The sequence below is a fragment of the Pseudomonas cerasi genome (assembly GCF_027983475.1).
GTDB lineage: Bacteria > Pseudomonadota > Gammaproteobacteria > Pseudomonadales > Pseudomonadaceae > Aquipseudomonas > Aquipseudomonas cerasi.
In genome coordinates, this window is sequence record NZ_JAQJVM010000004.1 from 344283 (window position 1) to 400371 (window position 56089).

Consider the following 56089-nt stretch of genomic DNA (forward strand, 5'->3'; position numbering starts at 1 on the left):
TGCATTTGATCGAACCCTTGGGTTTCGAGCTGGACGACAAGCGCCTGCGCCGTGCCGGGCTCGATTATCACGAGTATGCCACGCTGCAGACACATGCTGACCTGGCAAGCTGCCTGGAGAAGATCGGCAACCCGAGGTTGTTTGCCTTCACCACCAAAGGCTCGCGGCCTTTTCATGATGCGAGCTTCGAGCCAGGCGATGCCTTTCTGTTCGGTCCGGAAAGCCGTGGCCTGCCCGCCGATATTCTTGACTCGCTGAGCAGCGAGCATCGCCTGCGACTGCCCATGCGTGAAGGCTGCCGCAGCCTGAACCTGTCCAATACAGTGGCCGTGGCCGTCTATGAGGCATGGCGTCAGCACGGATTTGCTTAGGCCTAAGTGTGGCATTTGCTTAATCAGACTGATGCTCCGCATCACATAGCGGTTCTGCGATTCAGTGAGATTCAGGCTCGACTCAGGTCACCTTTTCGCCCCTCGGCGACTCACTTTGAGGGACCAAAGTGAGCAAAGTCCTTCGCTCCTGTTTCCGGCCCGACTTCGTCGGTTTCCTTCGCGATAAAAAGCATCCATTTGGCCCAGCCGCCATTCTTGAACAGACACAAAAAAGCGCCCCGAAAGGCGCTTTTTTTTGCAGCGGTAACGCTTACTGAACAGTCGGCGTTTCGCCAGCTTCCTGCATGCGTTGCAGTTCTTGCGCGTACAAGGCGTCGAAGTTCACCGGAGCCAGCATCAGCGCAGGGAACGAGCCACGTACGACCAGGTTGTCGATGGCTTCGCGAGCGTAAGGGAACAGGATGTTCGGGCAGAATGCGCCGAGGGTGTGGCTCATTGCGCCGTCGTCCAGGCCCTTGATCAGGAAGATACCGGCCTGTTGCACTTCAACGATGAAGGCAACTTCGTCGCCGTTGTTGACGGTCACGGACAGGGTCAGCACGACTTCGTAGAAATCGCCTTCCAGCTGCTTCTGACGGGTGTTGAGGTCCAGGCTGACGGTCGGCGTCCACTCCTGGCGGAAGATCGCCGGGCTTTTTGGCGCTTCGAACGACAGGTCGCGAACGTAGATACGCTGCAGGGAAAATTGTGGGCCGTTTTCTTCGTTGGCAACGGCGTCGTTGTTCGGTTGATCGGTCATCTCGGATCCTTGTCAGATTAGGCTGAAAGATTAAGGGATATCAGGCCAGCAGCGCATCGAGCTTGCCGGCACGCTCCAGAGCAAACAGGTCATCGCAGCCGCCCACGTGGGTCGAGCCGATCCAGATTTGCGGTACGGAAGTACGACCGGCCTTCTTGGTCATTTCGGCACGCAGCTGCGGCTTGCCGTCGACGCGGATTTCCTCGAAGGCCACGCTCTTGCTCTGCAGAAGCTGTTTGGCACGTATGCAATACGGGCAGTAGTCGCTGGAATAGACGATGACTTGAGCCATGTTCACTTCACCAGAGGAAGGTTATCGCCGCGCCAGCTGGAAATGCCGCCGGACAGCTTGGCCGCCTTGAAGCCGGACTTGAGCAGCTCGCGGGCGGTGGTGCCAGCATGCTGCCCCATTGCATCGACTATGATCAACGTCTTGTCCTTGTATTTCTCCAGTTCGGCGGTACGGGTCAGTACCTTGTCCTGTGGGAAATTCAGGGAGCCGACGATATGCCCTGCGGTGTAATCCTTTTTCGAGCGCACGTCGATGACCACGCCCTGATCGCTGTTGACCAGTGCGGTCAGCTCGCGAGTGCTCAGGCTGGCGCCGCCCTTGCTCATTTCGTAAGCAATCAGCAGTCCCAGCAGAATGACGAAGGCACCGGTGATCAAATAGTGGTTAGTGGCGAATTCAAGCAGGTGAGCAACCATCAGTAGGTTCCAGGGCGTTAAAATGTCGGCCAGTATACACAGCAGCCAAGGTCGGCCAAAGTCCGTACGGCAGTGACGCCGTTTGAACTTGTCCTTAAAATGCCGTTCCCTTGTACTTTGTTCATCTCTTTATCCAATCAGCATCGAGTGGGTTCTATGACTGCCACGCCAAAACCTCTGGTTCTTATCATCCTGGATGGCTTCGGACACAGCGAAAGCCACAAGGGCAATGCCATTCTGGCCGCGAAGATGCCGGTCATGGATCGTCTCTACCAAACCATGCCCAATGGCCTGATTTCCGGGTCGGGCATGGATGTCGGTCTGCCGGACGGGCAGATGGGCAACTCCGAGGTCGGGCACATGAACCTGGGGGCCGGGCGTGTGGTGTATCAGGACTTCACTCGGGTGACCAAAGCGATTCGCGATGGCGAGTTCTTCGAAAACCCGACAATCTGCGCCGCCGTGGATAAAGCCGTCAGCGCCGGCAAGGCCGTGCACATCATGGGCCTGCTGTCCGATGGTGGCGTGCACAGCCACCAGGATCATCTGGTTGCGATGGCTGAACTGGCGGTCAAACGCGGTGCAGAAAAAATCTACCTGCATGCCTTCCTTGATGGCCGCGACACGCCACCGCGCAGCGCGAAGAAATCCCTCGAGCTAATGGACGCAACCTTCGCCCGTCTGGGCAAGGGCCGTACCGCCACGATCGTCGGCCGCTACTTCGCCATGGACCGCGACAACCGTTGGGACCGGGTTTCGTCTGCCTATAACCTGATCGTCGACAGTGCCGCCGAATTCCACGCAGACAGCGCCGTTGCCGGGCTCGAAGCCGCCTACGCACGCGACGAGAACGACGAGTTCGTCAAAGCCACGCGCATTGGCGGAGCCGCCCGCGTGGAAGATGGCGATGCGGTGGTGTTCATGAACTTCCGCGCCGACCGCGCCCGTGAACTGACTCGTGTGTTCGTCGAAGACGATTTCAAGGACTTCGAGCGCGCCCGCCAGCCGAAGGTCAACTACGTGATGCTGACCCAGTACGCGGCCAGCATTCCTGCGCCGTCCGCTTTTGCTGCAGGCAGCCTGAAAAACGTGCTGGGCGAGTACCTGGCGGCCAACGGCAAGACCCAGCTGCGTATCGCCGAAACCGAGAAATACGCCCACGTCACGTTCTTCTTCTCCGGCGGCCGTGAAGAACCGTTCCCGGGTGAAGAGCGCATTCTGATCCCGTCGCCGAAAGTCACCACCTACGACCTGCAGCCTGAGATGAGCGCACCGGAAGTGACCGACAAAATTGTCGATGCCATCGAACATCAGCGTTATGACGTGATCGTCGTCAACTACGCCAACGGCGACATGGTTGGCCACAGCGGGATCATGGAAGCCGCGATCAAGGCTGTGGAATGCCTGGACGTATGCGTCGGGCGCATTACCGAGGCGCTGGAGAAAGTCGGTGGTGAAGCGCTTATCACCGCTGACCACGGCAACGTCGAGCAAATGACTGACGACCACACCGGCCAGGCGCACACCGCGCACACCTCCGAGCCGGTACCGTTCGTTTATGTGGGCAAACGTCAGCTGAAAGTCCGCCAAGGCGGCGTTCTGGCCGATGTCGCGCCGACCATGCTGCATCTGCTGGGCATGGAGAAACCGCAGGAAATGACCGGTCACTCGATTCTTGTGAACGAGTAACCCGGTCAAAACCGGCCTTTAGCCATCAGGCAAGGCCGGTTTTTTATGTTTCAGGCCTCAAAGCAGTGGTTGCGAGGCGTTTTTTTTGCAGCGCATGGCGGGCATACTAGGCCTGACATTTTTTCTCACAATTCCTCGGTATCGCCCACCCACATGCTTCGCGCCTTGATTGCCCTTGCTCTGATCTGCCTGCTCAATCCGGCGTTTGCCGAAGACGAGCGTGTGCAAACCCAAAAACAGATAGATGCTGCGCGTCAGGATGTGGCGGAGCTGCAAAAAGTCCTGGGCAAGCTTCAGGAAGAACGTGCAGGCGTCCAGAAGGACCTGCGCACCACTGAAACCGAAATGGGCAAGTTGGAAAAGCAGGTCGAGGTCCTGCAAAAGGAACTAAAAAAGACGGAAACCGAGCTGCAAAAGCTCGACAGTGAAAAAAAGAAACTGAACAGCGCCCGTGTTGAACAGCAACGCCTGATTGCCATCCAGGCCCGCGCCGCCTACCAGAGTGGCCGCCAGGAGTACCTCAAGCTGCTGCTCAACCAGCAACACCCCGAGAAGTTCGCCCGAACCCTCACGTATTACGATTACCTGAGCCAGGCGCGCCTGGAGCAGCTACGCAATTTCAACGAAACCCTGCGCCAGCTGGCCAATGTCGAAAAAGACATCGACCTGCAACAGGCCCAACTGCTGGTGCAGAAAAGCAACCTGGACAGCCAGAGCGAAGAGCTGGCCAAGGTTCGCCAGGAACGTCAACAGGCGCTGGCCAAGTTGAATCAGGACTACAAGGCCCGCGATCAGAAACTGCAGGCCCGTCAGCAGGATCAGGCCGACCTGGCCAAAGTCCTCAAGACCATCGAAGAAACCCTGGCTCGCCAGGCACGTGAAGCCGAAGAAGCTCGCCAGAAGGCGCTGGTTGCAGCCCGCGAGGCGGAAGAAAAGCGTCAGCGCGAAGCTGAAGCCGTCGCCCGCAATAACAGCAGCAACAGCAGCAGTAAAAGCGATGATGAACCGGCACCGCGTCGCCCGGTCAAAGCCCCCGGCGCAGTCGTTTCCAGTGCCGGAGTTTCCTACGGCGGACCTTTTGCAGAGGCCAGGGGAAAACTTCCATGGCCTATCGATGGTCGACTGCTTGCGCGTTTCGGTGAAGCCCGCGGTGATGACGAACGGACCAAATGGGACGGCGTCATGATCAGCGCCGCAGCCGGAAGCCAGGTGCGTGCCGTGCATGGCGGACGAGTGGTGTTCGCCGACTGGTTGCGCGGTGCCGGGCTTCTGGTCATTCTCGACCATGGCAACGGTTATCTGACCCTTTACGGGCACAACCAGAGCCTGCTCAAGTCGGCAGGTGACATTGTAAAAGCCGGTGAAGCGATTTCCACGGTCGGCAATAGTGGTGGTCAGGACACGGCAGCGTTGTACTTTGCTATTCGTCAGCAGGGTCGCCCCAGCGATCCGGCCCAATGGTGCCGCACTCAAGGATAAGTCGGCGTCAATATCTGTAGGAGTTCGTTAGACATGCTGCATTTGTCCCGCCTCACCTCGCTGGCCCTGGCAATTGCCATCGTTATCGGCGCGCCGCTGGCGCAAGCTGCCGAAAAGACCGCGCCAGCCACGCCTGCAGCAGTCTCGCCCGCCAAAACCAATACCACCGCAAAGCCACCGCTGCCGCTCGACGAGTTGCGCACCTTTGCCGAGGTCATGGACCGGGTCAAGGCGGCCTACGTGGAGCCGGTCGACGACAAGACCCTGCTGGAGAACGCCATCAAGGGCATGCTCAGCAATCTTGATCCGCACTCCGCCTATCTTGGCCCGGAAGATTTCCAGGAGCTGCAGGAAAGCACCAGCGGCGAGTTCGGTGGGCTGGGCATCGAAGTCGGCGTCGAGGACGGTTTCGTCAAGGTGGTTTCGCCCATCGACGACACACCGGCTTCCAAGGCTGGCATCGAGGCAGGCGACCTGATCGTGAAGATCAACGGTACGCCGACCCAGGGCCAGAACATGCAGGAAGCGGTCGACAAGATGCGCGGCAAGATCGGTGAAAAGATCACCCTGACGCTGGTCCGCGATGGCGGTACGCCGTTTGACGTGACCCTGGCGCGGGCGACTATTCAGGTCAAGAGCGTCAAGGCGCAGATGCTGGAAAATGGCTACGGCTACATCCGCATCACCCAGTTCCAGGTCAAGACTGGTGACGAAGTCGGCAAGGCACTGGCCAAATTCCGCAAGGACAACGGCAAGAAGATGAGCGGCCTGATTCTCGACCTGCGCAACAACCCGGGCGGCGTGCTGCAATCGGCGGTGCAGGTGGCGGATCACTTCCTCACCAAGGGCCTGATCGTCTACACCAAAGGCCGCATCGCCAACTCCGAATTGCGCTTCTCGGCAGACCCGGCAGACGCCAGCGAAGGCGTGCCTCTGGTAGTACTGATCAACGGCGGCAGCGCCTCGGCATCGGAAATCGTTGCCGGCGCCCTGCAGGACCAGAAACGCGGCATCCTGATGGGCACTGACACCTTCGGCAAAGGCTCGGTGCAGACCGTTCTGCCGCTGAACAACGATCGCGCCCTGAAGATCACCACCGCGTTGTACTACACGCCGAACGGCCGCTCGATCCAGGCCCAGGGCATCAACCCGGACATCGTGGTACGTCGGGCCAAGGTCACCAGCGAAGCAGACGGCGAGAACTACAAGGAAGCCGACCTGCTGGGTCACCTCGGCAATGGCAACGGCGGCGCGGACAAACCGACCGTCAAGGGTGGCGCAGCCGCCAAGGCGCGTCCGCAGGATGACGACTTCCAGCTCAGCCAGGCGCTCAGCCTGCTGAAGGGGCTGAGTATCACCCGCGGCAATTGACGGATGCGCTTTCTCGCTCTGTTGCTGCTGACCCTCTCGATCACTGGCGCTGCCCATGCAGCGCCGGCAGAGAGCAGCGGCAAACCGCCCAAGGCCTACCTGAGCCTGATCATCGACGATCTGGGCCAGAATCCGCAGCGCGACAGCCGCACACTGGCGCTTCCCGGCCCGGTTACCCTGGCGATCATGCCCGACACCCCGCACGCCACCGAGTTTGCCCGCCAGGCCCATCGCGCAGGCAAAACGGTCATGCTGCACATGCCCATGGACCCCGCGACCGGCCCTTACGCCTGGCACCCCGAACTGCCACTGCCTGAGCTGGAAAGCCGTCTCAATGCTGCCCTGCTGAAGGTGCCGTATGCAGCCGGTATCAACAACCACATGGGCAGCCGGATGACCGCCGAGCCGGTCGCCATGACCTGGCTGATGGCCGAGCTACAGCGTCGTCACCTGTTTTTCGTCGACAGCCGCACCAGCGCGAAAACCGTGGCCGCCGCAGAAGCGCAGCGTATCGGGCTGGCCAGCGTCTCGCGTGACGTATTCCTGGACGACGAACGCACCGCAGAAGCCATCACCCGCCAATTGCAGACCGCGATAAAAATCGCCCGCAAATATGGCTCGGCCGTGGTTATCGGCCACCCCTACCCTGTCACGCTGGATGTACTGGAGCGCGAACTGCCCAACCTCAAGGCTCAGGGCGTCGAATGGATCGACCTGCGCAGCATGATCGGCGAACGCGGCAATCAGGCGAGTGCGGCGCATGGCAAGAATGGGATTTATCGCTGATCGCACCTCTTCCACGTCAGCACTTTCCATACGCCAGGTCCGGCAAGTCTGCTTTCCGTGTCCACCAGCGTCTCAGCCTTGATGAACGTGTCAATTCCGACTTAAAGGAAGGTGCCTCAATGACGGAGGCCAAGACACATTTATCAGGGATTGATGATGAAACCGACCATGATGACGGGGGCGAAGGGCTGATGACTCTCGCACCTTCGATAGCCCTGCTCAACGCAGACGGCTCGCACGACCACTGGAACGGCGTCGGCCGTATCAACAGCAGGTCAGGGTCAAACTGCACAGCGACGCTGATCGATAGCCGAAGCGTCGACAGCCCGCCTGACGCGCCCGCAGCGGGCTGAGCGGTTACTGATAGCGCGCCTTGACGGCATCGACCCAGCCTTCAGCGCGCATCTGATCGAGGGCCTTTTGCAGGCGTCTGACGACCTCGTCAGGCGTGCTCTTGTTGACCGCCAGGTAAAGTTCGGCGCTGTTGAACCGCAGCGCTGTCTTGAAGCCGGTGACGCCTTCCAGCTTCGCCAGATAGCGGCCAACCGGATCGCCTACCGCCCACAGGTCGATCTGGCCGTTGGCGAGTTTTTTCACGTTGTCGCGGTCACGCAACATCAGGATCGGGTTCAAGCCCATGGTTCTAAGGCGCTCGCCAATGGCATCGCCCTTGTAAGCCCCGATGCGGTAATCCCTGGCCTGCTCCAGCGACGTCAAGGTGATCGGGCTGTCGCCGCGCGCCAACATGATCCAGTCGTAGGAACCTACCGGGCCGACCCATTTGAAGAGGTTTTCACGTTCGGGCAGGCGAGTGGTGGAAAACACGCCGTAACCGGGCTTTTCCAGGGCCAGTTTGTAGACTCGGTCCCACGGAAAGCGCAGCGTCATGCTGTAGCCGATATTGGCGCGCTTGAACATCTCGCGCACCACTTCGGCGGCGATACCGTCAATGTTGTTTTCCTGGGCGAAATTCTTGCCGTCGACCGCCATGTTGAACGGCGGGAAGTTCTCGGTCAGCAACACCATGGAATAAGGCGTCGACTCGCTGGCCCGGACACCTTCACTCGACAAGACACCGATCCCGATCAGTGCAAGCAATAGGCGTTTGAACATGTTCCGGCACTCGATCGTGAACGACGCATGCAGAGTGCCGTGAACCCGGCGCACTGTCTAGCGCGCTGTCCGGCGATGTCGCTTACAGGCAATATTCGAATGCCACAGGGCTGAAACAAAGCGAGCGCCGGCTGTTTCAAACCCTTGGCCTGAAACAAGCGGCGCCCGCTTTCATGCGCCGTGACTCAGCGCACGACAATCCCGCGGCTGGCCATGTAGGCCTTGGCTTCAGGGACCGTGTATTCGCCAAAGTGGAAGATACTCGCCGCCAGCACAGCGCTGGCGTGGCCCTCGATGACACCGGCAGCCAGGTGCTCAAGGTTGCCGACGCCACCCGAAGCAATCACCGGAATACCCAGTGCATCGCTGATGGCGCGCGTGACGCCCAGATCGAAGCCGTTTTTCATGCCGTCCTGGTCCATGCTGGTCAGCAGGATCTCGCCAGCGCCCAGGTCTTCCATCTTTTTCGCCCAGAACACCGCGTCCAGCCCGGTGGGTTTGCGCCCGCCGTGGGTGAAGATTTCCCAGCGCGGGGTTTCGCCCGGACCGGAGACCTTCTTGGCGTCGATAGCGACCACGATGCACTGCGACCCGAAACGCGCGGCGGCCTCACCGACGAACTCGGGGTTGAACACCGCGGCCGTGTTGATCGAGACCTTGTCGGCACCGGCGTTGAGCAGGTTGCGGATGTCCTGCACGGTGCGCACGCCGCCACCAACGGTCAGCGGGATGAACACCTGACTGGCCATGCGCTCGACGGTATGCAGCGTAGTGTCGCGGCCATCGACGCTGGCGGTGATGTCGAGGAAGGTAATTTCGTCGGCACCCTGCTCATCGTAACGACGAGCGATTTCCACCGGATCGCCTGCGTCCCGGATGTTCTCGAACTTGACGCCCTTGACCACTCGACCGTTGTCGACGTCCAGGCAAGGGATGATGCGTTTGGCTAGGGCCACAGGGTCAATCTCCAGCTGTTCAGCGTTGTTCGCGGTCGCAGAGCGCCTGAGCTTCGGCCACATCCAGCGTGCCTTCGTAAATCGCACGGCCGGTGATCGCGCCGATGATGCCCGGAGCCTTCGCATTCAGCAGCGCCTGGATGTCGCCCAGGTTATGGATACCACCCGAAGCGATCACCGGGATCCGCGTGGCAGCCGCCAATGCCGCGGTGAACGGGATGTTACAGCCCTGCATCATGCCGTCTTTGGCGATGTCGGTGTAGACAATGGCCGACACGCCATCGGCTTCGAAACGCTTGGCCAGATCAATGACCTGCACCGAGCTGACTTCAGCCCAGCCGTCGGTGGCGACGAAACCGTCCTTGGCATCCAGACCGACAATCACCTTGCCGGGGAACGCACGGCAGGCTTCGGCCACGAACTCGGGCTCTTTGACGGCCTTGGTGCCGATGATGACGTAGCTCACGCCCGCCTTGACGTAATGCTCGATGGTTTCCAGCGAACGGATGCCACCACCGATCTGGATCGGCAGGTTCGGGTAGCGTCGGGCGATGGCCGTGACCACATCACCATTGACCGGCTGACCTTCGAACGCACCGTTCAGATCGACCAGATGCAGACGGCGGCAACCACCCTCGACCCACTTGGCGGCCATGGCCACCGGGTCATCGGAGAACACCGTGGAATCTTCCATCCGGCCCTGACGCAGACGGACGCAGGCGCCGTCCTTGAGATCGATAGCGGGGATAATCAGCATGCTTTTTCCTTGGTCAAAAAGAGCGGCAAGCTGCAACGATGCGCACTCACCCATTCTTGCTGCTTGATGCGTGCAGCTGCTTTCTAGCTAATTTTTTTCGAGTGCCCACAAGTCACTTTCGATGCTCTCGAAGCGCTCCTTGAGCTGCTGCTGAACATCGAAAATGGCGCGATTGTAGTAGTGCGGGGCAATCTCGCGCGTGAACAGCTCGAGGACTTCAGCCACTTCGAACGAGCCCAGGTCCAGCTCGAAGCGCTCTGCGAACAGGCGCTTGAGCTTGTCGATCGCCTGTTGCTCGTGCTCGGGCGAGAGGGTCAGAATCGGTGGCTTGCCCTTGGCTTTGCTCATGCGCTTACCAGCGACCATCCCAAGCGGCGAAGTTCTGCAGCAACTGCAGGCCGTGGGTGTGGCTCTTTTCAGGGTGGAATTGCACGGCAAAACGCGAACCGTCGGCCAGCGCAGCGGCAAAGTCGAGGCCGTAGTGACCGCGCCCGACCACCTGACGCTGATTGGCGGCATCGATGTAGAAACTGTGCACGAAGTAGAAACGTGCCAGGTCCGGAATGTCATGCCACAGCGGGTGATCCACCGCCTGAGCGACCTGATTCCAGCCCATGTGCGGCACTTTCAAGTGCTCGCCCTCTTCGTGCAGGTCCTTGCCGAAAAACTTCACCTGGCCGGGAAACAGACCGATGCAATCCACGCCGCCGCTCTCTTCACTTCTGTCGAGCAACGCCTGCATGCCGACGCAGATGCCGAGAAACGGACGGTCCTGGCTGACTTCCCTGACCAGCGAATCAAAGCCCAGACGGCGGATCTCGGCCATGCAGTCGCGAATCGCGCCCACACCCGGAAACACCACACGGTCGGCTTCGCGAATCACCTTGGCGTCACTGGTAATCAGCACACGGCCTGCGCCTACGTGCTCAAGCGCCTTGGCGACAGAGTGCAGGTTGCCCATACCGTAATCGATGACCGCAACCGTCTGCATCAGAGCACACCCTTGGTCGATGGCATCTGTCCGGCCATACGCTCATCCAGCTCGACCGCCATGCGCAGCGCACGACCGAAAGCCTTGAACACGGTCTCGATCTGGTGGTGAGTGTTGGTGCCACGCAGGTTGTCGATGTGCAGCGTCACGTTCGCGTGGTTAACGAAGCCCTGGAAGAACTCCTGAAACAGGTCCACGTCGAAGCCGCCTACAGTGGCGCGGGTGTACGGCACATGCATCTGCAGGCCCGGACGCCCGGAGAAATCGATGACCACGCGCGACAGCGCTTCGTCGAGCGGCACGTAGGCGTGGCCGTAACGACGAATGCCCTTCTTGTCGCCGATCGCCTGGCTGAACGCCTGGCCCACGGTGATGCCGACGTCTTCCACCGTGTGGTGGTCGTCGATTGCCAGGTCACCCTTGCATTCGATGTCCAGATCGATCAGCCCGTGCCGGGCGATCTGGTCGAGCATGTGCTCAAGAAAAGGCACGCCGATATCGAATCGGGCCTTTCCGGTACCATCCAGGTTGATCGAGGCTTTGATCTGGGTTTCCAGAGTATTGCGCTCGACGTACGCCTTACGTTCGGCCATCACCAGCTCCGCAAAATCATTGGGCGAAAAAAAGGCGAGCATTATAGGCCCAGAAGCGCCCGCCATGAAGCAAACAGACGACCAGCAGGGTATTTAACGGGCGAAGAGGCTCGCGATTGCGTTACATACCTTGTCGATATTCCCTTCATTCAAACCGGCCATGCATACCCGACCACTGCGCAGCATGTAAATGCCGTGAACATCTTTCAGTTCATCGACTTGCTGCGGGGTCAGACCGGTGTAGCTGAACATCCCGTTCTGCCTGAGGATAAAGCTGAAATCGTGGCCGGAGACCTTCTGCGCCAGCACCTCGACCAGACGCGTGCGCATTTCGATGATACGCAGGCGCATGGCCTCGACCTCGCCCAGCCACTGCTCGCGCAAGTGCGGTGTGTTGAGCACTTTCGACACCAGAAACGCGCCATGTGCAGGCGGGCTGGAGTAGTTGCGGCGCACGGTCGCCTTGAGCTGGCCGAATACGTTGGCAGCGGAGGCCGCGTCTTCACAGACCACCGACAGCCCGCCTACCCGCTCGCCATACAGCGAGAAGATTTTCGAGAACGAGTTACTGACCAGCGTTGTGATACCTGCGTTGGCCATCGCCCGGATGGCATAGGCGTCTTCGTCCATGCCTTTGCCGAAACCCTGATAGGCGATATCCAGGAACGCAATGAGCTGACGATCCTTGATCACTTCGATCAGGCGGTCCCATTGCGCCACCGTCAGATCGGCACCGGTCGGGTTATGGCAGCACGGGTGCAGCAGGAGGATGCTCTGCGCCGGCAGCCCCTGCACCGTGTCGAGCATGGCCTCGAACCTCACGCCACCCGTCTGGGCATCGAAGTACGGGTACGCGTTGACTTTGAAGCCCGCCCCGCCGAACAGCGCGTTATGGTTTTCCCAGGTCGGGTCGCTGACCCATACCTGCGAGTCCGGAAACGCATACTTGAGGAAATCGGCACCTATCTTGAGTGCCCCCGAGCCGCCCACGGTTTGAATGGTGGCCACACGGCCTGCCTGAACCAGCGGGTGATCGGCACCGAACAACAGGGTTTGCACCGCCTGCCGATACGCCGCCAGGCCTTCCATCGGCAGGTACACGGACGCTGCCTGCTCGCCTTCGGCCAGTTGCTGTTGCGCCGTTGCTACACAGGCCAATTGCGGAATGCGGCCCTGTGCGTCGTAATACAGACCGATGCTCAGATTGACCTTGTCCGCACGCGAGTCCTTGCCAAAGGTCTCCATCAGCGAAAGGATCGGATCACCGGCGTATGACTCCACGTGGGCTAGCATGCAAACAACTCCTTCAGGCAATAAAATCAGGGCTGACTAATGTAGCAGCGTATGCACCGGAACGGGCAGTGCATCGAGTACATAGGGTCAACTGAATATGACTATCGCGACGAATAAAATCCGGACGCGATGATCAAAAGCGCAGTGCACCAAAAACCCAGGCAAAAAAAAGCGCCTGCACCGAGGTGCAAGCGCTTTTCTGTTACCGGCAGGCTTTTAGTGGAACAGCACTGCGGTTTTTTGCAGGGTAATCCAGATGCCCCACGCCAGCGGGATGCCTACGGCCAGCCAGGCGGCGATGACCAGCGGCTTGCTGCCTGCGGATGCTTTCCACTCCAGCGAAGTCGTGGCGTTGGCACCCTTGTCGTGACCGATGGCTTGTTCAGCCGCCAGCTCGGCGTCGGTCATGAAGTACTTGTCGGCAACCGGACGAATCAGCAGGTTGCAGATAAAGCCCAGCACCAGCAGACCCGAGAGGATGTACAAGGTGATGTCATAGGCATCGGCACGTGCAACACCGTGGGCGAGTTGGTACTCACGCAGGTAGTTGACCAATACCGGGCCGAGCACACCGGCCGCAGCCCAGGCAGTCAGCAGGCGACCGTGGATCGCGCCGACCATCTGCGTACCGAACAGGTCTGCCAGATAAGCCGGAACTGTGGCAAAACCGCCACCGTACATCGACAGCACGATGCAGAACGCGGCCACGAACAGCGCGATGCTACCCATATGGCTCAGGGTCGGAACCGACGCATAAAGCAGGAAGCCCAGTGCGAAGAATACGAAGTAGGTTGCCTTGCGACCGATGAAGTCCGAGCACGAAGCCCAGAAGAAACGACCGCCGATGTTGAACAGACTCAACAGCCCCGTGAAGCCGGCTGCGATCGCAGCAATGGCTTTCAGCTGGTCGGCATTGAGCTGGCTGAAGGTCAGGTCGACGCCCAGCAGTTTGCCAGCGAAGACTTCCTGCAGCAGCGGCGAAGCCATGCCCAGGATGCCGATACCGGCCGATACGTTCAGGCACAGCACCAGCCAGACCAGACGGAACTGCGGTGTCTTCCAGGCCACGCTGACGTGCACGTGCCGGTTGGTGATCATCGAGTTCTTGGCCTTGGCAGCCGGAGCGGTCCAGCCCTCAGGCTTCCAGCCGGTTGGCGGAACGCGATAGCCCAGTGCACCGCCGATCATGAAGATGAAGTAAATCACCGCCATCACCACGAAGCTCTGCCATACGCCCACGCTTTCAGCCGAAGCGAAGTGCCCCATCAGAGCCGTAGCCAGCGGTGCACCCACCATCGCACCGCCGCCAAAGCCCATGATCGCCATGCCGGTCGCCATGCCGCGCTTGTCCGGGAACCACTTGATCAGGGTCGACACCGGGGAGATATAGCCCAACCCCAGACCGATACCGCCGATCACGCCCGAGCCCAGCCACATCAGCCAGATCTGGTGGGTATAAATGCCCAGTGCGGAAATCAGCAAGCCACCACACCAGCAGAGTGCCGAAACCACACCCGCCTTGCGTGGACCTGCGTGCTCCAGCCAGCCACCCCAAATGGCAGCCGAGCAACCCAGGAAGATGAAAAACAGTGTGTAGATCCAGCCCAGCATGGAGATCTGCCAGTCACAGGTCGACGCGAACATCTGCGCGAAAAAACCCATGTCCGGTGCGCAAGCGACAGGTGCCGTAACACCGATAGCCTTCGACAGCGGCAACCAGAATACCGAGAAGCCGTAAGCCATACCGATACAAAGATGGATGGCCAGTGCTGCAGGTGGAACAAGCCAACGGTTGAAACCTGGCTTGGCGATAATGCGCTCTTTGGACAAGAACGCAGGTTGAACGGCTGCGCCGCCCAAGGCTGTGCTTGTGCTCATTATAATTACCCCAATGTGTGAAGCTCGCAGATGGTCCGCTGGTCCGCCACAGACTCAGTGCCGAGCGGCCATGTCTGTTTTATCGGCAGGTTATCCGGATACGTGACAAAAAGACGCACCCTAGCCAGCAAAAACGGAGACTATCACTGTCTGATGGCAAATAAGCATCTCGCTACATGCTTTTTATTATCTATTTTCACACGTTAATCCACGTGCTCTATCGAGCCATAGATGCAACCAATTAAGCATTATCGAAAAGCTGCTTTGGACTTAGTTGGGCGCACCTGTGTGGCTGTTCGGCCGGTGCGCGAAGATTCGGAAGATATATCGAGACGAGGCGACGCACATTTTTCATCTGCTCTCAGGCGTAGTGGCGCACGGTGCCAGCGTCTTGAACCGTAGGCCGGACAGCAATAACGGTATCCGCAGCCCGACAGGCTCGTCGGAGCGGTATACTCGTGGGCTATTTTTGAACATCGACACAAGGACTCGCCCATGAAAGCGTTCGGCAAAATCCTGGGGCTGTTTATTCTCGGGTTGTTGCTGATCATCGTGGCTCTCGGCTTCGCCCTGACCCACCTGTTTGATCCCAACGACTACAAAGACGAGATTCGCCAGCTGGCACGCGACAAGGCCAACGTCGAGCTGACGCTCAACGGCGATATCGGCTGGAGCCTGTTTCCCTGGCTCGGCCTGGAATTGCACGACGCCCATGTCGCCACCCTGACCGCTCCCGATCAGCCGTTCGCCGATGTGCAGATGCTCGGCCTGTCCGTACGCGTCCTGCCATTGCTTCGTCGCCAGGTACAGATGAGCGACATTCGCGTCGAAGGCCTGAACCTGACCCTGCACCGCGATGAAAACGGTCATGGCAACTGGGAAGACATCGGCAAGCCTGCCGTGGCAAGCACTGAAACATCTGGCGAGACAACACCTGCCCCGGCTCCGGACGCGCCCAAAACGGATCGCCCTTCCCAGCCGATCCGCCTGGATATCGACAGCCTGACCGTCAACAACGCCCGCGTGGATTACAGCGATGCCCGAAAAGGCAGGACCTTCATGGCCGAGAGCATTCAGCTGAGTACCGGGCCGATTCGTGAAGCGTCCGATATCCCGATCAAACTGACGGCCTTTCTAAGCACCAACCAGCCCGTCGTGCGCGCCAAGACCGAGCTGGTCGGCGAGCTGCGCATGGACCGCGTGCTCAAGCGTTATCAATTCGAAGACATGCGCCTGTCCGGTGAAGTCGCCGGCGAGCCGCTGCAAGGCAAGACCGTCACCTTCTCGGCGCAGGGCCAGTTGCTCGTGGACCTGGCCGCCAACATCGCTGAATGGAACAGCCTCAAAGTCTCGGCCAACCAGTTGCGTGCACTCGGCGAACTGCGTGCCCGCGATCTGGACAAAACGCCACAGATCAGCGGCGGCCTGTCCATCGCTCAGCTCGATCTGCGCGCGTTCTTCGAGAACATCGGTCAGCCGTTGCCAGCCATGTCCGAGGGTGCGCTGAGCAAGGTTGAAATGGTCACGCGCCTGGCGGGTACGCCTACCAGCCTTGCGCTGGACAACCTCAACCTGAAAGTCGACGACAGCACCTTCACGGGTCGCATCGCCGTGGACGACTTCGCCAAACAGGCGCTGCGTGTCCAGCTCAAGGGCGATACCTTCGACGCCGACCGCTATCGTCCGGCTGAGAGCGAAGAAAGCAAAGGTGCCAAGGCCGCGCGCAAATCCGAGGTTCAGTCCGGTGAAGCCGCCGCTGCTGCGGGTGATTCACCGCTGCCCGAACAACCGACCAAGGCCGCCTGGAGCACTGCCAGGCTGCTGCCGCTGGAGCGCTTGCGTACGCTGGATGTCGAGGCTGACCTGAGCTTCGGCAAACTGACCCTGAACAAACTGCCCATCGACAACGCAGCGTTCAAGACCCAGGCCAACGGTGGCCTTATCAAGGTCGATACGCTGAGTGGCGACCTGTACAACGGCAACTTCGAGGTCAAGGGCAATCTGGACGCGCGTCCGGACACGCCTGTAGCCACGGTGCAGACGCACATTGCCAAAGTACCGGTCGAACGCATTCTGGAAAGCCAGGGCCAGACGCCGCCAGTGCGTGGCCTGCTGAACCTCGACAGCAACCTGACCGGCACAGGCAACAGCGAAAAAGCCCTGATCGACAGCCTGAACGGCACCGCCAGCTTTGCGCTCAATAACGGCGTACTGGTCAATGCCAACCTGGAGCAGCAGCTGTGCAAGGGTATTTCGATCCTCAACCGCAAGACGCTTAGCGGCGAACCGCGCGCCAAGGACACCCCTTTCCAGCAGCTCAACGGCAATCTGGTGGTACGCAACGGCGTGGCCAGCAATCCGGACCTCAAGGTTCGTACGCCGGGCATGGCCGTCAACGGTAACGGCGACGTCGACCTGCGCGTACTGGGCATGAATTACCGCGTCGGCATCATCGTCGAAGGCGACAAGAGCGACATGCCGGACCCGGCCTGCGAGATCAATCCGCGCTTTGTCGGCATCGAGTGGCCGGTGCAGTGCCGCGGCCCGCTGGAACTGGGCGCCAAGGCTTGCCGTCTGGACAAGGAAGGTGTCGGCCAGATCGCTGCGAAACTGGCGGGCGACCGGATCAGCGAGAAGCTCGAGGACAAGCTGAACGACAAACTCGGTGACAAGGTCAGCCCCGAGCTCAAGGACGCCCTCAAGGGACTGTTCAAGCGCTAGGGCAACGTGAACTGCTCAGGAGCGCCCTCGCGGCGCTCCGCTGGCACGACCGTTCATATCACCACTCATATCCAGACGAGAGCCCTCCAGGCCATGCAACCCGAACAATTCTCCAGCGCCGTGCTGGACTGGTACGACCGTCATGGCCGACATGACCTGCCCTGGCAACAAGACATCACGCCGTACCGGGTCTGGGTGTCGGAAATCATGCTGCAGCAGACCCAGGTCAGCACCGTTCTGAATTACTTCGACCGCTTCATGGAGGCCCTGCCGACCGTGCAGGCGCTGGCCGACGCGCCCGAGGACGAAGTGCTGCACCTGTGGACCGGGCTGGGTTACTACACCCGCGCCCGCAACCTGCAGAAAACGGCAAAAATCGTGGTCGCCGACCATGGCGGCGAGTTTCCCCGCGATGTCGAAAAACTCATTCTGCTGCCCGGCATCGGCCTGTCCACCGCTGGCGCGATTGCCAGCCTGAGCATGGGCATTCGCGCGCCGATCCTCGACGGCAACGTCAAACGCGTGCTGGCGCGCTTCACCGCGCAAGAGGGCTACCCTGGCGAACCCAAGGTGGCCAAGCAGCTGTGGGCCACCGCTGAACGCTTCACGCCGCACCGCCGGGTCAACAACTACACCCAGGCGATGATGGACCTGGGGGCCACGCTCTGCACCCGCAGCAAACCGAGCTGCCTGCTCTGCCCGCTGGAGCGCAGTTGTGAGGCGCACATGCTGGGCCTGGAAACGCGCTACCCGATCCCCAAGCCGCGCAAGACCGTGCCGCAGAAACGCACGCTCATGCCGATGCTCGCCAACGAAGACGGCGCGATCCTGCTTTATCGTCGACCTTCCAGCGGCTTGTGGGGCGGCCTGTGGAGCCTGCCGGAACTGGATGACTTCGATGACCTTCAGCACCTGGCCACCCAACACGCGCTGCAACTGGGCGAGCACCATGAACTGCCGGGGCTGATCCACACTTTCAGCCACTTCCAGTTGAGCATCGAACCCTGGCTGGTCAAGGTCCAGGAGTCCACCGATCACGTGGCCGAGGCCGACTGGCTCTGGTATAACCTCGCCACCCCGCCACGCCTGGGCCTTGCCGCCCCGGTGAAAAAGCTGCTCAAACGCGCAGCCGACGTATTGAACGCAGGAGAGTCGTCATGACCCGCACCGTAATGTGCCGCAAATACAAAGAAGAACTGCCCGGCCTGGAACGCGCCCCGTATCCGGGCGCCAAGGGCGAGGACATCTTCAACCACGTCTCGCAGAAAGCCTGGGCCGACTGGCAGAAACACCAGACCCTGCTGATCAACGAGCGTCGCCTGAACATGATGAACGCCGAAGACCGTAAATTCCTCCAGACCGAGATGGACAAGTTTCTCTCCGGCGAAGAATACGCCCAGGCCGAAGGCTACGTTCCCCCCGAAAAATAAAGCGTTTCACGCAGTGAAGGTCGTAAGCGTCGGTAATAATTCAAATTTTTTAAAAAACACGCTTGACGACCTCCTGAAAAACACGTCTAATGCGCCCCGTTGCCCAGATAGCTCAGTCGGTAGAGCAGGGGATTGAAAATCCCCGTGTCGGCGGTTCGATTCCGTCTCTGGGCACCACCTTTCGTTTTCAGGTGATGCCAAGCACACCTGAAAGCACACAAGAAGCCCGCCTCGTGCGGGCTTTTTGTTGTCTGGGCCTAACCTTCCTCGTATCCCCAAAGCTCGGCACACAACCCGTCCATTGACAAGCTCGACCACTGAACGATGCCAATCATTCAGCACGTAGCTAAATTGCTGAGTACCGGCTGATACCTATGGTCGTTGAGCGCTATGCTCGCTGAAGCAGACATCTTCTATCCAGCCCTGAAAATCTGCTGACGCGCGAGCGCTCGAAACTTTGCGTACAACGTTTGCGCTTGCCCGCATTTTGCGTTGCATGACAGAGTGCACATATGCACTCCCGAAGGGGGAAGCCAAGTCATCTGGCGAGCTGAGGGTATAGGCAAACCAACGAACCGGCGGGGGTGTACTGCAATAAACAACGCAGCTGGCTTCCTCGGCTGGACCATGGCACACGGAGGTGAAGTTGATACCACTATGGGATCATCAGGGGGTAATTCCGCCGATCAACGAGCGGAATCCAACATCTTTTGAGCGAGCGCCCTATCCGACAGACGTAAAGCGGTTGATTGATCGCTTCTCGACTACCTTAGAAAGATGCGAGGTGCTTGAGGGCTTCCTGTCTCATCGATCTGAAATCCATCGCATGGGTATCGTTTCGGGCATTCAGTGGCTTAACGGCAGCTTCATGGAGAACGTGGAGATGCTGGAGGGCCGCCCGCCCAACGATATGGATGTTGTGACATTCGCCGATGTGTCAGCCGCCATTCAGCAATCATTGACCGCTGATGATGTTCAAAAGCTGACGGACACAGAATGGATCAAGACATCGTATAGAGTCGATTTTTATATAAATCTGCTCTCTGACCCACCCGAAACACTCATTGAGCTTGCGGCGTACTGGTACAGTATGTGGTCGCACAGAAGATCTCAGCAATGGAAAGGATTTCTGAGCGTGAAACTCGATCCATTGCATGACCAAGCTGCGGCCGACCTTTTGGGGATTCGAAAGCGGGAGCTCCAGAATGAATAGAACTGAATTCACTCACGCACAGGCAGAAATCGGTTTCCTGGACCGCATCGCTCAGAAGCCAGGTCTGAGCAACCTTTCACGTCTTTCGCTGCGAGCCAGGAAGAATCAGGTAGGCGCAGGTCTTCGAGAGCCTGGCCGCGGCGCATTCTCACCCGCTAAAGCAGTGGTTACTTACCGCGGAACTCCAGTCAGAGGGGTACACGGTATAGGTGCTGAGTTTGGGGCCGCGGTAACCACAAAATTTTCCGATGCCGTATCGGCTATTGCAGCCTCTATAAGCGGTGTTCTGAATGATTTTGGGCCAATCCCAAACAAAGCTCAAAACCAGATACTGATCACAGGGACGGCACTGGGCTCATTTGGTTTTGAGTTTGAGGAAGCGCCAAGTGGTGACCCTCAGCTCACACTGGAGGGGACTACGCCCGTCTCGCAAGCTTTCGAGCTGGTTGCAGAACTTCTTGAGGCATCCACCAAAGGTGATGAGGAGTTGTCAGAGCCAGCGTCTAGGCTTGGTACAAGGGCTATTGCCACGGTCTCAGAGTACCTGGACAAACTAATAGCCTATGAAGCCTACTGCTCCGTAACAACCAGAGACCACGTATTTTCCTTTACCAGCGTTGATCAGGTTCGCATTAGCAGATCGCGCCTGAGCGTGGAAAACATCACTGAAACCGATATCGAGTTCAGTGGCGAATTTCTTGGCGCCTTTCCTGCAGAACGTCGCTTCGAATTCAAAACCCAGGAAGGCACAATTATCCACGGACGGATTGCTGCCGCAATTGAAAACCCGGCAATAATTAACACCCGGCTAAACCAGACATTCACTATTGGCGTAAGCGCGAGAACAGTGGGAAATGGCAGGCCAAGGTACACAATTTCCAAACTTCCTTGGTAAATGCTGGCCCAGCCTGCAGCTGGGCTTTTCATTTCTCCCTCCCTGATCCGATCCTTGGATATCGACCTGCCGAGGTCATGTACAGTCAATCTGCGAAGAAAGGTATCAACCCGAATCGCTTCCAGATAGCGCTCGGCCACAGGTGCGAAACGATGCTTCGAGCCCCTCAAGACCAGCAATCCAGAGCCCTGCCACCCCCATCCCATTGAACTAATTTTCCCCGCCCACCCTCGAAGCCATACATTTGCTTCCACAAGGAAAATTCCGTGCTCAAGTTAACTGCCTCCGCCCTCATCCTCGCCGCCACTCTGGGTCTGGCTGCCTGCGACAGCAAATCCGAACAGAAGGCACAGGACGCTCAGGCGCATCAGGAGAAATCCCAGGAGAAGATGGAGTCTGCTCAGGACAAAGTGAACGAAGCGGCCAAAGAGAACACCGAAGCGGCCAAGGATAAAGCCGAGTCCAAGGAAGCGGCTGCCGAAGAGTCGAAGACCTTCGTGCCGACCTCCGAAGTGACCAATACCATTCAGCCTGAAAAAAAGTAAAACAGTGAAAACTCTTCACAAAGTTTTCACAGCGGCCGCGTCATTGTAGAGCTGCTCCCAAGTGTGAATCCTTAAGCCCGCTCCCCCATCGCGGGCTTTTCTTTGTCCGGAATTTGGCGAGCAGACCCTCTGCGCGCCAGCCCCGCACTCATTGCCGCATGCTTTTGTCGACAAATCAGCTCCGCGCGTTTCTCTGGCGCCAAAAAATACTTGATTTATTTTTTCAATTGTTGCAATGCGCATTCATGCTGCAGCCTTTCGAGTCGATAGCCTCATCACAGTAGGTCCGCAAACACACCGAGGGGCACGTTATGTTCGGAAATAAGAACAAAGCTGAGCTGACGGCCATGAAGGCCCAGGTAGATGGACTCAACGGACTGACAAGCGCGCTGGAAAAGTCGATGGCGGTGGTCGAGCTGAGCCTCGATGGCAAGATCCTACGGGCCAACGATAACTTCCTCGCGGCGATGGGCTATCGCGCCGAAGAGCTGGCAAGCAAGACGCATCGCGACTTCTGCGAACCGGAGATGCTCCGCAGCCGCGAGTATGCTGACCTCTGGGCATCCCTGAAGGCCGGGAAATTTATCTCCGGCACCTTCAAACGCGTTGGCAAGAACGGTCACAGCGTCTGGCTTGAAGCCAGCTACAACCCGGTCGTTGACGCGCAGGGCAACGTCGTCAAGGTGGTCAAGTACGCCTTGGATGTCACCGCACGCGTGATGCTGGAGAACGAAACCAACAGCAAGCTGGCAGCGGTAGACCGCGCGATGGCTATCTGCGAATTCGAGCCCAACGGCAATGTGATTACGGCCAATAACAACTTCCTGAACGTCATGGGCTATGCGCTGAACGAGATCAAGGGTAAACACCACCGAACCTTCTGCGAGCCGGCACTGGTCAACAGCCCGGAGTACGCCGAGTTCTGGCGCAAGCTGAACCACGGCGAGTTCATCGGCGACCAGTTCAAACGCATCGGCAAACAGGGTCGGGTTGTCTGGCTGGAAGCGACGTACAACCCGGTTTTTGATGTCGACGGCAAACTCTACAAAATCGTCAAGTTCGCCAGCGACATCACCCACCGCGTTGAAAAACAGGAAGCGGACGCACACGGTGCATCGCGCGCTTACCATATCTCGGCAGAAACCGAGAAAGTGGCTGAACAGGGAACCCTGGTCATTCAGGACACGGCGCGGGAGATGCGCCAAATCTCCGAAAACATCGGTGCATCGGCAAAGCTGGTGAGTCAGCTGGGTGATCGCTCCGAGCAGATCACCGCCATCGTCAACACCATTCGCGGCATTGCCGATCAGACCAACCTGTTGGCGCTCAACGCAGCCATCGAGGCGGCTCGGGCGGGTGACCAGGGCCGCGGGTTTGCCGTGGTGGCCGACGAAGTCAGGCAACTGGCGGGACGTACCAGCGGCTCGACCACCGAGATTGCCGAAATGATTGGCAAGATCCTCGCCGAAACACGCGAAGCCGTGGCAAGCATGGGCGCGACTCAGGAAGGAGCCATTCGCGGTGTGATACTGGCAGACCAGGCCGGGCAGGTCATCGTGCAGATCCGCGATGGCGCAAGCGATGCGGTCGAAGCCGTCAGCATGTTCGCCAACCGCATGGATGAAGCCGAAGCGTTCGCAAAGCCGGGCAAACGGTGACGCGTCGGTAACACCCCGCAAATCAAAAACCCGCGCGCTGCGGGTTTTTTATCGCCCACCAATTACCGCACAAACCTTGGTTATCGGGCTCGTCTGCGCTTCAATAGCGGCCATTGCACCTCACGCCAGCCAAAGGACCGCTCATGGCCTCGCCAGACAAGCAGCAAAAACGTGCCAAGCGCGCAAAGATCAAGGCCAAGCAGAACCGCTCGGGCAAGGCTGCAACCAGCCTGGTTCATCCGGTGTTTGCCTCGGCACTGGTCAACCAGCCGTTCGATGACGTCGAACTCGACCTCAATACCTTCGACTTCAGCGACATTGTCGAGAACGGTTTTGACCCGGCTGACTACGACGACCTGTTCACGGCCATGAAGCAAGCGGAGGCCATCAGCCAGCTCGCGCTGTGCGTCGTCTTCCTGCAATACCCGGTGCTGGCACTGGTGATTTCCGAAGAGGACGAGGACCCGGCCACGGACTTTATGATGGGCCTGCTTATCGTGTACCGCGCGATGTACCACGATGAGGACGAAGACAGTGCAATCGAGTGGATCGAAAGCCCTGCCTTCCAGAAGGATTACACGCTGGCGTCCGACCTGCTGATGAAGAGAGACACCAGAGCCGCACGCTAATGCAAGCTCGTACCAATGCATGACATTGGCACGAGCATCATCCGCTAAGGGGCGCGATCAACCCAGCGCAGCAGCGCCCACGCGACCGGCCTTGCGGCGACGCGATACGATCAGGCCAGCGCCGATCACCAACAGGCTGAGTACGCCGGTGGCGATGATTTCGAGGCGATGCTCTTCCTGCAGCAGCATGATGGTCAGCACCGCGACGATGAACGCGATCACAGCCCAGGTCAGCCATGGGAACAGCCACATCTTGAAGTCGATGGCCTCGCCTGCAGTAATGCGCTTCTGGCGCATACGCAGCTGCGACACCGCGATCACCAGATACACCAGCAGTGCGATGGCACCGGAGCTGGCGAGCAGGAAATCGAATACGGCCGCAGGCGCGATGTAGTTGGCGAACACGGTCAGGAAAGCCGCCGCAGTCGACATGAGCACCGCCCAGTGAGGCGTACCGCCCTTGCTGGTGCGCTTCGACACGGCAGGTGCATCGCCGCGCTTGCCCAGCGAGAACAGCATGCGCGAAGCGGTGTACAGGGCCGAGTTCAGGCAGCTGGTCACAGCAACCAATACCACTAGGTCAACAATCAACTTGGCGTTCGGAATGCCCATTGCATCGAGCACGGTCTGATAAGAACCCACCTCGGCAAGGCGCGGGTCGTTCCACGGCACCAGCGACACCACGATGAAGATCGAAACCAGATAGAACAGGAAGATCCGCCAGATCACCGAGTTGGTGGCCTTGGTGATCTGCTTGCCAGGATTCTTGGACTCGGCCGCTGCGATGGTCACGATCTCGGTGCCCATGAACGAGAACATGGTGGTCAGCATCGCTGCCAGCACTGCGCCCATACCGTTGGGCAGGAAGCCGCCGGTGTCGAACAGATGGCTGACACCGCTGACGTTGCTGGTGGGCAGCAGACCGAAGATCGCCGCAACACCCAGCACCACGAACGCGATGATCGCCACGACCTTGATCAGCGCGAACCAGAACTCGAACTCACCGTAGTTCTTCACGCTGAACAGGTTGGTCGCCGTCAACACCAGCGTGATGACCAGCGTGAACATCCAGATCGCGATGTTGGGGAACCAGGCGTGCAGGATGGTTGCAGCAGCGTTGGCCTCCAGTGGAATCACCAGCACCCAGAACCACCAGTACAACCAGCCGATAGTGAAACCGGCCCAGTGACCGATAGCGCGGTCGGCATAGGTTGAAAACGAACCGGTGTCAGGCGAGGCAACGGCCATTTCGGCCAGCATGCGCATCACCAGCACCACCAGCGTACCCGCAGCGGCATACGCCAGCAGCACGGCAGGGCCGGCTTCGGCAATCGCGTGGCCGGAGCCGACGAACAAACCGGCGCCAATCACGCCAGCAATCGACAGCATCGTAATGTGTCGAGGTTTCAGCCCTTGTTCGAGCTCGGAAGAGTTAGCGGTACTGCTCATAAAACCACCTGTGCAAGACGAGCGAGGCACACCGGAGCGTTACGTAAAAAGAAACCTACGGTGCCGTTCTTTATATTTGACGCAAGAATTGCGCCAAAATATTTCGAAAACGACGTCGCTTAGAGAATACGAGGCCTGTGGCTTGACCCGTGAAGCATGCAAGACGATGGCTTTTCTTAGCTGTCTGTAGGATTTGTTACCAAACGCCTCAGATTCGTCTATATGCACGCACCAAAAATGCCCCAAACCTTCTTCCAAGCGCAAACATGGTGCAGAAATCAGACCGCCGCTCAGCAAATGCTACTTCCAACACCAGGCCAAAGCTGGCAACATCGCGCCTTTTTCGCGCACGCCCCTGTTTTACAGGGCATCATGCTTGCCTTCTTGCGACCGTCCGCTGCCCGGATGAGACAACCCGTCGAGCGCCTCCACGCTGGACGCCAGACGTCGATGGTTGTCCTTTAAACGCTGTGCTAGCTTGGCGTTCGCTGGCAGCCAGCGCGCACACTTCAATGAGGACCCCACATGGCCGAGGCCACGCCCGCCCTGGAAATCCGCAACCTGCACAAGCGCTACGATCAGCTTGAGGTGCTCAAAGGCATCTCGCTGACGGCTCGCGACGGCGACGTCATATCGATCCTCGGCTCCTCCGGTTCCGGCAAGTCCACGTTGCTGCGCTGCATCAACCTGCTGGAAAACCCGCATCAGGGCCAGATTCTGGTGGCCGGCGAAGAATTGAAGCTCAAGGCCGCGCGCAACGGCGACCTGATTGCCGCCGATAACCGGCAGATCAATCGCTTGCGCAGCCAGATCGGCTTCGTGTTCCAGAATTTCAACCTGTGGCCGCACATGAGCGTGCTCGATAACATCATCGAAGCCCCGCGTCGCGTGCTCGGTCAGAGCAAGGCCGAGGCCATTGCGGTGGCTGAAGAGTTGCTGGCCAAGGTCGGTATCGCCGACAAGCGCCATGCCTACCCCGCGCAACTTTCCGGCGGACAGCAGCAACGCGCCGCCATTGCGCGTACGCTGGCCATGCAACCAAAGGTTATCCTGTTTGACGAGCCGACCTCGGCCCTCGACCCGGAGATGGTTCAGGAAGTACTCGGCGTCATCCGCGCACTGGCTGAAGAAGGCCGGACCATGCTACTGGTGACCCACGAAATGAATTTTGCACGTCAGGTATCAAGTGAAGTGGTGTTTTTGCATCAGGGAATGGTCGAAGAACAGGGCACACCGCAGCAAGTGTTCGAAAACCCGCTGTCGGCAAGGTGCAAACAATTCATGTCGAGTCACCGCTAACGGAGCAACACCCATGCATTCGTACAAAAAGATCTTGCTGATCGCAGCGGCCACCCTTGCCTTCAGCGGCAGTGCCTTTGCTGAAACAATGAAAATGGGCATCGAAGGTGCCTACCCGCCGTTCAACAACAAGGACGCGAGTGGCCAGGTGGTGGGCTTCGACTATGAAATCGGCCAGGCCCTGTGCGCCAGGATGAAGGTCGAGTGCGAAGCGGTGACGTCAGACTGGGACGGCATCATCCCGGCGTTGATGGCCAACAAGTTCGACTTCCTGATCTCGTCGCTGTCGATCACCGAAGAACGCAAGCAGGTGGTCGATTTCACCAACCCGTATTACTCGAACAAGCTGCAATTCATCGCGCCGAAAACCTCCTCGATCGACGTATCGAGCACTGAAAAAGCCAAAGAAAGCCTTGCCGGCAAGTCAGTGGGTGCACAGCGCTCGACACTGGCCGCCACTTGGCTGGAAGACAAGCTCGGGATCATGGACGCCAAGCTCTATGACACTCAGGAAAACGCCTTCCTCGACCTGTCCTCCGGTCGCGTCGACGCCATGCTGGCCGACAAATACGTCAGCTTCGAGTGGCTGAAAAGCGAAGCGGGTCAGAACTTCGAGTTCAAGGGCGAGCCTGTCGTTGAAGACGACAAGATCGGCATCGCCGTGCGCAAGGGTGACGACGCCCTGCGCGAGCGCTTGAACGCGGCCCTGAAAGAAATCATCGCTGACGGCACCTACAAGAAGATCAACGACAAGTATTTCCCTTTCAGCATCCTCTGATTCACCTGACCGCGTCGCCGCCGCTTCCTGTCGAAGCGCGGCGACCGGCCCTGACAAAGCCTGCCCATGAACATTGATCTCCACGGATTCGGCCCGGCCCTTGCGGCTGGCGCGCTGATGACGGTCCAGCTTGCACTCTCGGCCCTGTGCCTGGGGCTGATACTCGGACTGCTCGGCGCCTTGGCCAAGACCTCGCCCTACAAGCCGCTGCAATGGCTGGGCAGTACCTACTCGACCCTGGTACGCGGCATTCCCGAACTGCTTTGGGTGTTGCTGATTTACTTCGGCACCGTCAACGGCATGCGCGCTCTGGGCAACCTGTTCGACATTCCTGACCTGGCCCTGAGCGCCTTTGCTGCCGGGGTCATCGCCCTGGGCATTTGCTTCGGTGCCTACGCGACCGAAGTGTTTCGCGGCGCGATTCTGGCCATCCCCAAAGGCCATCGTGAAGCCGGGCTGGCGCTGGGCATGTCACGCTCGCGCATCCTCTTCAAACTGGTCCTGCCGCAGATGTGGCGCATCGCCCTGCCCGGCCTGGGCAACCTGTTCATGATTCTGATGAAAGACACCGCGCTGGTCTCGGTGATCGGCCTGGAAGAAATCATGCGCCACGCGCAGATCGCCGTGGGCTTCACCAAGCAAGCGTTCACCTTCTACATGGTCGCGGCCTTCATGTATCTGGGCCTGACCGTGCTGGCCATGGCCGGCATGTACTTCCTTGAGAAGCGCGCCAGTCGCGGCTTTCTGAGGAGCGCGTCATGAACTGGGAAGTCATCATCAAGTGGCTGCCACGCCTGGCACAGGGCGCGACCCTGACCCTGGAGCTGGTGGCGATTGCCGTCATCGCCGGGCTGATCCTCGCCATCCCGATGGGCATTGCCCGTGCATCGCGCCACTGGCCGGTGCGCGCCCTGCCCTACGCCTACATCTTTTTCTTCCGCGGCACGCCGCTGCTGGTGCAACTGTTTCTGGTCTATTACGGGCTGGCGCAGTTCGAGTCGGTGCGCCAGAGTGCGTTGTGGCCGTACCTGCGCGACCCGTTCTGGTGTGCCGTGGTGACCATGACCCTGCACACCGCCGCCTACATCGCCGAAATCCTGCGTGGCGCCATGCAGGCGGTGCCGCCAGGTGAAGTCGAAGCGGCACGGGCGCTGGGCATGTCGAAATGGAAGGCGCTGTTCTACATCGTCCTGCCTCGCGCAGCACGCATCGGCCTGCCGGCCTACAGCAACGAAGTGATCCTGATGCTCAAGGCCAGTGCGCTGGCCAGCACCGTCACCCTGCTGGAACTGACCGGCATGGCGCGCACGATCATCGCCCGCACCTACCTGCCGGTGGAAATCTTCTTCGCCGCCGGCATGTTCTATCTGGTCATGACCTTCGTGCTGGTGCAGGGCTTCCGGCTGCTGGAAAAACTATTGCGTGTAGACGCAAGCCAGGGTCGCTGATATGAAAGGTGCTGGCGTCGATCCAGTCAGCACCTTGCCACACGAGGCCGCCACCATGCCCTCTGAACCTCGCTTGCAGGATGAACACCTCAGCAGCCACTTTGGTGCGCTGGACAGCTTCCTGTTCGCGCATCAGGCCTTGTGGCGACCCAAGCCGTTCACGCACCTGGCCCTGCCATGGGAAGACAAATACCCTGACCTCGCGCACTGGCTGCGGCAACGCACGCTGGAACAGGCCGAGGCCGCGCACAATCACCCGGAACACCTCGACGCGCCCTTTCCGTTCAAGCAACTGGCCGCCGAAGCCGTCGCGCTGAGCCACGTCGCCGAACTGCCCGTGCACGCTCTGCAGCCGGTCGATGCGCGCATGAGCGTCGATGTGCCGGGGCGCAAGTGGCAGCAGATCGAAGCCTTCGCCAGCCATCTGGACATGCGTGACAGCACAACTCACTGGCTGGACTGGTGCGCTGGCAAAGGCCATCTGGGGCGCCGCCTGACCGGGCCCGGCCAGCGTCTGACCTGCCTGGAGCACGACCCGGCGCTGATCGAAGCAGGCCTGGCCCTGAGTACGCGGCAAGGCATCGACGCCAGGCATGTGCAGCAGGATGTCATGGCCGACGACACGTGGCGCTACCTGCAACCCGAACACACGCCTGTGGCGCTGCATGCCTGCGGCGACCTGCACATTCAGTTGATGGAGCTGGCCAGCCAGACGGGCTGTCGGCACATGGCGATTGCGCCGTGCTGCTATAACCGCACCCGGCACGACCTTTATCAGGCGCTGTCCAGCGAGGGCAAGGCGTCCGGCCTGAAGCTGTCGCGAGACGAGCTGGGTCTGCCACTCAGTGAAACCGTGACAGCCGGCGCGCGCGTACGCCGTCAACGCGACATCTCGATGGCCCGTCGCCTGGGCTTCGACCTGCTGCAGCGCCGCCTGCGCGGCATCGATGACTACTTGCCCACACCGTCGCTGCCAACGTCCTGGCTGGATGCGTCCTACGCTGACTACTGCAACCATCTGGCAAAACTCAAGCATCTGCCTGCACCGGGTCAACAGGACTGGTCTGCGCTGGAGGCCGCTGGCTGGAAAAGACTGGCCGAAGTGCGCAACCTGGAACTGGTCCGCGATCTGTTTCGGCGTCCGCTGGAGATGTGGCTGGTGCTGGACAGAGCGATGTATGTGCGTGAGCAGGGTTATAGCGTGAGCGTTGGCACTTTCTGTGACAGCCGGATTACACCGCGCAACCTGCTGATTCTGGCTCGAAAATCGTGACGTAAATCGATTGAGCAACCTGTGGATAAGTCTGTTGATGAAAATGTGGATGAGTGCGTTAAAGCTTGGCGCGCCAGTTACTGAAGCCCCTTATTTTTTTCCGCAATCCTTCCCGTAACCCGCAAAAACAATGCCTTGCGGCTCAATGCACCCGACTGCACACAATTACCCGACTGCGCAAATCTTTATCAGCAAATTGTGCATAAAGATTTGGTAAAGGCTCTGGCGCAAGCGTTTTGCGCGGCCCAATCGTGCACATGCAGACGCCTGTGCACGAGCTGTCCGACGTAAGATTTCAGACCTCTTCGACACACTCCAGCGAGCGCTCGACCATGACCTTGGCCATTTCCAGCATGTGCATGGAAGCGAACGCCAGATCGCGTTGCGAACCGGTCAGTTCATCGCCGAGTTCGTGAGCGGTGGCCGATGCGCAGCGCAGAAAATCCAGCGCGTGCACCAGGGTGGCTTCCAGGCTGATGAAGTCGAACTTGCTGTCGTGGGGTTCCTTGGCCGGTCGGGAGATTGGCAGGTAACACTCCATGGCGCGCTTGACCACAGCCTTGTCGAAGACCGGTGCGGCGCTGGACGGTTTGTTGGGCGGATCGGGGGTTACTTTGACCATGCTTTAGCTCCTTCTATTGAAGTCGCTGCCATTCCGCTACTAAACGAAAAGGCGGCAACTGTACGCGAGTTAGTAGACCGGTGAGCTAAGAACCGGCGCACCCGAAGGTGCCAAGCGCACAGTCGCCATAGCATCAGGATGAAGCCTAATGAAACGCGGCTGTGTTACGCCTTAACTCACTGCGGGCTACTAAACCCGATCGCTGATGGGCAGCGACGGGGCGGAGATTAGAAGCCCAGACAGAGGGGCGCAAGCGGTCGGGGATTCTCTCGGAAATGTCCTTCAAAAGAAAGAGACGGTGCCTGCAAAAACCGGCCTGAAAGCGTTGCAAAACATGATCTCAACACAGGTGCGCAGAACCCGTGGGAGCGAGCTTGCTCGCGAAGACTGAATACGCAGCGCCGCATTCCTGTCATGACTCACTACTAAAACTGATCATCCTTCAACCGCGCAAACGGCACACTGCGGTTCTGCAGCTTACGCAACGTCAGCTTGTAGGCACTGGACTTGATCTGACTGCCCATCGGCGTCTCCTCCAGCAAAATCCTGCCCGACGCAAAAGCACAGCCCGTGCTCATCATCTTGTACTTGAGCAGGTACAGCCCCGGGTCCATCTTGGCGAACACAAACACCGCCCCGGCCGGCACAAACGCATGCCGAAACGCCCTGCGCCCCACCGCATCCGTGACCTTGGCATACACCGCCGACTCGCCCGCCGAGTTATCCACAGTGATCTGCGACCAGCCGTTGTCCTTGAGCACCGGCATGTCCTTCACATAGCCCGCCTTGTCCGGCCACGGCGCGCCCATCGGATCAAGCGCCGGCACGCCACATTCGGACGCCGCCGCATCCACCGTCTTGGCTGGGCTCGCTACAGGCTCCTCAACCGGCGCGGCAGGCATGACAGGCGCGGGCTTGACCCACGTCTGCGCAACCGGCGCAGGCTCGGACGGCACAAACGACTTGCCTGCACCCGGGTCGTAGCCCATCCACGCGCCACCCGCGCAGAACACCGCAAACAACAGCGCCCAACGCCACGCACTGCGACGACGCTTGTCACGGGAAGGGGATGCAGAAGCATAGGCAGAAGACTTGGGCGCCGGCCCCGAGCGAGCCGCCTGAGACGGCGCAGCAGCAGTGGCTGCAGAAGTGGCCGCATACACATGAACCGCCTGCCCACGGGCTGCATGCGCCTGCTTGCGGCGCGCAGCGTCCATACGCGCCTTGTGCTCGTTGGCAGCGAGCTGCGCATCATAAGCCGCACGCCGCGAAGGGTCAGCCAGCACATCGTGAGACGCGTTGACGACGCCCATCATCTCCGAGGCGTAAGGATCTGGATTCCTGTCAGGGTGCAGCTTCTGCGCCAGCTTGCGATAAGCCTTCTTGATCTGCTCAGGAGAGGCATCGCGAGCGACACTCAGCAGCTCGTAATGCGTAGGCGTTCTCTGCATTGCACTTGCTGTCCATGGCCGACTGCCATTTTCGATACAGCTGTATCGGCCAAAAAGCCGGTAGCTCCAGTGCAAATCCGACGCAACAGCAACCAGCGCACAGGAAAATGCCCGAATCCAGAGGATCCGGGCATTTCTTGAAACATCGATGAAGCCTTCGTCGGCATCCAGACGCACATTCATGCGATTCAGACAGCCATCCTCAGCCCACCCTGCGCAAAGCCAACAGGCCAGGCGCACCTGCAAATATCCTTCAACAACTCTTCAGCGAATGACCAGCCTGCGGCAAACAACACCCCAAACCTGGTTACGATCCATCGCATCACTCATCAGATAGTCCTTTATCTGCCTGGCTGAAAAGCCAACGACCCGTGCTGCTGACTCAGTAGCCTGGGCCGTTGAGAACAAGCCTATGCAAAGCCCTCCTGCCCCGCAACTGCTCAAAAATGGCGGGGTCGGATGGGTGCCTTCTTGAGCGCCAGATAGCCATCAAGGCTAGACATATCGGTTTGCAAGGCCAAGTGAAAAATCCAGCGTTCCGTGATGCACAAGCCGTGTGCGCCAACGGCAAAATCAACGCCCGAATTCAACGCCATCCGCCCTGCCACACAGACCAATCCGTCCAAACCAACAGAAACGTCCTGCACCACCACCTGCCCACATCCGACCTGAAGCGCCAATGGTCGATTTTTTTCAACTGAATCAGACAGCTAGGCTTTACAAGCGCATCAGACTCTATATACTCGCAGCCCATTACGCCGGTATAGCTCAGTTGGTAGAGCAACTGACTTGTAATCAGTAGGTCCCGGGTTCGACTCCTGGTGCCGGCACCATACAAGGTTTCAAAGGTGGTTTTTGCAGCCTTTGAAATCTCCGAAAAACCCGCCTTTTGGCGGGTTTTTTCGTTTTGGGCTGGAAAACCCAGATTGAGACACTATCTGCGACGTCGAGCCAGGAGGCTGAAATGAGATTTCTTGAGCTCTACCTAAAGGGCGATGTGGTAGAAGAAGATATCCACCGGTTCGTGGAAGACTGGCATGAAGGACGCGAAGGTGCAGGCATGGAACTGCACGAATATCTCGGCATGAGCTGGGAAGAGTATGGGGTGTGAGTAGCAACCCTGGCAGCCCTAGCTTTCATACTGACGGCTAGAAAACAGGGCAGTTCTCTGGGTCAGTAGCTCTCGTATCGGCCAACCTGCCGGTAAAGCGATAAGGGTGCAAAATCAAGAGATGCTCAAGCTCCTGGTAATGGCGTTAGTGGACAAACCTGATAGACATCAGGGACTTGATCGGTGGTGACACATCAAAATGCAGCAGCAATGTCACCCACCAACTGGAAGGCCGCAATCCCACCTTCCCATTGGTGTCTTTCTTCAAGTAGGATAAACACGATGCGATGCTCAGTTGTTGTCGCCCTATGTGCGCTTGAGAAAACCTCCAAGGACGTGAGGGTCAGTGCATTTACTAACCCGGATGAATTCAATACACGAGCATAAAGCTAGGTTAGGATCCCAGGCGCTAGTCGTGGGCAAGAGTTAAAGGATATTTGCATGATCACGAAAAATGCGCACTATAGGTTGAGAGTTGCAATAGTTGATCTAGAAGCGTTGCCAGTGACCACTAGCATCTATCAATCGCACATGATTATGCAGAAAATGTCAGCTTAAAGCGGTTATCGCTAAGATTATGGCCAGACAAGGGAATATCTGTGTGAATAAGTATTTAACCCCGCCAACTTCAGCACGTTTAAGCTGCACTCAAAGGCAATCAGGCTTACTGGGAGGAGGCTATCAGGCAGCCTCTGGAGGGACTGCAAGCAGCTATTATATGCCTCTCTCTAACTTCGCAGGCACCTATGAAACGGACGATTACAATGCTGCGTTATACCTTATTTATCAGCTGTCCTCGCCTGACGAACAATTGAGTGCGGAGGAATCAAAAAAAGGAGCCTTGTTACTTCGTGAGATATTTCAGAGATTGGAGACCGGTGCAAAAATCTCGGTAGAGGCTCTAAAATCTCTTCAACAAGCTGCCGAAAATATTCCCGAAATCGGTCCTTTGATGTTTTCGCCAGGAAACTTAACAGGAACCGTTGCTACCGCCGCAGGGGCAGTCATGGCGGCGGCACAGACCAAAAAAGTCATGGACCTTTTAGACTTGACCGCGGCCCAAAAAGCGAAGCTCAACTCATGGGCTGACGCTAGGGGTACGGCAAGCGCCAGATCGGCGAGCAAAACGTTTAAAGGGACAATTAGAATAATTTCAAAAGAGGGGAAGTTATTTTTTGAAATACCAACAACAGCTGTAGCTCGGCATTATATATTAATGGGAAAAGTTGGACAATCGGTTGCCCACATACCGCTAATTAATACCAATACCGCATTGAGTCAAAGTGCCCGACTGCATGCTGACGGTGCCACTGGAATACTGAAAAGACTAGGCGGCCCCTATGTCGGCATGGCAATAGCAGTTGGCCCTCAGTTAGCGATCGACGCATCAAACTCTCAATCCTGGAAAGAGCTGTATAATAAATCTGCGGATAACCAACCGACTAACGTCATTTCAGCCGTCGCAGGTATTGGTGGAGGTTCAGCGGTGGGCATTGTAACTGGCGCGCTATCTTTGCCTGCAGCGCCTCTTGCAGTAGTAATTGGCGTTGGCTTTATTGTAGGCCTAGGCGTACAGTGGGTAATTGTTGAAAATGGTTGGGATAAAAAAATTGGAAAAGCACTACAAATATGATGGCCTACTATGATTGACGCAGATAAGCTAAAGCGTGGAAGCTGGACATTGCTAGGGACACTGATCCTTTTTTTAGCTCTGGCCCCTTCTAACCTGCCTTACTTTTGGCATTTATTTTTTATTACTTCATTCTTAGCGTTTGCATGGACGTTGTACTTAATATATATGTGCGAGCGCTACACTACTTACATGACTTCGCTGATTATGTCAGCAGCTGGTTCCTTCTCTCTGCTCGCCAGTAGCGCTGCTTATTTCGCTGCGGCAAAATTTTGGGGTAGAGAAAGCATCCTTACGGCTATGACAGGCTTGTTACCATTAGTTCTATCTGTTTTGATGTATCTTTTCCTGGCCAGTACTAAACCTTCTTTTCATCCTTTTGAATATGACGGAATAAAAGTTCAAACACGCCCACAGACGACGCAACGTCGTTCGACTGTATATAATCCAATTCTGGTGGCCGGTATAACAACCTTGGCGGCCAGCATGTTTACTAAGGTGATGGGGGCGCTCACCTCTGGGCTAGTTGCAACGTTCGGCCTTATCGCATGTAGCTTGACGTTGTTATTCTACGCACGCCACGTTATTAGAGGCCTACGCGCCCTACGCATAAAAGAAAAAGCCATGCCCTCTCCATACACGTTCATGCAAATCGATGAAATTCGAGAGGCTCGCAACCGCTGGTGGCTGGGCAGATTGCTCAAGTGGGTAACCGCGCGGGGTAAATCTTCGGATACATGATTTGAATGTCCTTTTTTTTCTAGGCGATATGAATGGTTCGACTCCTAACGCCGCACTAAATATGAAAGAAGGGTCCGCCGCGATGCAGTCCCTTTTTCCCTCAGCCTTAATAGCGACCTATGCAGGGCATTTAACGCATACGTCAGCGCTCATCAAGCCTCCGCCACCTCTCCTGCAACATTTCGCCGCTTTATAACAGCCCCTCGTAAACGCCAATTTCTGTAATTCCTCAATCTGAATCACAGCTTCGCTCATTTCCGATCAATAGCATGCTGTCGATAAGGATATTCAACCATCTATCTGTCTCTTTTAAGGTACATTCCTCATGTACGAAGTGGAACACGTACTGTCTGCCAATGGAGTGGATATCTATCAGGGTTGGCTCGACACCGTTCGAGACACGCGATCCAAAGCAAGAATCACTACCCGGATCGACCGAGCGGCGCTTGGCCACTTCGGCGTAACCGAGCCGGTGGGTGATGGGGTCTTTGAGATGAAGCTGGATTTTGGGCCTGGATTTCGGGTGTATTACGCGATTCAGGGCCAAAAAATACTTTTTCTCTTGGGTGGCGGCTCAAAGGACAAGCAGCAAAACGACATTGACCAAGCCAAGGCTCTATGGAAATGGCACAAGGTGAAAAATAAATGACGACTCGTACGCGCTCCCATGATGAAAGCGTTCTGAAAATGCTCCGTGAGGACGAAGCGTTTGCCATCGAATACCTGTCTGTTGCGCTGGAAGAAATCGACGAAGATGGGGGTGAAGACGTTTTCCTTACGGCCATCCGTCGACTGATCGAGGCGAGAGGTGGCATGGGTAATCTGTCGAAGAACACGGGCCTGGCCAGACCTAACCTTTACAGGTCTATCGCTGCTGGCGGCGACCCGAAGCTTTCCACCATCCTCAAGGTGCTCCAGGCACTTGGCGTGGGAATGTCGAAGGTCGTTTCGCACAGAGCTGACATGTGCAACCAGAGCCCCGATCAGTGGTGATTCCTCCGCCCGAAATGGCGCCGCTTTCACGACAACGAGCAGTTTTTTGTAGTCGTCAGAGCGCCATCTGCAAGTGAAGCTGTTTGGCTTCATCTGCTCTCAGCGTTTTGTGAGGGTTGTGAGCATATTCGCCAGTCATCAGCGCCCACATGCCTGAACAGTATGTAGCCACCACCGTTAGCCACATGGTTCTTGATTTCATACTCCCGCCAGTCCGCCATCGCTTGCCCACAAATGTCTTTCGGCTTGCGCTCGATCAGCCAGGCGATGGCACTGATGAATTGCCCATGCGAAAACACTGCGATGTCCTGGGCAGGATGCTCCGCAAGTCGAGCCAGGAAGGCCTGCGCTCTGGTTATAAATCCTGAAAAAGATTCGGCGCCTGCTCCATCCGTAAACGCCGGGTCTGACTTGGCCCAATAGGCTTCAACCCAATCCCGCCTCTGAGCACCGGTTGTGTTGGCACATCGCGCGGGTTCGAGGTAGGTAAATTCTTGAATGGGCCAGGTTTCAAGCGGGGTGGCAGGGAAAGTAGCTGCGGTCGCCGTGGCGGTTGCCTGCGCTCGGGAAAACGGCGAGGCGACAATCAAATCCGGCGCATGAGTGAATGATCGGGCCACTGACTGCGCTTGCTCTACCCCCTTCAACGTGAGAGGGATAGTCGCGTGATCCACACTGGCTTCGCCTGCGTTGGCAGCGCTTTGTCCGTGGCGAATTAGTCTGACCTGCTTCATTAATCAGAGACTCGCGTAAGAGGCAGAGGCTGAGCGCATTCAAGCGTATGCCCCCTTCTGGCAAAACCTGTCAGCATCAGGGGGCATAAAGGCGGTTGATTACCACTCACGCGGCGCAATCAGCTCCTCAATGTCCGCGTCGGTGAAACCATAAGCGTCTGCTATCCGTACGAAATCATCGGCAATGGTTTCGCGGGCGACGGTTTCGATCTCACTGCCGTTCTCTTCAAACACCTCCTCCAGCTCGTTGATTTGCTCTGTCGCTTTGTGAGTCAGGGCATACAGCGCGTCCAGGTCGGAAGGCTCTTGTTGCTCGATTTCGCGACACAGGTTGACCAGCACGTCTTCGCACATTTTCACAACGGCATCAGGGAAATACTCATCCTGATACATGCCTTTCAGGAAGGTGTGTTTGGCCATGGCTTCATTGGTCAACTGCATGGGTATCCCTCGTCGATGTACAGTAGGCGCTCAGTGAGTCCAATTGAGGTGACAATCGGAGATGCATTACAAGATTATTGCCCATTCTGCAGGCTGGGCGTATACGGCGGCGGAGCCAGGGCTGATAGCCTGCAAGACATTTGTAACTGAAGACTCCATTGTGAGCACCGAAGATCAGGTTTTCTAACCATGAACGAACCCCTTGATTACAAAATAATGGATAGCATTGTCGTCTGCATCAACGATACCGCGGGCTTTGGAAGAAAGGCGTTTGAAAGCTTCAGCTTGGCGACCGATGTCGCGAGGGACATGGGCGTTGATGGCGACGATGCAAATGATCTGATGGTCGAGTTTTTCGAAAGGTTCTCTATCGATCTTAACGATTACGACCCTTATCGGTACTTTTTGGAAGAAGGTTTCAACTTCTTTTCCTTCAGGCGCGCCAAAGACAGACGCGGAAACATTCCATTGAGGGTGGGCATGTTGTATTCAGCCTTGAAAGCAAGACGTTGGGATACGCACGCATTTGAACAAGCCACATTCAGCGATGCTCCACTGTATGAGCGCACAGAAGATATTCCGATTGATGGCTACAAGATAAAGAGCCGTTGATCTTGCCTACGTGATCCGCTTGGTATGCATGTTATACTCCAAGCGCCTTACGAAAAGTGAATGCGCTCGGTGATGACGTCAGGTCGCAGCAATCCACGTAATTCAACCCCCCTTTCAGCGTGACGGAGGTTTCCTGTGCGCGTGGCCTTGAGCAGGCCGCGACGTGCCAAGTTCTATCGGGAAACAAAAGCTCCCGAGGCAAAGCTCACGGAAACAACCTGAAAACCTTCGTCCTCCCCAAACTCCTCAAGCTTCCCACCCACCCCGTCGATACCCTCCATACAACCCCGCAATCATGGATCGATGAAATGGTTATCTCACTAACCCCCGGTAACAACACCTCTCCAACCATCACCCTGCCCAATTCCGGCATCACGCTCACGCCGCAGCCGCTCACCGATGCGCAGAAAGAAGCGTTTAAGAACGCTGCTGCCAGTACGCCCGCTGTCGTTTATCACCCGAGTACCGAAGTGCCTGCGACCACTGAGCCGATGGAAGCGGTTGATACCTGGATAGGCCGCTCGCAGTCGCCTGATTTCCCAAAGATGGCGGCGCAGCACAGTAACTCGACGGAGGCGCTGAAGACGTCGTATGAAGCGTTCACGTCGACGCTGGCGTCGGTGTATCCGGATCTGGCCAGCAAGAAGTTTGGCTTCACGATTGAGGCAAACGGCAATCTGAAGGCGACCAACAGTTCCGGTGAGTTGAGCGATGCGGATACCAAGCAACTCAATACACTGTTGAATGCGTCCAGCGGGCTGAAAGCCGCTGCGGCTACCTATCGGGAGACGGCCATTGATCTGGTCGACGCCGATTCGCCCTGGAGCGGTAGTTATCTGGGTCGCTACAACCTGAACAAGGAGAACTTCGCCAACTCTCTGGATCTGGGCGCGTTGTTTATTCCCAAGACGTCGACGCCATCGAAAGATCAGATCGACGGTATGTTCTTCAATCAACTGGCCTACAAAGGTGAGCTGCACACCCAGGAATCGGAGGCGGCCATGCTCGCAGCACGTGCGGCGGAGAAGGCTGCCTCGGCGGGTTGATCCCAACCCGTCAGCACATCGGCAGACGTGGCGGGCGGAGATAGTAGTTATCGAACTCGCCGCTCTCAACGAGCTGAAACCCGTGGCGGACGTAGAAGCGGTTGGAGTCGCTTTCTTTCAGGGCGCCCACTCGTACTGTGGATGCGGTTGCGTCCGCTTGCGCGAACACTTGCCGAAGCACGGCAGCACCAATGCCCTGCCCTTGAACAGCGGGCTTGATGTACAGGTGATCCAGCAACAGACCATCGCCGGTTGGTTTGACTACTACGAAGCCGACCTTGCTGCCGGCGACCTGAATGTAGTGCGTGCATGACGCAGAAAACCCTTCACGAAAACGCTCTCGGGCGCGCACCGGATCGAACCGGCCAACGCGCTCGAGGCTTTCGCGCATGGCTTCGATACGGATGGCCACCAAGGTTTCGAAGTCTTCGGGCTGGACCGTTACCAGGGTGATATCGGGTTCGATCTTGCGGGTCAACGGCATTCGGGTCGCTCCCTGTTTATTGAGCAATATCACTTGGGCTGGTGGTGATGGGCAACAGGTTAATGCCGGGTCGGCCTCTACGTCAGACGTTCGAAGTGCCTGCTTGCAGCGCTCGCGCCAACCTCTCCTCCCGCGTCATCTCCCAGACTTATACCTCGAACCGTCCGCCAACAAACTCCCCGTCCTGGGTGCTCACTTTGCGCATGCCTTCGCTGATCGAGATGCGCCGCGAGGCTTCATTGGGGGCGGCTTTGGGCACTTGCATCAGGGGCATGCCCATCACGTCGAACCACTGTCGATTGATCACGCGGCAGGCCTCTTTCATGTAGCCGTGGCCGTGCCAGTCCGGGTGCAGCCAGAAGCCTCGGTTGTTACCGGGATGGGTCATCAGGGTGATGCTGCCGATGATGTCGCGGGGCGCGCTCTGCAGGCGGATCATCCAGTGCCATTCGGTGCCGTTTGCTATGGCGGGCAGTGCGACGTCCTGAATGTAGCGCAGCGCACCGTCCTGTGGATAAGGCCAGGGGACGCGTTTGTTCAGGTAGCGCACGATGTCCCAGAGCGGAAAGCGTTGCTGAACCGCAGGCGCATCCTCAAGCTGCAGTGGCGTCAGCAGCAGGCGGTCGGTGTGTAGCGTGGGGGTGATGTTCATGACGATGTCTCTGTTCGTCGAAACGTGCTCACTGGATGAACGGTCCCGTATGCCGGGGATTTAAGTCGAACTGCTGGCTGCAGGTGGGGGTCTATCCAGCACCTTTTATACATCGGTAACACCAGTGCCCAGAATCATAACGGATGAAACACCCGCGAAAGTGGTGGATGAGCAGCAGGTCAAATTGTTTGGCTCGCCCAAGGAACGGCTGGATTTTTATCGACGCGAAATTCATTACGAAACCACCAACCTCTCCAACCGCACCAACGCCTATTTGTCGGCGCAGTCATTTCTGGTGATTGCTTACGCGTCGTCGATGGCCAACATGAACACGGCCTGGGGCGCGATGTTCACGCTGGTGGTGCCGCCGATGCTGGCACTGTTGGGGCTGCTCAGTACGCTGTTCGCCTGGCCGGGTATTCGGGCGGCGTGCGACATCATCCAGCACTGGCATCACAAGCAGGCGCAACTGTTGCTCAGCGAGCCGGTCATCGGGCTGACCTATGACGATTCGCCGTTGTTCAGCGATTGGGAGTCCAGCGAAACCGGGCCGAAAAAGTCCTTGCTGTTCTCCAAGCGCAGTCCTTGGCTGTTCAGCTTTTTCTGGATATTCCTCGGCAGTTTCGCAGTGTTTGTTCAGTTGGTCGCGGACTGAGTCAGGCGACGGCCTTTGCCAGGCCGCCGCCCTCGGATCAGAAAACGTTGATCGGGTAGTCAACGAAGATGCGTGTCTCGTTGCCTTCGCTGTTGTAGGCCTGTGCATCGTCTGAGACCCGCAGGAACGAGTTGCGCAGGCGGATCGAGAGGTCTTTGGCCGGGCCGCTCTGAACCACGTAGGTCAGCTGGCTGAAGATTTCGCGTTCAGTGCCGTCGCCGCTGCCTGCGGTGCCATCGTCGATATTATCGCCGCGTACGTAGGCAGCCTTGTAGCTCAGGCCGGGCAGCACCAGTCCGGACAGGTCGATGCCATACGCCGCCTGCCACGAGCGTTCGTCCTTGCCGTTGAAGTCGGACCAGTAGGAGTTGGCGAGGTAGATGGTGTTACCGCCATCACCATAACCGCCGTCGTTGCGATAGCCGCCGTAGGCGTAACCCATGTCACCGGTGCTGCGCTGATGCGCCAGGGTGAAGGAGTGGATGCCCACGGCCCAGGTCGCGGCCAGGCTCCAGATCTTGTTGTCACGTGCGTCGCTGGCCGTGAAGTCTTTGTCCAGTCGGGTCTTGTAGCCATTGAAGTCGAAGGTCAGCGACTGGTCTTGCGGCAGGGCGAAGACGTAGTTCAGGTTCAGGTACTGCTTCTTGAACACGTCTTCGTTGTCCGAAGCATAGAAAGCGGCGCTGAACTCATCGGTGAACTTGTAGCTGGCGCCGTAGACGTTGATGCTTTTCAGGTCACCACTGTCGCGACCTTCGGCGCTCTTGCGCGCTTCCTGGGTGAAACGCCCGGCGACCACTTCCAGCCCATCGATCTCTTTGGAGGTGATCAGCGTGCCGGTGTAGCTTTCCGGCAGCAGGCGGGAGTTGTCGTAGCTCAGCACCGGCAATTGCGGCATCTGATCGCCGTACTTGATGACGGTATTCGAGAAGCGCGCTTTTACCGCAGCACCTGCACGGGACAGGTCATCGGCAGCCGCGCCGCTGTCGCCCTGCTTGAAGAAGTCGATGCCACCATTGCCACTGCGGCCCTTTCCGCCATCGAGGCGAATACCGTACAGCGCAAAGGCGTCGACGCCCACGCCAACCGTGCCCTGAGTGAAACCGGACGCGAAGGTGCCCATGAAGGCCTGGCCCCATTCGGATTTGTCTTCACGGTCGTTTTTGTAGTCGCGATTGATGTAGGCGTTACGCAGGTTGATGTTCAGGCTGCTGTCTTCAACGAAGCCCTTCGAATCCGCCTGGCCCTGCGCCATGGCCTGACTGGCGCTGATGATGCCCAAAGCGAGCATGCCCATACGTGTGTTAAGCATCTTGTCTTCCTTGTTCTGCAAATGACATGCGCTGTGGCGGCGGCCAATGACCGTCTGGCTTCCAGCCTCTGATCAGGCGGTGGAGCGCCGCACGAGGTCATCGCAGTGGACTACGAAGCACGTACAGGGAGTGGAGCCACAGGCAGTGGGGGCGCGAATCCTAGTTCGGGTGCCTGGGGGTGTCAAATGTGTAGATGGACGGGTTGGGGCGTGGTGTATTACTTAATCTGTCAGCACGCGCGCCAACGCTTCGAATTCGGCATCGTTGAAGAGGCCTGCCGGATAGCGCTGCAGCAGCATGGCACGTACGTCCGGCCTGGCGTTCACGGGCCTGGTTGTCCTTAACCAATCCGCCACTCGCTGGCGTGCCTCGTTACTGAGCGAAGCAGAAAAACCACGGACTCGCTGTTGGCTCATACCTGCATTCATAACGAAAACCTCTTGATTCATGAGGGGCTAAATCTACTGATGCCATGTGACAGTCAAGCTAAGAAAACGGGTTTTCGCCAGTCTGATTTAGGGTCATTCGGATAAACGAACCCAATTTAGTTATAAGGTAACGCATAAAAAAGCCCATCAGATGACGGGCTTAATACAGCAAAAACGAGACCAACTAGTTGCTGTTAGATACAACTAGTTACTAAGCGCTAGTTCTTGTGGGGGGCTGGCTGTTGCTGTGTCAGGCAGTGGATATTGCCCCCGCCCAGCAGTAACTCGCGGCCTGGCGCCATCACCACCTCATGCTCTGGAAACAGCTTTCGCAGGATCTCGCGGGCCTTTCCGTCCATCGGATCGTCGAAGCTGGGCGCAATGATGCCGCCGTTGACGATCAGAAAATTCACATAAGACCCTGCCAGACGCACCGAAGGGTTGCGTTCCTGGCTGCCATGCACCTGATCGACGCCTGCGCATTCTTCTTCTGTTGCGAACAATGGGCCTGGAATCGGCATTTTATGCACGATAAACGCACGACCTTTGGCATCAAGGGTGTTTTCCAAAATACTCAATGCTGCATGGCAGCGTGAGTAGTTGGGGTCTTCGGGATCATCGGTCCAGGCCAGTAACACCTCGCCCGGACGGATGTAGCAGCAGAAGTTATCCACATGCCCGTCGGTTTCATCGTTGAACAGGCCATCCGGCAACCAGATGACTTTATCCACAGCCAAGTAATCGCCGAGGATCGTTTCGATCTGTTCACGGGTCAGGTGCGGGTTGCGGTTGCGATTGAGCAGGCACTCTTCGGTGGTGATCAGCGTGCCTTCGCCATCCACGTGGATCGAGCCGCCTTCTAGCACGAAGCCTTCGGTGACGTAACGCGGGCAGCGCTCGATTTCGAGTACCTTGCTGCCCAGCTGCGAATCGAGGTTCCAAGGCGCATACAGGCCGCCATCGAAACCGCCCCAGGCATTGAATTCCCAGTTCACGCCACGTACTTCGCCACGGTCGTTGATGACGAACGTCGGCCCGCTGTCGCGCACCCAGGCGTCGTTGCTGCTCATTTCCACAACGCGGATGTTCGGCATGTCCAGCCGCGCACGGGCGTTGTCGTATTGTGCAGCGGACACCGCCACCGTGACCGGCTCAAAGCGGGCGATGGCCTTGGCGATGGCGACATGGGCAGCCTGGGCGGGCTTGCCACCCAGGCGCCAGTTGTCCGGACGCTCGGGCCAGACCATCCAGACCTGGGTTTGCGTTGCCCATTCGGCCGGCATGTGGAAACCGTCGGCGCGTGGCGTGCTATTGAGCGTGGTCATGGCGATCAGGACTCCAGCGAACCGTCGAGGGTCTTCACCGCGCCGTACAGGTTAGGGCGGCGATCACGGAACGTGCCCCAGGCACTGCGGATATGCTCCAGCTCGTCCAGATCGAAGCTGTGGACCAGCACGCCTTCCTCGGTTTCGTTGAGCTCGGCGACTTTTTCACCGAACTGGTTGGCGATGAACGACGAGCCGTAGAAGGTGATGTCGTAGCCGTCCTGCTCTTCGTTGCCGATGCGGTTGCTGGCGATCAGCGGCATCAGGTTCGCGCCGGCGTGACCTTGCTGCACGCGCTGCCAATGGTCGCGCGAGCTGATGGTCTTGTCGTGCGGCTCGCTGCCGATGGCGGTCGGATAGAACAGAATTTCCGCGCCCTGCAACGCCATGCTGCGCGCGCACTCCGGGAACCACTGATCCCAGCAGATACCGACGCCGATTTTCGCGTAACGGGTCTGCCAGACCTTGAAGCCGGTGTCGCCCGGGTTGAAGTAGTACTTTTCGTGGTAGCCGGGGCCGTCCGGGATGTGGCTCTTGCGGTAGATGCCCAGGTTGCTGCCGTCTGCGTCGATGATCGCGATGCTGTTGAAACGTGCACGCCCTGCCAGCTCGAAGAAGCTGATCGGCAATACGACCTGCAGTTCTTTGGCGATTTTCTGGAAGTGCTTGATCGCGACGTTGGATTCGAGGGTAGTCGCCAACTGCAGATAGTCCGGGTTCGGCTTCTGGCAGAAGTACGGGGTTTCGAACAGTTCCTGAATCAGGATGATCTGGGCGCCCTTGGCGGCAGCTTCACGTACCAGCTTTTCAGCGGTCTCGATGTTGGCTTCCAGATCCCAGGAGCAGGCCATCTGGGTAGCAGCGACAGAAACGATACGGCTCATGAAAATATCTCCAGGGGCGGTTGCAAAGGACTTATCACCATAGCAGACGAGCGATGACGATTATGAACGCCTTTATAACGGATATAAATCGGTATTAAAAGCTAAATAAATGTATTTTTCTTATTAATTTTTGAATTTTGCCGATATTAATCTGCTTAAGGCTCATGACGGCGCTCATTTCTACGAGCTGGGTGTGACGCGGAGCGTCACGAACGGCATTCCCACGCTGGAGCGTGAGGAACGATGGGTGTCGGGCACTACCTACCGTACCCATGCTCCGCGTGGGTATGCCGTTCTGGACGCTCTGCGTCCTATCCTGCATATCAGCGCGGAGCGTCACGAACGGCATTCCCACGCTGGAGCGTGAGGAACGATGGGTGTCAGGCGCCACCTATCGTGCCCATGCTCCGCGTGGGTATGCCGTTCTGGACGCTCTGCGTCCTCTATTCCAGTTCGTGGAGCACCTTCGATACGTTGTCGACAAAAAAGTCCACGCTTTGGCGGGTGGTGCACATCGGGGGTTTGATTTTCAGGATATTCAGGTAGTCGCCGGTCGGCTGCATGAAGATGCCCAGTTCACGCAGGCGCTCGCACAGGCGGGCGGTTTCTTCTGTGGCGGGTTCCAGGGTGTAACGGTCGCGGACCAGTTCCATGCCCAGATAAAACCCCATGCCATGCACCGCGCCCACCAGCGGATGTTTGTCGGCCAGGGCCTGCAGCCGCGCTTTGAAGTGGTCGCCCACGATTCGCGCGTTGTCCCAGAGTTTCTCCTCCTCCATGACATCCAGCACCGCCATGCCGATTCGGCAACTGACCGGACTGCCCCCGGATGACGAGAAGAAATAGCCCTCGGCCTCCAGCGCCTCGGCGATCTCACGGCGGGTGATCACCGCGCCCAGCGGATGGCCGTTGCCCATGCCTTTGGCCATGCTGATGATGTCCGGCACCACGCCCTGCTCTTCGAAACCCCAGAAGTGATGACCCAGCCGGCCATAACCCACCTGCACCTCATCGGCAATGCACACGCCACCCACAGCGCGGACCTTCTGATACACCTGTTGTAAATAGCCCGGCGGCAGGGAAATCCCGCCCGCATTGCCATACACCGGCTCGCAGATGAAGCCCGCCACCTGCCGTTGCTGCTCAGCCAGCGTGGCAAGGGCCTGATCGACACTGCGCACGTACTCCGGCGCACTGTCCGCGCCCCTGAATGGCCCGCGATAGGTATTGGGCGCGGTGACCGGATGCACCCAGTCCGGGCGGGTGCTGAGTGCCTGCGGGTTGTCGGCGATCGAGGTTGAGATGGCATCGGTCGCCACCGACCAGCCGTGATACGCCTCCAGCACACTGAGCATGTCGCGGCCACCGCTGTAAGCCCACGCCAGCCTGATCGCGAGGTCGTTGGCCTCAGTGCCGCTGTTGACCAGAAACACGCGGTCCATGCCCTCGGGTGCCAGCTTGAGCAGACGCTCGGAAAACTCGGCGATCGCCGCATAGTGAAAGCGCGAGTTGGTGTTGAGCAGCGACCACTGTCGCGCCGCCTCGTGGGCCATGCGCGGATGGCCGTGGCCGAGAACCGCGACGTTATTGAGCATGTCCAGATAGGAGCGGCCCTGCATGTCGATCAGGTGATTGCGCCAGCCCCGCTCGATCTGCGGCGGGGCCTGGTAGTAGTGCTTTTGCGAGCGGGCAAAGCTGGCATCGCGGCGCGCCAGCAATTGCGCGGCATCCTGCAAGGCTGGCGCGTCACAATCAAAACCCAGCAGGGCTGACGGCGACGGACAGATTGCGCGCCAGGCATCTGCCCAGGCCGGTGTAGTGAACAGCGGCGGGCTGAGGTCTGGCGCCGTGCACAATTGCAGCAACAGCGAGCCACCGCCCTGCCCGATCAGCGAGCCCGCCGCCACCTGACCCGCTAGCGAAGCCTCCGGCAACACACCCCACAACTTCAAACTGATGCGCTCGCCGACCAACAGCACCGCAGCATCGGCCGTCAGTTTTAAGGTGCCACCGAACGGCGCATGCAGCGGCGTTGCGGCGGGCACGTGCAACTCGACGTGCAGCGCAAAGGTCTCCGGCTCGCGGGCGCAGTCAGGCAAGGTGCGTGACAGACGGTATTCACCGAACCGACTGGCTGCCAGACCACCGTCCCCGGCCGCTTGCGACAGCAGATATTCATCGATGCCGCTCTGTTCCCAGTTGCCTGCCACGAAGTGTTCACTGAGCACGCCCAGATCCACCAGCACCGGCTGAAGCCCCGCCAGGCTGGGCAGCAACGGCGAATAGGCAGGCTGTTCGACAGGCAGCAGGTCCAGACCCACCGCGCGCAGAATGGCAGCTTCCATCAGCGCCATCGGCACCGAAGTGGCGACCTCGAAAATGTTCCATTCCCCGGCAAGGTTGGCCTGGATATACGCATTGCCGGGCTCGACGCTGGCCTGCTGTTCGCTGCTGAGCACAAGCACTGCGGATCGAGCGACGATCAGCGGCCAGAGCGCCTGCAATTCCTCGATCTTCAGCGGATTGAGGGCGTGATAGGCGGCAATGGCCGGGAGGATGTACAGCGGATCGCCCTCGGCATGGTGCAGCAGCGCCGCACAGGTCACCGACAGATCAGCCACTCGCCAGGTACTGAGCAGATCGCCGAAATCAATCAGCCCCTGCAATTGCCACGGATGCCCCGCCTCGCGCCGCCAGACCGCGTTGTGCTCGGAGATGTCCAGATGCACCGCCTGGATCGGCAGTGCCGCAATCAATGGCAACAGACGGCGATGAGCCTGCTCGCCGGCTTCGATCAGACAGGCGCGGGCGTCGGCATCCTTGATCACCGGCAGCAGGTGCTTGATCAACGCATGGGCGTGGCGCGGGTCCCACTGCAGGATGCGCTGCAGACCGGGGTGGTCGAAATCGGCCAGCGCGATATCCACATGGGCACACAGCTCGCCCAGCTCAACCACGATGTCACGGCCCAGATGCTCGACATGTCCCAGCGATTGCCCGTCGATGAATTCGAGCAGGCGCACATGTACTGCCTGGCCGTCGATGTCGACCGACAGTAACTGCTCGGTGTCGTTGGCGCGGATCACACCCGGCACATTGAATGCACTGTGGCCGGCCAGATGATGCAGCGCCGCGTGCTGGGCGTTCAGCTCGGTGGTCGAATAAGCCCCGTGGCAGATCTTCAGCACATAACGCCGCGTGCCGGTATCCAGTAAAAAGTTGCGATCCTGCTGGCTGCCCAACGCTTTCAGGGTGCCGCTCAGCCCGTAGTGCTCGGAGAGCAATTGCAGCGCCTGGTCCACGCTGACCTCGGGGCAAGGCAGACTGGATCGGCGGATGAGCGTGGCAAGCGGCATGGAAAACCTCGTTATTGTTGTCAGGCCAGACTCGTTGAGCCAGGCGTGATGGGCAGTCGCACAACTACAGGGGATTGACTATAAGGGGATTGCGCTGCGCGACCAATCCGCACCTGCACCCCAGGTCGGGAAACAGCCGGAGTTTTATTCGACCTGCTGCTCGGGTTTAATGGTCCGATCCTGTCATACGCGTTCAAGCGCTATGCTGCATTACTCCAGAACACACAAGAAGGTCAGTTCATGCGAATACTCGTTACCGGGGGCGCAGGTTTCATCGGCTCTGCACTGATCCGCCACCTGATAAACAACACCGAACACGAAGTGCTGAACTTCGACAAATTGACCTACGCGGGCAACCTTGAATCGTTGCAGTCCATTGCGACCGACACGCGCTATGAGTTCGTGCAGGCGGATATCTGCGATCAGGCCCGCGTCAGTGCGGTGCTCGAGCGCTTTGCGCCGCAGGCGATCATGCACCTGGCGGCTGAGTCCCACGTCGACCGCTCCATCGATGGCCCGGCCGAGTTCATCCAGACCAACATCGTCGGCACCTATAGCCTGCTGGAAGCCACGCGCGCCTGGTGGCTGAAACTGCCGGAAGCGCAGCGCCAGGCGTTCCGCTTCCACCATATTTCCACTGATGAGGTGTATGGCGACCTGCACGGTGTCGATGATCTGTTCACCGAAACCACGCCGTATGCGCCCAGCTCACCTTACTCGGCGAGCAAGGCTGCGTCCGACCACCTGGTGCGCGCCTGGCACCGCACCTATGGCCTGCCGGTGGTGGTGACCAACTGCTCCAACAACTACGGGCCGTTCCACTTCCCGGAAAAGCTCATCCCGCTGGTGATTCTCAACGCCCTGGCGGGCAAGCCCCTGCCGGTGTACGGCAATGGCCTGCAGGTGCGCGACTGGCTGTACGTCGAGGATCACGCACGGGCACTGCTCAAGGTCGTGACCGAAGGTGAAGTCGGCGAGACCTACAACATCGGTGGCCACAACGAGCAGAAAAACATCGACGTCGTGCGCGGTATCTGCGCGCTGCTCGATGAGCTCGCGCCGCAGCACCCGGCAGGCGTCGCGCAGTACAGCGACCTGATCACCTACGTGGTCGACCGTCCCGGCCACGATCAGCGTTATGCCATCGACGCCAGCAAGATCGACAAGGAGCTGGACTGGACGCCCGAAGAAACCTTCGAGTCCGGGCTGCGCAAGACCGTGCAGTGGTACCTGAATAACCTGGACTGGTGCCGCAGGGTTCAGGACGGCAGTTATCAGGGCGAACGACTGGGTTTTAGCGAGCCTAAAGACCTAATTGCCTGATCAGCACCCTTCTCGGCAGGCGCGCCTCAGGGCAGACTGTCGAGTCGCCACCACTTAATGAAGATTGCAGGGGAAGCCTCGTGAACGTAGTCGCAACAAAATTGCCGGAAGTCCTGATTCTCGAACCCAAGGTATTCGGTGATGAACGAGGCTTTTTCTATGAAAGTTTCAACGCCAAGGCTTTTCAGGCTGCCACCGGCCTGACCCGCGAATTCGTGCAGGACAACCACTCCCGCTCGCAGCGCGGCGTTCTGCGCGGGCTGCACTATCAGATCGAAAATGCCCAGGGCAAACTGGTGCGCGTCACCGTCGGCAAGGTGCTGGATGTGGCCGTGGACATTCGCCGCAGCTCGCCGAACTTCGGCCAGTGGGTCGGCGTCGAGCTGTCCGCTGAAAACGCCCGTCAGCTGTGGGTTCCGGAAGGCTTTGCACATGGCTTCGTGGTACTCAGCGAACACGCCGAGTTCCTGTACAAGACCACCGACTACTACACACCGTCTGCCGAGCGCTGCATCGCCTGGGACGATGCGGATCTGGCCATCGACTGGCAGTTCGACGGCCAACCCAGCCTGTCGGCCAAGGATCAGCAAGGCAAGCGTCTGAAAGAAGCCGATCTGTTTGCCTGAGCCCCAAGGCAGCCCGGCGTAATGTCCGGATGCCTGACAAGCCAGCGGCGGGCATAATACGCGCCTGATGCCCACGTCAGGATCGACCGGGTGTATCTGTTGCCTGCCACGGCGTGACCGCCAGCAGGCATCGTCAACCCTTCGGCGACGGCCAATCGATGACCATGACTCCCGCACTGCCACGCCGCCCTCGCTGGCGCAGCCTCGCCCTTCTGGCACTCTGCCTGGCGCCGTTGCTGTGGCCGCTGGAGCATCTGGCCGAACGTTATTACCGCAACGTGCTGGCCAATCAGAATCGCCAGACCCTGGACCTGTACGTCGCCAACCTGCTCGGCACCCTGCACCGTTACGAAACCCTGCCGCAGATCCTCGGCGACCTGCCTGCCTTGCGCGCCGCACTGGCGGCGCCGGGCGACACACCCACCCTGGCGAACGCCAACCGTCTGCTCAGCGAAATCACGCGCCAGACCGGTGCCGATGTCATGTATTTGATGGACGCAAATGGCCTGACTCTGGCGGCCTCGAACTCGGAGCAGAAGGACAGCTTCATTGGCCGAAACTTCTCGTTCAGGCCCTACTTCATTGATGCACGGGCGGGCAGAACCGGGCGGTTCTTCGGCCTCGGCACGACCTCTGCCAAACGTGGTTACTTTTTTGCCGGCCCGGTGCGTGATGGTGAGCGGATCATCGGCGTACTGGTGGTCAAGGTTGATCTGGACCACACCGAAACCCTGTGGGGCAAGACGCCCGAGCAACTGCTGCTGACCGACCAGAACGGTGTGGTGATTCTGACGTCCAACCCCGAATGGCGCTTTCGGGCAACCCGCGACCTGACCGATGACGAGAAAAAAGCCATCGTCGCGATCCAGTCCTACCCGACCCGCGATCCGCGCCCGTTGAGAATCGATGAACACGCCTGGCTGACCCAGACCCAAGCCATCGAAGAAACCGGCTGGAACGTCAACATTCTCGCGCCTCGCGCCCTTGTCGACCGTCAGGTGCGCACGGTGGTGGCGATTGGCGGCGCAGCGCTGCTGGTGCTGATGTTGTTGCTGGGCCTGATGATGCAGCGTCGTCGTCATTATCTGGACCGCATCGCTTTCGAGGCCAAGGCGCGCCGCGAGCTGGAGATGCGGGTTATCGAGCGGACCAGCGATCTGGAGGGGCTCAACAGCCGGCTGCGTCAGGAAGTGCTGGAGCGCGAACAGGCGCAGCAGGAGCTGGTGCAGGCCCAGGACGAACTGGTGCAGACCAGCAAATTGACGGCGCTGGGCACCATGTCGGCGAGTATCAGCCATGAGCTGAATCAGCCGTTGGCCGCCATCCGCAGTTACGCCGAAAACGCCGAAGTGCTGCTTGATCATCAGCGCACCGAGGACGCACGCGGCAACCTCAAGCTTATCAGCGAACTGACCGGGCGCATGGCCTCGATCATCGCGCACTTGCGCGCCTTCGCCCGTCGCGACCGCCACGCCCCTGAAAGCGTGGCACTGCAACCGGCGCTGGAAGATGCGCTGGCGCTGCTGGCCAAGCGGCGGCGCGCCATGGAAGTCGAACTGATCCGTGACCTGCCGGACGCCACGATCTGGGTGCAGGCCGGTGAAACCCGCCTGCGTCAGGTGCTCGGCAATCTGCTCGCCAACGCGCTGGACGCCCTCACCGAGAAAGGCCCGCCGCGCAGGCTGTGGATAAGTGTCGAGCAAACCGCCGAGGGCGTTAACCTGTACATTCGTGACAACGGCCCCGGGTTTTCCCAGGAAGCGTTGGCTCGGGCTCGCGAGCCCTTCTTCACGACCAAGACCCGTACCCAGGGGCTTGGCCTTGGTCTGGCCATCTGCGATACGCTGATGCGCGCGCTGGGCGGCGAATTGCTGTTCGCCAACCATCCCAGCGGCGGTGCGCTGCTGACCCTGCGCCTGCGGGCCGGTGCTTCCGGAGCCAATCTTCAACCGCCAGAGGACCTTTCTGCATGAGTTCGGACACAGCCATCGACAGCCAGATTCAGGTGGTGCTGATCGACGACGATTCGCACCTGCGTCAGGCACTGCGTCAGACGCTGGACCTGGCTGGCCTGAACGTTCTGTCGCTGCCCGAGGCAACCGGGCTGGCCGAACGCATTGGCCGTGACTGGCCGGGCGTGGTGGTCAGCGATATTCGCATGCAGGGCATGGATGGCCTGGAGCTGCTCGACCAGCTTCACGCGCAGGACCCCGACCTGCCGGTGCTGCTGATCACCGGGCATGGCGATGTACCGTTGGCGGTGAAAGCCATGCGCGCCGGGGCCTACGACTTTCTGGAAAAGCCCTTCGCCAGCGACGCCATGCTCGACAGCGTGCGCCGTGCCCTGGCGCTGCGCCGTCTGGTGCTGGATAACCGCAGCCTGCGCCTGGCCCTGAGTGATCGCCAACAACTGAGCACACGCCTGATCGGTCAGTCGCCGCCGATCCTGCGTCTGCGTGAACAAATCGGCGCACTGGCCGGGACGCGAGCCGACGTGCTGATCCTCGGTGAAACCGGCGCAGGCAAAGAAGTGGTCGCCCGCGCGCTGCACGACCTGTCCAACCGCCGCAGCGGCCCGTTCGTGGCGATCAACGCCGGGGCGCTGGCTGAATCGGTGGTGGAAAGCGAGCTGTTCGGTCACGAGCCCGGGGCCTTCACCGGCGCGCAGAAGCGGCGTATCGGCAAGTTCGAGTTTGCCAACGGCGGCACGCTGTTCCTCGATGAAATCGAAAGCATGAGCCTGGACGTGCAGGTCAAGCTGCTGCGCCTGCTGCAGGAGCGCGTGGTCGAGCGAATGGGCAGCAATCAGCAGATCCCGCTGGACATCCGCATCATCGCCGCGACCAAGGAAGACTTGCGTCACGCGGCCGATCAGGGCCGCTTCCGGGCGGACTTGTATTACCGCCTGAACGTGGCCTCGCTGCGCATCCCGCCGTTGCGCGAACGGGGTGAGGATGCGCTGATGCTGTTCGAGCATTACGCTGATGCCGCGAGCATGCGCCACGGCATCCCCAAGCACGAACTCAAACCGGGCCAGCGCGCGCTGCTGTTGCGGCATAACTGGCCGGGCAACGTCCGGGAACTGCAGAACGCCGCCGAGCGCTTTGCGCTGGGTCTGGAACTGGAGCTGGAAGGCGCTGATACAGAACAGGCACCGCCGCCGGGCGGGGGTTTGAGTGATCAGGTGGAAAGCTTCGAGCGCGCGTTGATCGCCGCCGAACTGGCGCGCCCGCACAGCTCGGTACGCAGCCTGGCGGAGGCGCTGGGTGTGCCGCGCAAGACCTTGCACGACAAATTGCGCAAGCATGGCCTGACGTTTGGCGACAGCAGCGGAGCTTCCGATGACACCGATTGAGCCTGAACATGACGCAGCCCACGCACTGGAGCAGGTGCTGCACCACGATATTCCGCTGACCCGCGAGATGGGCATGCGCGTGATCGACTGGCACAACCAGATACTGCGCCTGCACCTGCCGCTGGCACCCAACGTCAATCACAAGAGCACGCTGTTCGGCGGCAGTCTGTATTGCGGCGCAGTACTGGCGGGCTGGGGCTGGCTGCACCTGCGACTGCGCGAGGCCGGGATCACCGATGGGCATATCGTGATTCAGGACGGGCAGATCAGTTATCCACTGCCGGTACGCAGCGACGCCATCGTCCGCTGCGACGCGCCAGAGCTGGCGCAGTGGGACAAATTCATCGCCACCTACCAACGCCGAGGCCGCGCCCGCCTGACCCTGCACACCGGCATCAGCGAGCAGAACAGCAAAGAACAGGCTGTTCGTTTTGTCGGGCAGTTTGTGTTGCACCTGTGAGTGAGGCTGCGCGCAGTTGACGCACTGGTGAAACTTTCTCAGCCCCATATGCAGACCTGTGGGAGCGCGCTCGCCCCTGCATACTTGTATCAAGCGAAGAACAGGCCGTGCGCTTTGTCGAGCAGTTCGTGTTGCGCCAGTGAGGCTGCACGCATTGGATGCACTGTACGCAGACCTGTGGGAGCGAGCTTGCTCGCGAAGAGGCCAGTGCAATCTGCGAAAATTCATCGCTTGAACAATCGCCTTCGCGAGCAAGCGAAGCGTCGCCCGGCTCGCTCCCACGCCCGCCGGGCAGAGGCCTTGAAGCCGGCCTCAGGACTGCGCCAGCACCAGCAGTTTGTCGCGCCATTCGGCGTTGGCGGGCAGGGCCAGGAAGAATGGGTTGAGCAGCGATTCACGCGCCGGGTAGCTGAATGGCTGGCCGTCCAGTTGCAACACTTCGCCTCCTGCACCTTCAAGCACGCCCTGCGCCGCAGCGGTGTCCCATTGCGAGGTCGGGGCCAGGCGTGGGTAGCAGTCGGCGGCGCCTTCGGCCAGCAGGCAGAATTTCAATGAGCTGCCGATGTTGGTCAGTTGCAAATGGCCCAGCCCGTTCGACAGGCCGGCGAGCAAATGCTCCTGCTCCGGGCTGGAGTGGCGGCGGCTGGCGACCACGGTAAAGGTCTGCCCTTCGCCAGGCTGTGTGCGCACTGCGATCGGCTGGATGTGACCGACGCCATCGCTGCGCCAGGCACCCAGCCCGGCACCGCCGAAGTAGCAGCGGTTATTGGTGGGCATCGAGACCACACCGAATACCACGCGGCCACGCTCGATCAGCGCGACATTGACGGTGAACTCTTCACTGCCGGAGATGAACTCCTTGGTGCCGTCCAGCGGATCGACCAGCCACCAGCGCTCCCAGCTTGCCCGCTCGCTGAGGGGGATGTCTGCGTCCTCTTCGGAGAGCACGTGAATGTCCGGATCAAGCGCCTGCAGACCCTCGACCAACACCTGATGGGCGGCCAGGTCAGCGGCGGTCACCGGCGAATCGTCGGTCTTGGTGGTCACGGTGACGTTGGCGCGCCAGAACGGCAGGATCACTTCGCCCGCCAGTCGCGTCAGTTCGATCACCGGCGCGAGCAGCGGATGTGGCAGGTTGTGCAACGAATCGGTCATGGCTGAAATAATCCACGCTGGGTCAGCAGGTCACGTGTGAGGTACAGCGCGGCCAGCGCCCGGCCTTCGCTGAACTGGGCATTCTGGGCAAGGCTCGATAGCTCGCGCAGGTTGATCCGGTCAACCCGGATCGGCTCGGGCTCGTCGCCTTCCAGACGCTCTTCGTACAGGTCGGTGGCCAGCACCACCTGAATTTTCTGACTCATGTAGCCGGGGGACAGCGACAGCTCGGTCAACAGCTCCAGCTCACGCGCACCGAAACCGGCCTCCTCCTTGAGTTCACGGTTGGCAGCCGCCAGCACGTCTTCGCCCGGCTCGATCAGGCCCTTGGGCAGGGACAGCTCGTAGGCATCGGTGCCGCCGCAATACTCTTCGATCAGCACAGCGTGATCGGCATCGAGCATGGCCACGATCATCACCGCCCCGGGGCCCGTGCCTTTGCTGGCCAGACGCTCATAGGTCCGCTCGACGCCATTGGCAAAGCGCAATTGCAGCTCTTCAACGCGGAACAGACGACTACTGGCGACGATTGCGCGGGCAAGTACGGTAGGTTTCTGACGCATGACAGGCTCCTTTACATGAACGAGGTACTATACCGAGCTTTTCCCG

General features: G+C 59.0%; 53 protein-coding genes, 2 tRNA genes and 4 pseudogenes (1 of these 59 running past the window's edge). 35 read left to right on the top strand and 24 right to left on the bottom strand.

Annotated features, from left to right (window positions below; all coding sequences use genetic code 11):
- Positions 1 to 371 carry the 3' portion of a tRNA (uridine(34)/cytosine(34)/5-carboxymethylaminomethyluridine(34)-2'-O)-methyltransferase TrmL gene (gene trmL / locus PI739_RS23240; protein ID WP_002551469.1) on the top strand. The gene continues 85 nt to the left of window position 1, outside the view, so only the last 371 of its 456 coding nucleotides appear in the window; its start codon lies off the left edge, out of view; it ends in the stop codon at positions 369 to 371.
- A gap of 271 nt (positions 372 to 642) precedes the next feature.
- Here the strand turns inward: trmL and secB are convergent, their stop codons facing one another.
- The 3 genes from secB to PI739_RS23255 are packed head-to-tail and all read right to left on the bottom strand — an operon-like array spanning position 643 to position 1839.
- Positions 643 to 1131 (bottom strand): protein-export chaperone SecB, encoded by a 489-nt coding sequence (gene secB / locus PI739_RS23245; protein ID WP_003372189.1) that lies wholly within the window; start codon positions 1129 to 1131, stop codon positions 643 to 645.
- A gap of 40 nt (positions 1132 to 1171) precedes the next feature.
- Positions 1172 to 1423: a glutaredoxin 3 gene (gene grxC, locus PI739_RS23250; RefSeq protein WP_002551467.1), complete on the bottom strand. Its 252-nt coding sequence runs from the start codon at positions 1421 to 1423 to the stop codon at positions 1172 to 1174.
- A 2-nt stretch (positions 1424 to 1425) separates the two neighbouring features.
- Entirely contained in the window at positions 1426 to 1839 is a 414-nt protein-coding gene (locus PI739_RS23255) for a rhodanese-like domain-containing protein (protein WP_003318290.1), read from the bottom strand.
- Between the two features lie 156 nt (positions 1840 to 1995).
- Between PI739_RS23255 and gpmI the strand changes: the two genes are divergently transcribed.
- The 5 genes and pseudogenes from gpmI to PI739_RS23280 all read left to right on the top strand — a co-directional run.
- Entirely contained in the window at positions 1996 to 3528 is a 1533-nt protein-coding gene (gene gpmI / locus PI739_RS23260) for a 2,3-bisphosphoglycerate-independent phosphoglycerate mutase (RefSeq protein WP_054081347.1), read from the top strand.
- Between the two features lie 153 nt (positions 3529 to 3681).
- Entirely contained in the window at positions 3682 to 5007 is a 1326-nt protein-coding gene (locus PI739_RS23265) for a murein hydrolase activator EnvC family protein (RefSeq protein WP_044310203.1), read from the top strand.
- A gap of 33 nt (positions 5008 to 5040) precedes the next feature.
- Positions 5041 to 6378 (top strand): S41 family peptidase, encoded by a 1338-nt coding sequence (locus PI739_RS23270; RefSeq protein ID WP_003372196.1) that lies wholly within the window; start codon positions 5041 to 5043, stop codon positions 6376 to 6378.
- A 3-nt stretch (positions 6379 to 6381) separates the two neighbouring features.
- Entirely contained in the window at positions 6382 to 7164 is a 783-nt protein-coding gene (locus PI739_RS23275) for a divergent polysaccharide deacetylase family protein (protein ID WP_003434694.1), read from the top strand.
- A 173-nt stretch (positions 7165 to 7337) separates the two neighbouring features.
- Positions 7338 to 7508: pseudogene (locus PI739_RS23280) on the top strand (serine protease); the annotation flags it as partial.
- Positions 7509 to 7521: 13 nt separating this feature from the next.
- On the opposite strand, the gene PI739_RS23285 reads toward PI739_RS23280, so the two are convergent.
- From PI739_RS23285 to PI739_RS23320, 8 genes are all read right to left on the bottom strand, one after another.
- Positions 7522 to 8277, bottom strand: coding sequence for a substrate-binding periplasmic protein (locus PI739_RS23285; RefSeq protein WP_003372204.1), 756 nt, complete (start codon positions 8275 to 8277; stop codon positions 7522 to 7524).
- A 185-nt stretch (positions 8278 to 8462) separates the two neighbouring features.
- A complete protein-coding gene (hisF, locus tag PI739_RS23290) occupies positions 8463 to 9233 on the bottom strand; it encodes an imidazole glycerol phosphate synthase subunit HisF (protein WP_003434701.1) in 771 nt (256 codons plus the stop codon).
- 19 nt (positions 9234 to 9252) lie between these two features.
- Positions 9253 to 9990 carry a 1-(5-phosphoribosyl)-5-[(5-phosphoribosylamino)methylideneamino]imidazole-4-carboxamide isomerase gene (gene hisA / locus PI739_RS23295; RefSeq protein ID WP_003372206.1) on the bottom strand — a complete coding sequence of 246 codons (738 nt, stop codon included), beginning with the start codon at positions 9988 to 9990 and terminating at the stop codon, positions 9253 to 9255.
- Positions 9991 to 10077: 87 nt separating this feature from the next.
- The gene (locus PI739_RS23300; RefSeq protein ID WP_003342219.1) at positions 10078 to 10338 is read right to left on the bottom strand and encodes a DUF2164 domain-containing protein; all 261 of its coding nucleotides are present in this window, start codon (positions 10336 to 10338) and stop codon (positions 10078 to 10080) included.
- Positions 10339 to 10342: 4 nt separating this feature from the next.
- On the bottom strand, positions 10343 to 10981 hold the full coding sequence (hisH, locus tag PI739_RS23305; RefSeq protein WP_005745046.1) for an imidazole glycerol phosphate synthase subunit HisH: 639 nt from the start codon (positions 10979 to 10981) through the stop codon (positions 10343 to 10345).
- The gene (gene hisB, locus PI739_RS23310; RefSeq protein WP_002551454.1) at positions 10981 to 11574 is read right to left on the bottom strand and encodes an imidazoleglycerol-phosphate dehydratase HisB; all 594 of its coding nucleotides are present in this window, start codon (positions 11572 to 11574) and stop codon (positions 10981 to 10983) included. Before hisB ends, hisH begins: the two co-directional genes overlap by 1 nt.
- Before the next feature lie 93 nt (positions 11575 to 11667).
- A complete protein-coding gene (locus PI739_RS23315) occupies positions 11668 to 12867 on the bottom strand; it encodes an amino acid aminotransferase (RefSeq protein ID WP_003372211.1) in 1200 nt (399 codons plus the stop codon).
- A gap of 216 nt (positions 12868 to 13083) precedes the next feature.
- The gene (locus tag PI739_RS23320; protein ID WP_271352213.1) at positions 13084 to 14745 is read right to left on the bottom strand and encodes an OFA family MFS transporter; all 1662 of its coding nucleotides are present in this window, start codon (positions 14743 to 14745) and stop codon (positions 13084 to 13086) included.
- Positions 14746 to 15240: 495 nt separating this feature from the next.
- On the opposite strand from PI739_RS23320, the gene PI739_RS23325 reads away from it, so the two are divergent.
- The 10 genes and pseudogenes from PI739_RS23325 (at position 15241) to PI739_RS23365 (ending at position 23836) form a co-directional block, all read left to right on the top strand.
- Positions 15241 to 17466 carry an AsmA family protein gene (locus PI739_RS23325; protein WP_054081349.1) on the top strand — a complete coding sequence of 742 codons (2226 nt, stop codon included), beginning with the start codon at positions 15241 to 15243 and terminating at the stop codon, positions 17464 to 17466.
- Between the two features lie 93 nt (positions 17467 to 17559).
- A complete protein-coding gene (gene mutY / locus PI739_RS23330) occupies positions 17560 to 18627 on the top strand; it encodes an A/G-specific adenine glycosylase (RefSeq protein WP_003372219.1) in 1068 nt (355 codons plus the stop codon).
- Positions 18624 to 18896, top strand: coding sequence for an oxidative damage protection protein (locus PI739_RS23335; RefSeq protein WP_002555777.1), 273 nt, complete (start codon positions 18624 to 18626; stop codon positions 18894 to 18896). Before mutY ends, PI739_RS23335 begins: the two co-directional genes overlap by 4 nt.
- A gap of 101 nt (positions 18897 to 18997) precedes the next feature.
- A tRNA-Phe gene (locus PI739_RS23340) sits at positions 18998 to 19073 on the top strand.
- Between the two features lie 463 nt (positions 19074 to 19536).
- Complete coding sequence (locus tag PI739_RS23345) at positions 19537 to 20109, top strand: DUF6932 family protein (RefSeq protein ID WP_223886377.1); 573 nt, start codon at positions 19537 to 19539, stop codon at positions 20107 to 20109.
- Complete coding sequence (locus PI739_RS23350; protein WP_003434725.1) at positions 20102 to 21004, top strand: flagellar hook-associated protein FlgL; 903 nt, start codon at positions 20102 to 20104, stop codon at positions 21002 to 21004. Before PI739_RS23345 ends, PI739_RS23350 begins: the two co-directional genes overlap by 8 nt.
- A 266-nt stretch (positions 21005 to 21270) precedes the next feature.
- On the top strand, positions 21271 to 21549 hold the full coding sequence (locus tag PI739_RS23355) for a lipoprotein (protein ID WP_003318312.1): 279 nt from the start codon (positions 21271 to 21273) through the stop codon (positions 21547 to 21549).
- Positions 21550 to 21896: 347 nt separating this feature from the next.
- Positions 21897 to 22637, top strand: a pseudogene (locus tag PI739_RS25035) (PAS domain-containing protein); the annotation flags it as partial.
- 102 nt (positions 22638 to 22739) lie between these two features.
- A pseudogene (locus PI739_RS25040) lies at positions 22740 to 23207 on the top strand (methyl-accepting chemotaxis protein); the annotation flags it as partial.
- Positions 23208 to 23350: 143 nt separating this feature from the next.
- Positions 23351 to 23836: a hypothetical protein gene (locus PI739_RS23365; protein WP_003342242.1), complete on the top strand. Its 486-nt coding sequence runs from the start codon at positions 23351 to 23353 to the stop codon at positions 23834 to 23836.
- 57 nt (positions 23837 to 23893) lie between these two features.
- Here PI739_RS23365 and gabP read toward each other — a convergent pair whose 3' ends face one another.
- Entirely contained in the window at positions 23894 to 25285 is a 1392-nt protein-coding gene (gene gabP / locus PI739_RS23370) for a GABA permease (protein WP_003434732.1), read from the bottom strand.
- Between the two features lie 525 nt (positions 25286 to 25810).
- Between gabP and PI739_RS23375 the strand changes: the two genes are divergently transcribed.
- The 5 genes from PI739_RS23375 to PI739_RS23395 all read left to right on the top strand — a co-directional run bounded on the left by PI739_RS23375 (position 25811) and on the right by PI739_RS23395 (position 30083).
- Positions 25811 to 26584 (top strand): ABC transporter ATP-binding protein, encoded by a 774-nt coding sequence (locus PI739_RS23375; protein WP_003318317.1) that lies wholly within the window; start codon positions 25811 to 25813, stop codon positions 26582 to 26584.
- 13 nt (positions 26585 to 26597) lie between these two features.
- Positions 26598 to 27362 (top strand): ABC transporter substrate-binding protein, encoded by a 765-nt coding sequence (locus tag PI739_RS23380; RefSeq protein WP_271352214.1) that lies wholly within the window; start codon positions 26598 to 26600, stop codon positions 27360 to 27362.
- Between the two features lie 66 nt (positions 27363 to 27428).
- Positions 27429 to 28124, top strand: coding sequence for an ABC transporter permease (locus PI739_RS23385; protein WP_003434735.1), 696 nt, complete (start codon positions 27429 to 27431; stop codon positions 28122 to 28124).
- A complete protein-coding gene (locus tag PI739_RS23390; RefSeq protein WP_003318320.1) occupies positions 28121 to 28810 on the top strand; it encodes an ABC transporter permease in 690 nt (229 codons plus the stop codon). Before PI739_RS23385 ends, PI739_RS23390 begins: the two co-directional genes overlap by 4 nt.
- Position 28811: 1 nt before the next feature.
- Positions 28812 to 30083 (top strand): methyltransferase, encoded by a 1272-nt coding sequence (locus PI739_RS23395; RefSeq protein ID WP_122265889.1) that lies wholly within the window; start codon positions 28812 to 28814, stop codon positions 30081 to 30083.
- A gap of 295 nt (positions 30084 to 30378) precedes the next feature.
- Here the strand turns inward: PI739_RS23395 and PI739_RS23400 are convergent, their stop codons facing one another.
- Positions 30379 to 30705, bottom strand: coding sequence for a DUF6124 family protein (locus PI739_RS23400; RefSeq protein WP_003434742.1), 327 nt, complete (start codon positions 30703 to 30705; stop codon positions 30379 to 30381).
- Between the two features lie 425 nt (positions 30706 to 31130).
- Positions 31131 to 32156: a J domain-containing protein gene (locus tag PI739_RS23405; protein WP_080479945.1), complete on the bottom strand. Its 1026-nt coding sequence runs from the start codon at positions 32154 to 32156 to the stop codon at positions 31131 to 31133.
- 757 nt (positions 32157 to 32913) lie between these two features.
- On the opposite strand from PI739_RS23405, the gene PI739_RS23415 reads away from it, so the two are divergent.
- The 6 genes from PI739_RS23415 to PI739_RS23440 all read left to right on the top strand — a co-directional run bounded on the left by PI739_RS23415 (position 32914) and on the right by PI739_RS23440 (position 36631).
- Positions 32914 to 32989: transfer RNA gene (locus PI739_RS23415), tRNA-Thr, on the top strand.
- Positions 32990 to 33120: 131 nt separating this feature from the next.
- On the top strand, positions 33121 to 33267 hold the full coding sequence (locus PI739_RS23420; protein ID WP_003372246.1) for a hypothetical protein: 147 nt from the start codon (positions 33121 to 33123) through the stop codon (positions 33265 to 33267).
- 601 nt (positions 33268 to 33868) lie between these two features.
- Positions 33869 to 34900, top strand: a complete 1032-nt coding sequence (locus tag PI739_RS23425) for a DUF5118 domain-containing protein (RefSeq protein WP_308456716.1) — start codon at positions 33869 to 33871, stop codon at positions 34898 to 34900.
- A gap of 9 nt (positions 34901 to 34909) precedes the next feature.
- Positions 34910 to 35638, top strand: a complete 729-nt coding sequence (locus tag PI739_RS23430) for a hypothetical protein (protein WP_003372252.1) — start codon at positions 34910 to 34912, stop codon at positions 35636 to 35638.
- 325 nt (positions 35639 to 35963) lie between these two features.
- On the top strand, positions 35964 to 36287 hold the full coding sequence (locus PI739_RS23435; protein ID WP_003372254.1) for a type II toxin-antitoxin system RelE/ParE family toxin: 324 nt from the start codon (positions 35964 to 35966) through the stop codon (positions 36285 to 36287).
- Entirely contained in the window at positions 36284 to 36631 is a 348-nt protein-coding gene (locus tag PI739_RS23440; RefSeq protein WP_058416218.1) for an addiction module antidote protein, read from the top strand. Before PI739_RS23435 ends, PI739_RS23440 begins: the two co-directional genes overlap by 4 nt.
- An 89-nt stretch (positions 36632 to 36720) precedes the next feature.
- Here the strand turns inward: PI739_RS23440 and PI739_RS23445 are convergent, their stop codons facing one another.
- On the bottom strand, positions 36721 to 37365 hold the full coding sequence (locus PI739_RS23445; protein WP_003372258.1) for a histidine phosphatase family protein: 645 nt from the start codon (positions 37363 to 37365) through the stop codon (positions 36721 to 36723).
- 99 nt (positions 37366 to 37464) lie between these two features.
- On the bottom strand, positions 37465 to 37806 hold the full coding sequence (locus PI739_RS23450) for a DUF5713 family protein (RefSeq protein ID WP_003372260.1): 342 nt from the start codon (positions 37804 to 37806) through the stop codon (positions 37465 to 37467).
- Positions 37807 to 37995: 189 nt separating this feature from the next.
- Here PI739_RS23450 and PI739_RS23455 point away from each other — a divergent pair, with 189 nt between their 5' ends.
- Complete coding sequence (locus PI739_RS23455) at positions 37996 to 38418, top strand: DUF1493 family protein (protein ID WP_096127784.1); 423 nt, start codon at positions 37996 to 37998, stop codon at positions 38416 to 38418.
- Between the two features lie 308 nt (positions 38419 to 38726).
- Positions 38727 to 39464, top strand: coding sequence for a hypothetical protein (locus tag PI739_RS23460; protein WP_103736210.1), 738 nt, complete (start codon positions 38727 to 38729; stop codon positions 39462 to 39464).
- A gap of 10 nt (positions 39465 to 39474) precedes the next feature.
- On the opposite strand, the gene PI739_RS23465 is transcribed toward PI739_RS23460, so the two are convergent.
- Together PI739_RS23465 and PI739_RS23470 are read right to left on the bottom strand one after the other, a co-directional pair.
- Positions 39475 to 39948 carry a GNAT family N-acetyltransferase gene (locus tag PI739_RS23465; RefSeq protein ID WP_080479946.1) on the bottom strand — a complete coding sequence of 158 codons (474 nt, stop codon included), beginning with the start codon at positions 39946 to 39948 and terminating at the stop codon, positions 39475 to 39477.
- A 151-nt stretch (positions 39949 to 40099) separates the two neighbouring features.
- A pseudogene (locus tag PI739_RS23470) lies at positions 40100 to 40600 on the bottom strand (GNAT family N-acetyltransferase); the annotation flags it as partial.
- A gap of 160 nt (positions 40601 to 40760) precedes the next feature.
- Between PI739_RS23470 and PI739_RS23475 the strand changes: the two are divergent.
- Complete coding sequence (locus tag PI739_RS23475; RefSeq protein ID WP_003372272.1) at positions 40761 to 41255, top strand: hypothetical protein; 495 nt, start codon at positions 40761 to 40763, stop codon at positions 41253 to 41255.
- A gap of 37 nt (positions 41256 to 41292) precedes the next feature.
- Here PI739_RS23475 and PI739_RS23480 read toward each other — a convergent pair whose 3' ends face one another.
- The 4 genes from PI739_RS23480 to PI739_RS23495 form a co-directional block, all read right to left on the bottom strand.
- A complete protein-coding gene (locus PI739_RS23480; protein ID WP_003434784.1) occupies positions 41293 to 42567 on the bottom strand; it encodes an OprD family porin in 1275 nt (424 codons plus the stop codon).
- Between the two features lie 647 nt (positions 42568 to 43214).
- Positions 43215 to 44321 (bottom strand): agmatine deiminase, encoded by a 1107-nt coding sequence (gene aguA, locus PI739_RS23485; protein WP_271352215.1) that lies wholly within the window; start codon positions 44319 to 44321, stop codon positions 43215 to 43217.
- Positions 44322 to 44326: 5 nt separating this feature from the next.
- Positions 44327 to 45205, bottom strand: coding sequence for an N-carbamoylputrescine amidase (gene aguB / locus PI739_RS23490; RefSeq protein WP_003372277.1), 879 nt, complete (start codon positions 45203 to 45205; stop codon positions 44327 to 44329).
- A gap of 443 nt (positions 45206 to 45648) precedes the next feature.
- Positions 45649 to 48561, bottom strand: coding sequence for an aminotransferase (locus tag PI739_RS23495; RefSeq protein WP_271352216.1), 2913 nt, complete (start codon positions 48559 to 48561; stop codon positions 45649 to 45651).
- A gap of 240 nt (positions 48562 to 48801) precedes the next feature.
- Here PI739_RS23495 and rfbB point away from each other — a divergent pair, with 240 nt between their 5' ends.
- The 5 genes from rfbB (at position 48802) to PI739_RS23520 (ending at position 54325) form a co-directional block, all read left to right on the top strand.
- Positions 48802 to 49884, top strand: coding sequence for a dTDP-glucose 4,6-dehydratase (gene rfbB / locus PI739_RS23500; RefSeq protein WP_003372283.1), 1083 nt, complete (start codon positions 48802 to 48804; stop codon positions 49882 to 49884).
- An 80-nt stretch (positions 49885 to 49964) separates the two neighbouring features.
- Positions 49965 to 50510 (top strand): dTDP-4-dehydrorhamnose 3,5-epimerase, encoded by a 546-nt coding sequence (rfbC, locus tag PI739_RS23505; RefSeq protein ID WP_024661828.1) that lies wholly within the window; start codon positions 49965 to 49967, stop codon positions 50508 to 50510.
- A gap of 164 nt (positions 50511 to 50674) precedes the next feature.
- The gene (locus PI739_RS23510; RefSeq protein WP_032609702.1) at positions 50675 to 52483 is read left to right on the top strand and encodes a sensor histidine kinase; all 1809 of its coding nucleotides are present in this window, start codon (positions 50675 to 50677) and stop codon (positions 52481 to 52483) included.
- Positions 52480 to 53865, top strand: coding sequence for a sigma-54-dependent transcriptional regulator (locus PI739_RS23515; RefSeq protein ID WP_003372289.1), 1386 nt, complete (start codon positions 52480 to 52482; stop codon positions 53863 to 53865). The genes PI739_RS23510 and PI739_RS23515 overlap by 4 nt, the downstream gene beginning before the upstream one ends.
- Positions 53852 to 54325 carry a YiiD C-terminal domain-containing protein gene (locus PI739_RS23520; protein WP_122241443.1) on the top strand — a complete coding sequence of 158 codons (474 nt, stop codon included), beginning with the start codon at positions 53852 to 53854 and terminating at the stop codon, positions 54323 to 54325. Before PI739_RS23515 ends, PI739_RS23520 begins: the two co-directional genes overlap by 14 nt.
- Positions 54326 to 54637: 312 nt before the next feature.
- Here the strand turns inward: PI739_RS23520 and cysQ are convergent, their stop codons facing one another.
- Together cysQ and nudE are read right to left on the bottom strand one after the other, a co-directional pair.
- Entirely contained in the window at positions 54638 to 55480 is an 843-nt protein-coding gene (gene cysQ, locus PI739_RS23525; protein WP_003434802.1) for a 3'(2'),5'-bisphosphate nucleotidase CysQ, read from the bottom strand.
- Positions 55477 to 56043 (bottom strand): ADP compounds hydrolase NudE, encoded by a 567-nt coding sequence (nudE, locus tag PI739_RS23530; protein ID WP_003372295.1) that lies wholly within the window; start codon positions 56041 to 56043, stop codon positions 55477 to 55479. Before nudE ends, cysQ begins: the two co-directional genes overlap by 4 nt.
- Positions 56044 to 56089 lie beyond the last annotated feature (46 nt).

What these genes read in the sequence shown, in the direction of transcription:
- PI739_RS23270 (WP_003372196.1), top strand. Translation starts at nt 5,041, where the DNA reads ATGCTGCATTTGTCCCGCCTCACCTCGCTGGCCCTGGCAATTGCCATC.
- PI739_RS23335 (WP_002555777.1), top strand. Translation starts at nt 18,624, where the DNA reads ATGACCCGCACCGTAATGTGCCGCAAATACAAAGAAGAACTGCCCGGC.
- PI739_RS23455 (WP_096127784.1), top strand. Translation starts at nt 37,996, where the DNA reads ATGAACGAACCCCTTGATTACAAAATAATGGATAGCATTGTCGTCTGC.
- PI739_RS23380 (WP_271352214.1), top strand. Translation starts at nt 26,598, where the DNA reads ATGCATTCGTACAAAAAGATCTTGCTGATCGCAGCGGCCACCCTTGCC.
- PI739_RS23400 (WP_003434742.1), bottom strand. Translation starts at nt 30,705, where the DNA reads ATGGTCAAAGTAACCCCCGATCCGCCCAACAAACCGTCCAGCGCCGCA.
- PI739_RS23405 (WP_080479945.1), bottom strand. Translation starts at nt 32,156, where the DNA reads ATGCAGAGAACGCCTACGCATTACGAGCTGCTGAGTGTCGCTCGCGAT.
- PI739_RS23320 (WP_271352213.1), bottom strand. Translation starts at nt 14,745, where the DNA reads ATGAGCACAAGCACAGCCTTGGGCGGCGCAGCCGTTCAACCTGCGTTC.
- PI739_RS23495 (WP_271352216.1), bottom strand. Translation starts at nt 48,561, where the DNA reads ATGCCGCTTGCCACGCTCATCCGCCGATCCAGTCTGCCTTGCCCCGAG.
- PI739_RS23450 (WP_003372260.1), bottom strand. Translation starts at nt 37,806, where the DNA reads ATGCAGTTGACCAATGAAGCCATGGCCAAACACACCTTCCTGAAAGGC.
- PI739_RS23315 (WP_003372211.1), bottom strand. Translation starts at nt 12,867, where the DNA reads ATGCTAGCCCACGTGGAGTCATACGCCGGTGATCCGATCCTTTCGCTG.
- PI739_RS23350 (WP_003434725.1), top strand. Translation starts at nt 20,102, where the DNA reads ATGAATAGAACTGAATTCACTCACGCACAGGCAGAAATCGGTTTCCTG.
- PI739_RS23395 (WP_122265889.1), top strand. Translation starts at nt 28,812, where the DNA reads ATGAAAGGTGCTGGCGTCGATCCAGTCAGCACCTTGCCACACGAGGCC.
- PI739_RS23325 (WP_054081349.1), top strand. Translation starts at nt 15,241, where the DNA reads ATGAAAGCGTTCGGCAAAATCCTGGGGCTGTTTATTCTCGGGTTGTTG.
- aguB (WP_003372277.1), bottom strand. Translation starts at nt 45,205, where the DNA reads ATGAGCCGTATCGTTTCTGTCGCTGCTACCCAGATGGCCTGCTCCTGG.
- PI739_RS23510 (WP_032609702.1), top strand. Translation starts at nt 50,675, where the DNA reads ATGACTCCCGCACTGCCACGCCGCCCTCGCTGGCGCAGCCTCGCCCTT.
- PI739_RS23445 (WP_003372258.1), bottom strand. Translation starts at nt 37,365, where the DNA reads ATGAAGCAGGTCAGACTAATTCGCCACGGACAAAGCGCTGCCAACGCA.
- PI739_RS23300 (WP_003342219.1), bottom strand. Translation starts at nt 10,338, where the DNA reads ATGAGCAAAGCCAAGGGCAAGCCACCGATTCTGACCCTCTCGCCCGAG.
- PI739_RS23435 (WP_003372254.1), top strand. Translation starts at nt 35,964, where the DNA reads ATGTACGAAGTGGAACACGTACTGTCTGCCAATGGAGTGGATATCTAT.
- PI739_RS23480 (WP_003434784.1), bottom strand. Translation starts at nt 42,567, where the DNA reads ATGCTTAACACACGTATGGGCATGCTCGCTTTGGGCATCATCAGCGCC.
- PI739_RS23375 (WP_003318317.1), top strand. Translation starts at nt 25,811, where the DNA reads ATGGCCGAGGCCACGCCCGCCCTGGAAATCCGCAACCTGCACAAGCGC.
- cysQ (WP_003434802.1), bottom strand. Translation starts at nt 55,480, where the DNA reads ATGACCGATTCGTTGCACAACCTGCCACATCCGCTGCTCGCGCCGGTG.
- PI739_RS23275 (WP_003434694.1), top strand. Translation starts at nt 6,382, where the DNA reads ATGCGCTTTCTCGCTCTGTTGCTGCTGACCCTCTCGATCACTGGCGCT.
- gpmI (WP_054081347.1), top strand. Translation starts at nt 1,996, where the DNA reads ATGACTGCCACGCCAAAACCTCTGGTTCTTATCATCCTGGATGGCTTC.
- nudE (WP_003372295.1), bottom strand. Translation starts at nt 56,043, where the DNA reads ATGCGTCAGAAACCTACCGTACTTGCCCGCGCAATCGTCGCCAGTAGT.
- hisB (WP_002551454.1), bottom strand. Translation starts at nt 11,574, where the DNA reads ATGGCCGAACGTAAGGCGTACGTCGAGCGCAATACTCTGGAAACCCAG.
- hisA (WP_003372206.1), bottom strand. Translation starts at nt 9,990, where the DNA reads ATGCTGATTATCCCCGCTATCGATCTCAAGGACGGCGCCTGCGTCCGT.
- PI739_RS23390 (WP_003318320.1), top strand. Translation starts at nt 28,121, where the DNA reads ATGAACTGGGAAGTCATCATCAAGTGGCTGCCACGCCTGGCACAGGGC.
- gabP (WP_003434732.1), bottom strand. Translation starts at nt 25,285, where the DNA reads ATGAGCAGTACCGCTAACTCTTCCGAGCTCGAACAAGGGCTGAAACCT.
- PI739_RS23515 (WP_003372289.1), top strand. Translation starts at nt 52,480, where the DNA reads ATGAGTTCGGACACAGCCATCGACAGCCAGATTCAGGTGGTGCTGATC.
- mutY (WP_003372219.1), top strand. Translation starts at nt 17,560, where the DNA reads ATGCAACCCGAACAATTCTCCAGCGCCGTGCTGGACTGGTACGACCGT.
- aguA (WP_271352215.1), bottom strand. Translation starts at nt 44,321, where the DNA reads ATGACCACGCTCAATAGCACGCCACGCGCCGACGGTTTCCACATGCCG.
- PI739_RS23285 (WP_003372204.1), bottom strand. Translation starts at nt 8,277, where the DNA reads ATGTTCAAACGCCTATTGCTTGCACTGATCGGGATCGGTGTCTTGTCG.
- hisH (WP_005745046.1), bottom strand. Translation starts at nt 10,981, where the DNA reads ATGCAGACGGTTGCGGTCATCGATTACGGTATGGGCAACCTGCACTCT.
- grxC (WP_002551467.1), bottom strand. Translation starts at nt 1,423, where the DNA reads ATGGCTCAAGTCATCGTCTATTCCAGCGACTACTGCCCGTATTGCATA.
- secB (WP_003372189.1), bottom strand. Translation starts at nt 1,131, where the DNA reads ATGACCGATCAACCGAACAACGACGCCGTTGCCAACGAAGAAAACGGC.
- PI739_RS23430 (WP_003372252.1), top strand. Translation starts at nt 34,910, where the DNA reads ATGATTGACGCAGATAAGCTAAAGCGTGGAAGCTGGACATTGCTAGGG.
- PI739_RS23365 (WP_003342242.1), top strand. Translation starts at nt 23,351, where the DNA reads ATGGCCTCGCCAGACAAGCAGCAAAAACGTGCCAAGCGCGCAAAGATC.
- PI739_RS23255 (WP_003318290.1), bottom strand. Translation starts at nt 1,839, where the DNA reads ATGGTTGCTCACCTGCTTGAATTCGCCACTAACCACTATTTGATCACC.
- PI739_RS23385 (WP_003434735.1), top strand. Translation starts at nt 27,429, where the DNA reads ATGAACATTGATCTCCACGGATTCGGCCCGGCCCTTGCGGCTGGCGCG.
- PI739_RS23440 (WP_058416218.1), top strand. Translation starts at nt 36,284, where the DNA reads ATGACGACTCGTACGCGCTCCCATGATGAAAGCGTTCTGAAAATGCTC.
- PI739_RS23520 (WP_122241443.1), top strand. Translation starts at nt 53,852, where the DNA reads ATGACACCGATTGAGCCTGAACATGACGCAGCCCACGCACTGGAGCAG.
- PI739_RS23265 (WP_044310203.1), top strand. Translation starts at nt 3,682, where the DNA reads ATGCTTCGCGCCTTGATTGCCCTTGCTCTGATCTGCCTGCTCAATCCG.
- PI739_RS23465 (WP_080479946.1), bottom strand. Translation starts at nt 39,948, where the DNA reads ATGCCGTTGACCCGCAAGATCGAACCCGATATCACCCTGGTAACGGTC.
- PI739_RS23420 (WP_003372246.1), top strand. Translation starts at nt 33,121, where the DNA reads ATGAGATTTCTTGAGCTCTACCTAAAGGGCGATGTGGTAGAAGAAGAT.
- rfbB (WP_003372283.1), top strand. Translation starts at nt 48,802, where the DNA reads ATGCGAATACTCGTTACCGGGGGCGCAGGTTTCATCGGCTCTGCACTG.
- PI739_RS23460 (WP_103736210.1), top strand. Translation starts at nt 38,727, where the DNA reads ATGGTTATCTCACTAACCCCCGGTAACAACACCTCTCCAACCATCACC.